Below are 57,671 nucleotides of genomic sequence, written 5' to 3'. Positions count from 1 at the left end.
TTCTATCTTCATAAAGGGGATAATGCGCTGGTTGCCGACGGCTTTGATACCACCCTCAGCTTGTGCAGCAGCATCCTCAGCGGCATCACTGATCAATTGACTCTGATCAATAGCAGTGCTCGTCTCTGCGGTTTGAGTCGTCAATGCTTGAGAATTTTGACCACCACGACGCGTTTTATTTTTACCCGATGCGGCTGTGGTAGGGTTGTTGGTTTTAGTATTGCTACCTTTACCATCACGACGTGGTTTGTTACGGCGGCGCGTACTGCCACTATTTGAGTCGCCATTTGAGCCATTTCGATCTGGGTTATTCTGTTGTTCTAGGGGATTATTCTTATCGATCGCCATATGTTTCTCCTAACCGATGCTCAAACGTTTGATAGATTTACGTTTACCGTAAGCAATTTGTACCAGAGCACGCGTTACCAAAATCGCGGTAAATAGCGAGCTGACAATACCAATAGCTAAAGTGACCGCAAAGCCTTTAATCGGACCGGTACCAATCGCAAATAAGATAAAGGCGACCAATAAGGTGGTGATGTTGGCATCGAAGATACTACTAAAGGCGCGATCAAAGCCGGCCACAATGGCGGATTTTGGTCGGACGCCATTTGCCAGCTCCTCACGTATTCGCTCAAAAATCAGCACGTTGGCATCGACTGCCATACCGATGGTCAAGACGATACCGGCAATACCGGGTAGGGTCAGTGATGAGCCTAAAATTGACATAATGGCAATGATAATGATGACGTTAATCGCTAGCGCCACGTTGGCAATGACCCCAAACAGACGGTAGAAAATGATCATAAAGGCAAAGACTAATAAGTAACCTACCTGCGTAGAAAACAGGCCTTTGTCAATATTCTCTTGACCCAATGAGGGGCCAATCGTGCGCTCTTCTACAAAATACATCGGTGCGGCTAAGGCGCCTGAACGTAGGAGTAATGCAAGTTCTGCCGCTTCTGCGCTACTATCAAGACCAGTAATACGGAAAGAGGAGCCCAGTACCGCTTGAATATTAGCGCGGTTGATGACTTTGGTTTCAGCATAAGGCGTACGTACTTCGACTGTTTCGCCAGTCGCTGGATCTTCTTCGTAAGTGATACGTTGCTTGTTTTCAATGAATAGCACGGCCATCTGTTTACCAACAGCAGTACGCGTGGCGTTTTGCATCAGCTTGCCACCAGCGCTGTCCAAAGTAATGCTGACTTCAGGTGAGCCGCTCTCATCAATACCCGTCTGCGCGTTAGTGACTTTATCACCGGTGACGATAGATTGGCGCTCTAAAAGTACTGGTGGACCATCAAGCGTCTCAAACGGGAATGCTTCGGTACCAGCAGGAGGAATACCGCCCATATAGTTTTCACTATCTTCAGCGACCATCCGGAACTCAAGGTTCGCTGTGCGACCAAGCACACGTTTGGCTTCTGCAGTATCTTGCACACCTGGCAATTCTACGACGATACGACTCGCGCCTTGTGATTGTACTAAGGCCTCTGTGACGCCAAGCTCAGCAATACGATTGCGTAGGGTCGTCAAGTTTTGATTGACCGCATAGCTATTGATTTCATCTAGCGTGGCATCGTTGTACGCCAAAATCAGGGCAGGGCCTTGGTCATCAATAGAAGACTGTAAACTGAAGGTATTACCCATCGAGCCTTGCAAGACATTTTGTGCACGGTTACGCGCATCGGTATCAGCGAAATGCAGCATGATGCCTTGGTTTTCAGTTTTGATGCCTTTGATCGCGATACGCTCAGCCCGTAGGTCACGACGTACATCGCGGCTCGCACTAGTCAGGCGTTGATCGAGAGCCTTGTCCATGTCAACTTCTAGTACAAAACGAACACCACCGCGCAAATCGAGACCAAGCTTCATCGGCTTAGCACCGATATCACGCAGCCACTGCGGGGTCGTCTGCGCTAAGTTAAGCGCGACCACATAGTCTTCGCCCAGATTCTGGCGCAGTACTTCCTGAGCTTTGAGCTGCTCGACCGGGTTATCAAGACGTACCAGCGCACTGTTGCCTTCAAAGGTACCATCATGATTATTAATTCCAGCCTCTTCGAGTAAGCTTTGAGACTGGGTTAAGATACCATCAGACAGCTGCGTACCTGCTGCGGCACTTGTAATCTGTACGGCAGGTTCATCAGGATAGAGGTTAGGAGCAGCATACAGACCGGCAATGATTAGCACGACGGCAATCAGTAAGTATTTCCAAGCGGGATATTGCATAATCACTTCTTTAGGTTGATAAACTATTGGCGACGCAGGCCACAAGTTAGCAGATGGGAAGTTAGCGATAGCAATGGTTGAGTGCGGTATTTAGCAGTCGTCATCATGCACCATTGCGATCATCCGCGATGATAGTAAAGCGTAAAAGGTAAAGCGAAAAATGACCGTAAATAATGTACGGTCATTTTAAAGTTATTACAACTATTAATTCATAACTGCCATCAATTAGTAACAACTAATGTTCAATCATTATCAGATTTATTAATAACGATTAAACGCTTTCGATAGTGCCAGCTGGCAATACTGAGATGACAGAAGCACGTTGTACTTTGACATCCGTATTATTATTCAAGCTAACAACCGCGTAATCGCCTTCTATGGCTTTGATACGACCCATCAGTCCACCAGCAAAGATGATTTCGCTACCAACAGTCAACGCACTGACCATGGCGCGGTGCTCTTTGGTACGCTTAGACTGTGGGCGAATAACCAAAAAGTAAAAAATGGCAAAAAAAGCAACAGGTAATAAAATTTGGCCAAATAGTGATGCAGCACCAGCAGTTTCGGCGGCATGAGCAGCTTGGATAAATAAAAACATAATTTCTCTCAGTGAGTCATAGATAATAATAAATTAAACGCATAGTAACAAAAAATCCTAGACTTGGTAACTGTTAATCATAGGCTAGGCGTGTTTTTCTTAACGTACTGGCATACTAGGTCGCATCCTCAATTCTAGCGATAGTCATAATGAAGGTTTAAAAATGGCTATATCTAGGCCAACTCCCATCAAATACGCTTATACTATAGACAGTATTTGGCTTGTTTACTTAGGGTCTGTTGAACATTCAAATGAGGCACTGGCAGTGGCTATTTTTTAGACAATACGCAGTGAAATTTTTGACGTCTAGTCATTCTAGGTTAGATAATTTCGCCATGTATTGGCAAAAAATAGCCCTGCCCTGAAAGGCTGATACTAAAATCACCCCAAACGTTGTTGTAAACCTAGCTAAGGTCTCGACATTATCGTCGGTTTACGCCTGATTTGATAAAAGGTTTGGGGCAACTTTAGCAATCAGCAGTTCTAATATTTGAATGTTCAACAGACACTAACATTTATCTTAATTTTTTAATCATTTTTAAAGAGAGAATGTGCCCTGAGATTTATTTCAGATTTATCGTTATTACAAAAATAGGGGTGCGTCTTATAAGGGTACGTCTTATAAGGTCTAGGAGTTGAATTCGTGCAAACCCTTAGTTATAAACCTCATTAATAAAGTAAGCATTATTAGCGCGCTATCGCTAGCAATATCTGTTTAAAAAATGCTATCAAGTTGAGCAAAGCGCTCAACAAAATGGCTCAAAACAACCTTTTTAATAAATAGTGACTTATTGTGCATTCACATCATCAGTGCTACTATCAAAAGACAATGATTGCCTGTATTTAGTGCACTCTCTATTGAGCCATATTCTGCCCACTATAAAACCGCGACAGCATCAACCTTGTTAACCATACTGGTATAATGCTTGTACTTGATTTGCTTTTATCAATTTATCGATATTATTTTGGATTGACTAGGGCGTGTTGAACATTCGACCATGGCACTGACAGAGACTATTTTTTAGGCGATTCAACGTTAAAAATCTTAAGTTTAGTCTTTCTAAACGTCTATTTTTAACACAGAAGCGGCAAAAAACAGTCCTGTCCCTACGGGCTGATGCTAAAATCGCCTCATACTGCGTTGCAAGTCTAGCTAAGGTATTAACATTATCGTCGACTTGCGCCTTGTATGAAACCATTTTAGCAATCAGCAGTGCCTATTTGTGAATGTTCAACACGCCCTATATAATAAGTGCTAATAGAGGATAAGAAAGCTGCGTTAATTGACCATTTATAAGTACGGTTTAGATTTATCATAGATGGTTTGTTGTCCGATGTGGTTTGCTTATTCTATCTCCCGATTCCTTTTTCTCTTTTATGTTTAGGTTACCTAACTTGTCCACCACTTCTATGTTTATACCTCGTTTGTGTCGTCCACGCGCTTGTCGTAAAGACGCTTCTGCTGAACCTCCCCCGACGATGCGCCATAACCCTCGCTTAGGCTTGGGCATAAAATCGTTGTCTCTGCTAACTGTATTGACCACTTTTATGTTGCCAAAAGCGGTATGGGCGGCTGAAGGCTTAGCAGAACCGACTGCTGCCAGTGTACTGCTGCTTATCTTGTTTGTGCTGATCGCTATTGGCATCTCGTTTATCTGCTCTCTGGCTGAGTCTGTTTTGCTGAGCATGACGCCTTCATACATTGCAGATATTCAAGAAAACAATCCCAAAAAAGGCCAAATGCTCAAGCAGCTAAAAGTTGACAATATCGATCAGTCGCTGGCTGCTATTTTGACACTAAATACCGCCGCTCATACGCTCGGCTCTATTGGTGCTGGTGCACAGGCCACGATTGTCTTCGGCAGTACGTGGTTTGGTGTCTTTTCGGCCATTATGACTTTGGCTATTTTGATATTCTCTGAAATTATCCCCAAAACGTTAGGCACGATGTATTGGCGCCGTTTAAGTGGCTTAGTTGCTTACTTTGTGCGCACGATAATTGTTGCGCTATACCCAGTCATTTGGTTCTCGGAGCGTCTGACTAAGCTATTGGTACGTGGTAAAGAGACCCATGTGTTTAGCCGTCGTGAGTTTGCCGCGCTTGCTAGTATTGGTGAAGAGTCTGGACAAATTGACCCACTAGAATCTCGAATTATTCGTAATTTACTCGCATTTGGCGCTATTAAAGTCGAAGATATCATGACGCCGCGCTCGGTGATGCTGGCGTTCGAAGAAAACAAGACCGTGGCTGAATTGTTGGTTGATCGTCCTAAACTAACCTTTTCACGACTACCGATTTATGATGGTGACTTGGACAATATTACTGGTTTTGTCTTAAAAACAGATATGTTGTTGGCGAAAGTCAATCACGCTATGCATAAGCCATTGACTCAATTTAAACGCGATATCACCTTTGTATTTTCAAAAATGAAATTGTTTGACTTGCTAGAGCTTATGCTAAAGAATCGTATCCATATTGCCATTACCGTGGGCGAATATGGTGAAGTAAAAGGGCTAGTCACCTTAGAAGACGTGTTCGAAACGTTATTGGGTCTAGAAATTGTTGATGAAATAGACCGCGTTGAAGATATGCAGGCGCTCGCACGGCAAATGATGGACAGACGCGTAGAGCGTTTGGGCATGAAGCTGAGCGATGATGAGCAGTATGAAGACAGTAATACATAAGCCATAGCATTACCATTGATGCGCCATACGTTGGGCTTCTGAGTCATGACAGTGCTGTTGACGTATGGTCAGTGCTTTAGAGTAATAAGTGCTGTAGGGTAGTAAAGGTATAAGACGTTCATAGTAAAATGATATTCGCAAGAATTACACAGGGTGTCACATGACTGTGAGAATTGAGTGATAGGCTAAAGCCACTATTCGAGTATGCTGTTAACAGTCTTAAACAAACAGCAAAGCGCAATTAAATAGTAAGTAAATGCCAAACGTCAATTAATGACAACAACGAAAAAGTATCGCTAAGGATTATCATGAAACGACTATGGGGAAAAGGGCTATTGGCTCTATTGCTAAAAAGTGCTGGTCTAGCAGCAGTTGTTGCTGTAGCAAGTACGGTCAGCATCACTGCGCAAGCGGCAACCATGACCGAAGATTTGGTGCAAAGCTATGCAGCTGCCATGAAGTCATCAGCGAATAATAAAAGCATCAATCAAGTCGCGCGTCTGGTCTCTGATGATGCGTTGATTTCATTATCAAGAAAAGGCAAATCTACCAGCTTAGACAAAGACGCTTATTTAAAGCTATTACAAAATAGCTGGAATGATACGTCTAATTATCGCTACGATATCTCGGTAGATAATGTTGTTATCACTGGCAATCAAGCTAAGGCAAATGTTACCACCAATGAGAGCTGGGTAAAAGATGGTCGTAATGTGTCATTCGTTACCACCTCGCGCGTCACTCTGACCCTATCTACTGGTAATGCCGTCCTGCTACGTGCTGTATCACAAGTCGCTATTAACTAAGCATTCAGTACTTGTAATCAGTGCTTATAGTCAGTAGTGATGGCTTGTCGTTTATATTCAGCGCTGAGCTATAAAAAAGATAATAATCATCCAAAGTTTTAGTAGCTGTACGTCTAAACGTTCGATTTTTACATACGTTTATCATGTCGTCGTGGCTTTTAGAGTAATAGCTGATTATTATCTTTTATATTAGGCTAGTCTTTGTTTAACATTGCATACTATACTAGCCCTCAATATTACCTTATCAATTCTTGTCGTTAGGAAACTTCCAATATCATGTCTACTGTGCTATCAAACTCTCGCTCATTTATTGCCTTACCCTTGACGCTCGCGGTATCGACTTTACTTATCAGTGCTTGTAGTAATACGTCAACGGTAAAAAATAAGGGCATGACCAACAGCTCAGCTGTGGTTACCAAACGTCCTACCACTCAAGCTGCTAAGCCAAGCACGAACGCTGATTATTCAACGGCGTTTTTAGATGCCGAGAGCTTAGACGAGCTGGCCGATTTGTTAGAAGCGACCGACATGACGATGGTTGAAGGTAATAAACTTGCCATTCAACAATACGGGGACTTGTGGAATCGCCTACGTGCAGGCTATCGCATGAACGGTGGACAGCCTGTTTATAACCAACGTATCGAAGGGCAAAAAGGTTGGTTTACTAGCAGACAGGATTATCTAAACCGTTTAACGGCACGTGCCAGTCGCTATCTATACCATACCGTACGAGAAGCTGAGCGTCGTAATATCCCTACTGAGCTTGCATTATTGCCGGTGATTGAGAGCTCCTATGATCCAAGTGGTACCAGTAGTGCCGCGGCCGCTGGCCTATGGCAGTTCATTCCGAGTACGGGCCGTATTTATGGTCTCAATCAAAGCAGTAGTTACGACGGTCGCCGTGATGTCATCGAATCGACCCGCGCTGCATATGACTTTTTGACAGCCCTACATAATCAGTTCGGTAGTTGGGAGCTGGCCTTGGCCGCTTATAACGCGGGTCCTGGTCGCGTGCAAAAAGCAATCGATGCCAATGCGGCTCGCGGTTTACCAACTGATTATTGGTCACTCAGATTACCGACTGAGACCATGAACTATGTACCACGCTTTTTGGCAGTGGCTGAAATTGTGGCAAAACCTGAGCAATATGGTGTCTACTTGCCTGCTATTGCCAACCGTCAGCATTTCCGTAGTGTGCCAGTGAACTATGGCGTTAGCTTAGCTGAAGTATCGCAAGTAACAGGCGTCAGTTACGACGAATTAGAAAGGCTGAATACTGCGCTGACGTCAGCCCGTGTTGATTCCTCAGGCCCGCAGCGTATCATTATTCCGAATGATGTAAGCCTTAATACTGATGCAAAATTAAGCTCATTACGAGGGAACGGTAGTAGTAATGTCATTGCTACGAGTAATACTAACCCGAATGCACCAACGACGCCAAGCTACAATAGCAAGCCGTACACCACCGGCACGTCATTGCCGTCTACAGGTAGTGCACTTGCAGATTATGCAGCGAGCGCCAGTGTGCCTCAGCAAACGACCAGTTATATCTCACCATCAGCCACGCCGACGAGCAGCTCTGTCTATAGTAACAATGCCGCTGTGCGTACTGAGCCACCACTGACCACGGCAGAAACCAACAAAATCAATGCGGAGCTCAAAAGTAGCAACAGTCTACCGACCACCTCTGCGCAGATTACCCAAAATAATACCATTGTCCAAGAGCCACCGCTAAGTAAAGAAGAGCGTGACTTTATTGCCAATCAAATTCGTAACAGTACGGCTGAAACCAACGTCATCAATGCGGATGGTAATATTAATTTATCTGCAGTACAGACGCAGCAGTCTATTCTAGAAGCGCGCGGCGAAGAGAAAAAACTGAGCTTCCCAAAAACCTCAGTCAGTAAGCCCAAGCCACAAGGCGCGCGCACCACTTATACCGTAAAACGCGGCGATACCTTATCAAACATCGCCACTCGTGCTGGTGTAAGCTGGCGTGACATCGCTGAATGGAACCAAATAGATGCTAGCGCTAAGCTACTATCTGGCAGCACATTATATTTATATGATGCCAAAACCATTGAGCCGATAAGTAGCAGTAGCACAAGCGCTGCTAGCCAGCCTGACAGCTATGTGGTACAAAGCGGCGACACGCTCATTGGTACGGCCAATCGTTTCGGTTTATCAGTGACCCAACTCGCAAGTTATAACAACCTCAGCAGTCGCGCTGACTTGCTGAGAGGCCAAAAGCTGTGGTTGATTCCCGGTAAGGTCACGGCGCCAGCAACGACACCTGCTGCACCATCGACTAAACCAAGCAAGTCGTCGACAGCGACTAAGAACTACAAAGTCAAAGCAGGCGATGGTCTCATTGCCTTAGCACGTCAATTTAATATCTCAACCGAAACCTTAGCCAGTCTTAACAACATCGGTACTACTAACTCTTTATACGTGGGTCAGACGTTAAAAGTACCGGCTAGCGTAGATTTTAATTCTACTAATAGCAGCACTAGTACTAATAGTTCGACTAGTAGCGCAAGCTCTTCAGTACCAACGACCAACTATAAAGTAAAATCAGGTGATACCTTAATCGGCATTGCCAATAGTGTGGGCGTCAGTGCGGCAGAGTTGGCTGCGGTGAATAGCAACTTCGATGCTAAGGCGCGTCTACAACGCGGCCAAACGATCAAAGTTCCAGCTTCTAAGGAATTGGTTGATCGTCAGTTAAATGACAAGGCGGTCAGTTATAAAGTAAAATCAGGAGATACCTTAACGGGTGTCGCTCAACGTTACAATATTGGTTTGGGCGATTTGGCAGCAGCCAACAACTTAAAAACCAACTCTAACTTGATATTGGGTCGTACGATTACCATTCCTGCTAACGGTAGTGCTCCTGCCAAAGCTACTTCTAGTACTAGTAATCAAAGTACTAGCAACAGCGCTGCTAGTACCACGACCAGTACAGCCAGTAGTGGCAAAAAACTGGGCAATACTGAGAGTTATAAAGTCAAATCAGGCGATGGCTTAATCGCGCTGGCTCGTCAGTTTGGTATTGCAGTCGAAGATTTGGCAGCGACCAATGATCTCGCGACCAATGCTCAGCTACAGCGTGGCCAAACCATCAAAGTCCCTAAAGCAACGGTAAGCTATACGGTTGGTTCAGGGGATAGTTTGATTGGTCTCGCCCGTAAGTATGGGGTGTCGACTCAAGAGCTTGCGGATATGAACAATATAAAAGCTGATACCATGCTACAGCGTGGTCAGCGTCTAACCGTACCAAATCGCTAATATAGTCGCATTTAGTACAGGTTAAAAATCAAAAAAGCTGCTCTTATAAAAGAGCAGCTTTTTTATTGGAAAAGTTTTATACGTATTTTATTCAAAAGCTTTTATTACGAAGCTTTTACTATGAGTCTTCTACTATCAGGCTTTAAAACAGAAGAATCATTAAACCAAAAAGAAGGGTCATTAAACGGTTTGCGTCTTGATAGTTTCAAGATAGCTCCTAATGTTACTGACATAATGCATCGCTTGTCCATAACGGCTATTAGACGCTCTATTTTCAGCAAGGTAGGCATAAACGTTCGCCCAGCTTTTGTCATCTATGCCCTGAGCTCTCAATTTACGCTGAATGCTTTTTACTGCGTTCGGCCCCATATTATAGCCCGCCAGTGCAAACCAAATACGATCGGTTTTGGGTACATCGGCAAAGTCTGATTTCATTTGCTCTAGATAACGCGCACCACCACCGATACTCTCATAAGGGTCGACACGATTAGACACGCCCATCGCCTTTGCGGTGTTATTGGTCAGCATCATAATGCCGCGTACCCCAGTCGGCGATACCGCATTGGCATCAAGATGTGATTCTTGATAGCCCATCGCCACCAGCAATTCCCAATCATGATTGTAGTTGCGCGCTTGCTCTTCAAAAGACGACTGATAATCAGGCAGCTTTTCTGTCAGCGTTTTTTGGAAATGGTCTTGGCTATACGCATCTTTTAACAAGTTCTGATTATAAAAAGCGGCCAGCTTTTGGGTGTTTTGAAGCTTGATACTGTCGCATAGGAAGTAACTGGCTTTTTGCGATAGCGGATCATTGGCTGAATTAAATGTCCAACTGACTTTTGGATGTAGACCGTTTTTGGTCAAACTGGCATCATAGCCGCAGCTAACATTGACAGAAGACAAATTCAGCTGGCTTTTGAGTTGGGTGCTGGCAGTCGTCAACGCCATATCAGCATTACCTGATTTTACCGCTTTGAGTGCGGCTTCTTCAGTCGCATAGGCTTTTAGATCGACGTCCACACCCAGCTCATCGGCATAGGTACGTACCAAATCATAACCAAAGCCGTGCTGAAAACCGTCCGTCGCAAAATAAGTACTATCCCCAGGGACAGCAGCGATGGTCAAGGTGTTCTCCAACATGACATGGTCATAGGCTGGCACCTGCGCACCCATGGTGGTAAAACTCTCAGCAGGCAAAGAGAGCAGGGCGATACTAGAGACTTGTGCCAGTTTCTTGGTTCTGGCAAAACGACTTGAGGTAACAGGGTTAACGAATGTAACGAGGTTACTTTTAGTGTTCAGTAGGCGTTTGGACGGACGCAGTAAATATGAGATACGGCGTTTGGCCCCTTGCGCAGATACTTTTACACGATAAGTAATACGCTGCATGGATGTCTCCTAATTTTAGCCATCCTTCTTACCGCAAAAACACATACAAACATATGACCATAATATTGACATATATCGATATTGCCTCTTAAATAAAGTCGCATCTCTTAATGGGACAAATGCCACTCTATTTGTTTGACTATAGCGCCACTAGCGTACTCTCTCTAAGAGTTAGTGGGGTAGTTTGTCGTCAGCCAGCTATCGGTGCGTTATCAAAGCGTTCTAAAATACTATTTTTAAATTGATTTTAAAAACCGGACGCACAACGACGCGAAGGATATAAATCAGATGATTCCTTCATCGATAACTAAATATGGCTAGTGGCCAAACAACTATATGTCAAACACAGGTAAGGTCATGATTAAGTCATTGAGACAAAGACATCGCATAAAATCTTGATATAATAATTTGCTAATTAAGCAAATACATTCATCTGTTTTTACGATGCTAACTTTTATGGCTGGCTATACCTTGAATCATTAGTAATAGGATAGCTGGCTGTTAAAGTTTCTTGTCCAGCAATAAGGGTAAGTAAAATAACCAAGCTTGATAATTTTTATCGCTTCTTATCAAACAGGTGATTTAATACCATCATCGCGACACTAAAAATAAAAAAATACTATGTTGCTAACATATGTAGTGCAAGCATAGTATTTCAATGGATAGCGGTTTAAAGCCTTACCACTTATGTAGCATGATAAAGTCTTAAACAACTACCAGCATTATTTTAGTGCCATAACCGGAAGCTGTAATAAATGGGAAGTTTCATGACAAAACGTTCTTTCTTCAAGTACCAATATGCGGTTATATCGTAGATTATTCAAGTTAAGTTAAGAAAAGAGCGATAAAACTTAACAATTAGGCTATAGACGGTAAGAAATCCACTCGTTATCGCTACATTCGCTAAAGTTTTATTAACATGCGTAACAGACTGAATATCGTTTATTCGAATGAGTGCACTGTTTTGCTCATCTTTATAATGACCAATCGTAATGACTAAGACTAAGACTAAGTGTAATGACTGATTGTAAAAGCTAGGCTGGATTATCAATATCAATAAATGTTACTGGTAGTCCAAATTGCTGAGCAATGATATCGCCTAATGCTTGAATACCACCACGTTCAGTTGCGTGATGACCACAAGCAAAATAATCAATCCCCAGCTCGCGCGCAAGGTGGGTGGTACGCTCGGATATTTCACCAGAAATAAAAGCATCACAACCCATCAAGGCCGCTTGCTCAATCATGTCTTGCGCGCCGCCTGTGCAAATGCCCACACGCTCGATAAGCCTATCGTTCGGTCGCTCATCATCAGTATTGGTAGCGGTTTTATAGTTGGCCGAAATATGTAAGGGTATACGCCCTAATGCCTTGGTAATTTGAGCAATAAGACTTTGAGCATTCTGTGGCTCACAAATCGCAATATTACCAACAGGGTGCGCCTCATGAGGATAAAGGGGCCCAATAATTGTCATATCGAGCAAGTCGGCAAGTTTTGCGTTGTTGCCAATAACTGGATGGGCATCTAGGGGTAAGTGATAGCCAAGCATCGATATGCCGTGCTGCATTAATTTACGGATACGTCGACCTTTCATACCCGTAATGGGCGCGGGTTCCCCTTTCCAAAAATAACCATGATGCACCACAATAGCGCCGGCGTTATCAGCAATAGCGGCATCAATTAAAGCTTCACAGGCGGTCACACCCGTAACGATACGCTGAATCGGACGTCCGCCATCTACTTGTAGACCGTTTGGCGCATAGTCTTGAAAGGCGCTAGCAGACAGATACTCGTCGCAAAAAGTGGCTAAGCTTTGCGCGGTAACAATTGTATTGGTTGGGACAGTTAAGCTATCATTGGCTGTCATCGTTTTTCCTTGTCGTGGCGTTGTATCATTATGGCGTTTCATCTTTATCATGTTTCATTTTATAGCGCCAATTTATCAATTTGATTGATTGATTTCGTTGGTCAATGTGGCGCTTGATTAATCATGACTAAAAGCAGATGCCTTTTTATAGTCATCATTTTAACATGGTGGTGTCAAAGAGTAGACAAGGCTAATAACTCAAATGGTACACGATACGTTACCAATTAAAGGCATGGGCGGGTATAATTTGCATACGTGAGTTTGCCTGATTATTAGGTTTTAATCAGTGCTTGTAATCCATATTTGTAATCCATACTTGTAATCCGTTAAGCACAGCCAGCCACTCAATAGTATCTACTTAGCACAAAGTGTCTCATCTTATTGGTCATTGCCTGTTTGTATCAAATTTATAGAGGTTTTATCTATGTCGCCAGCCCCGAACACCAACAACAAGACGTCTCTATTAAAATGGTTACCGTGGATTTTATTACTGTTAGTGCTTGCAGCGTTTATCTGGTTATTCACCAGTATGAAAACGCCGTCAGAAGCCACTTGGGAGCCACCAAGAACCTCGGCTGCTGAGCAGGCAGCGTCGGAACCTGTAGCCGATACGCCAACGCCTATTTCCTCTTATCATAATGCCGTTAGCCGTGCGTCGCAGTCAGTGGTCAACATCTATACGACACAGACCATGGCGGAGCATCCTTATATGGATGATCCTGTGTTGCGCCGCTTCTTTGAGTTCCATGGTGGACCGCCACAAGATCAAGGCCCAACCAACTTGGGCTCGGGTGTGATTGTGTCAGAAGACGGCTTTATCGTCACCAATGCGCACGTAATCGAAAAGGCAGATGAGATTACCGTTGCCTTTAATGATGGTCGTAAGAGTCGCGCTAAGCTTATCGGTACCGACCCAGACAGTGATTTGGCAGTGATTCGGGTCGACATGACTGGATTGACACCGTTAGGCTTCCGTGAAGAACCTATTAAAGTGGGAGACATTGCATTAGCGATTGGTAATCCGTTCGGTGTCGGTCAAACAGTGACGCAAGGGATTATTTCAGCAACGGGTCGTACTGGACTTGGGGTCAATAAGTTTGAAGACTTTATCCAAACCGATGCCGCTATCAATCCCGGTAACTCGGGCGGCGCACTGGTTGATGCGCGCGGTGAATTGGTTGGTATTAATACGGCTATTTACTCACGCTCTGGTGGCTCGATGGGCATTGGTTTTGCTATCCCGACCGCCCTAGTTGAGCAAGTGATGAATGCTCTGATCAAAGATGGTAAGGTCAGTCGCGGCTGGCTAGGTATTGAGATACAGTCGCAGCTTCGGGATCCGACGCAGCTTGAAACCTCGACGGGTGTAGAAGTGCTAAATGTTATCGATAAAGGTCCAGCTGCCAAGAGTGGTCTGCGCGTTGGCGATATCATCCTGACGATTGATGGCGTTGAGATGACCGATGCCAACACGCTGATTCAGTATGTCGCTCGCAAACCACCCAATACTGAGCTAAACGCCCAGATATTACGCCGTGGTAAAAATGCGCAAGTGAAGATACTGTTAGAGGAGCGTCCTGTGCAAGAGCCAGTCGAGCGCCCTGTTATTATCGAAGATGAGACCATGAATGGTCTTGGTCAACCCAACATGCAAGACGGTGGACAAGAGACGCCCATGATGTCAGAAGCCGAGCGTGACCGTATGCGTGAAGAGCTGCTAAAACTGTTTGACCAAGATGGCGTGGCTCAGTAGTTTCTTGGGTCAGAATAATTGGCGCAAGGGCTCAAAAAGATTATTAGCATAAAAAAAGCGCGTTATCTTATGTAGATAGCGCGCTTTTTATTGATCTTAACGTTTTATAAATGAGAGGTTATTTCTCGATTGGTTCGTGGTTGATATAAATCACCCCTTGCACACGGCAGCAGCAGGGTAGGATCTCATCGTCCTCAATCATCGCAAGCGGAGCAAACGGGTAATCGACCGTATGCGAGCTGGCAATGCGCTTGACTCGGCAGCTACCACAGTAGCCTTCCTTGCACTGATAATTGACCTCATGTCCGGTGCGCAGCAGTCCATCGAGTAGACTCTCATTATCATGCAAATAGAATTGTTTTTTACTGGTCATTACCCAAGTCATGATAAATCCTATGTAAAAAGCTTAAAGTCATCTAAAACTTAAAACTATTACCGCTTAAGGCTATTAAAACGCAAAACTATGACAGTCCAAAGTCATTAGAGCTCAAAATCATCAAAGTCACTGTCTGATAAGTCCGAATCAATCTGACCGACCAAGTACGAGCTGATTTCGGTTTCTTGCGGTGCGACCTGTACATTGTCAGACGACAACCACGTATTGATCCAAGGAATCGGATTTGATTTTGATTTCGGGAAAGCTGATGGCAAGCCCACCGCTTCCATACGCAAGTTGGTAATGTATTCGATATATTGGCACAGAATATCTTTATTCAGACCAATCATCGAGCCGTCTTTGAACAGATAACCTGCCCATTCTTTTTCTTGCTCAGCCGCCTTGCGGAATATCTCGATGCTTTCCTCATAGCACTCTGCGGCAATTTCGACCATCTCGGGATCGTCACGACCGTTGCGCATGAGGTTTAGCATATGCTGCGTACCAGTCAAATGCAGCGCTTCATCACGAGCGATGAGTTTAATGATTTTGGCATTACCTTCCATCAGCTTACGCTCAGCAAAGGCAAACGAGCAGGCAAACGACACATAAAAGCGAATGGCTTCTAAGACGTTGACCGCCATAATGCACAGATACATTTGCTTCTTAAGTGACTTTAAGTCGACGGTGATTTCTTTACCGTTGATATTGTGCGTACCAGCACCGTACAGGCTATACAGCTGCGAATTGCGATACAGCTCGTCATAATATTGAGCGATGTCTGAAGCACGCTCTAAAATGTGCTCGTTTTGCATAATATCGTCAAACACAATACCGGGATCGTTGACGATATTACGAATGATATGGGTATAGCTGCGTGAGTGAATGGTCTCAGAGAATGACCACGTCTCAATCCATGTCTCCAGCTCAGGAATCGATACCAGCGGCAGTAGCACGACGTTTGGGCTACGACCTTGGATAGAGTCGAGTAGGGTCTGGTATTTTAGGTTACTGATAAAGATATGCTGCTCATGCGAGGACAGATTGCCGTAGTCCATACGGTCTTTTGACACATCGACTTCTTCTGGACGCCAAAAGAATGACAGCTGCTTTTCAATCAATTGCTCAAAGATGGGGTGCTTTTGTTGGTCGTAGCGGGCAATATTGACTGGCTGACCAAAGAACATCGGCTCTTTCATGGCGTCATTTGGTGTTTGGGAAAAAATCGAATAAGTCATGGGACTGCCTTTATAAGTGATACGGTTATTAATTTATATGGATTTGACTGGGTTTGCTTGGATTGGATTACAAGTTCTCTAACGATATCTGTTCTGACGTCTGTCCATCATTCATATACGCTTTAAATATCTCGCTCAGCTCCACATCATCCAATGCTTCCAATTCATCGATTGCGCTTTTGCGCAGCGCACTCAAGCCTTCATCATCTGACAGTTGCTGTATTTCTTTCTGTGCGTCTTTTTTGGTTATTCTCTTAGCTGGTTTTTTGGGTGCTTTTGCGGTGTCTTTCTTTGGTGTTTCTAGTGTTGATACAGCGCCTTCGCTTAATTGCTGACGAACTTCCTCGATGTCTACTTCTACTTGTACGATATGCGAGCCGCCATCGTTTAGGTCTGAAAATACGTTAGGGATAAACAAACCACCGTCTTTGATGATTGCGGTATATTGCACATGACCTCCGTTTTTGGTGTTGGTTCTTTGATAGCGTTTAAAGTTCTTGATCTATTTCTTCACCTATTACATTGAGATAAGCTTGCAAATCAATAGCTGGAATAGTACCAATAGTTTGTTGAAGATAACGTGTCAATTGCATAAAAAAAGTAATTAAAGAGTTTTCAGGTCGACTAAAACGCAGTTCGTTGAACTCTCTGTTTTCATAATATCCATTTATCCGCTTAATGAAATCAAGTTCTTCAATATTTTCCTCACCATTATAATCAACAAAGAAGCTACCATAATCAACAACGCAACCTAAATCGATACCTTGAAGATTTTCTAAACTTTTAATATGCCTCTCGATTGTCTTATTATTACTGTTATCGTAGGTATTAGTAGTAGCTAGAATACCACCTAGGATTTTAGTTAGTGGTCTACGTGCAACAGGGGTTCCTGAGTTAATCATTGAGGTAGAAGTGCGTGTCAAGCGTCTAACACTTTCTATCTTCTCACCTGCATAAGTTATATAGTTTCCCGAACCTTTAACACTTCCTTTAATGTCTGGTTTTACTTCAAAAACTGCATAAACACCTTCGGCAGGAACATAATGGAAACCATTTTGTGTAAAAATAAATGGAGTAAAATAGTTATCATAAATAACTACATCGATTTGATGACTTGTGTTTCCTAGATAGTCAATGATAATTGCTTTATCTACGCTATAACGGTTAGGCAGGTAACTTCTTAACCACTCAATCCATGCATTCTCTAAAGAGTCACCTTTTGAACCAGGATGATGTATGAAAGATCTATTAGTACTTAGTTGAGCAGACATTTGCTGTTGCATGCTTGCAAACAACTCTGGTAGTGCAATCTTATTCATATAGCTCTAACCTATTGTTATTAAGAACAAAGAAATTAAAATCTTTTAGGCTATCGTTAGTAATACTCAAAATGAGTAAAATGGGATTGGAAATACTAACACCTTGATCCTTCTTAATGTTTATCATTGCGCTTAAATCTGTTGAGCTATACCATGCTTCGCCATTTGGATGAGTATGCCACTCACCAATATAGTAGAGTCCTTTGTCTATAAATAATTTTTTAAACTCGGATTTCAGATAGTTAGACTCTCTAGTAAACTCAATTCGACTACTCTTAAAAATCTCTGCTGTGATTGATTGTTCAATATACAAGGTTTTAAAATCATCAGAATATTTGCCAATTAAAAAGCCACCATACTCTTTAGGGTAGTGTCCACAGCTTGACTGATAAATACTTTTTAACAAGCTATCTTCGACTACTAATTTTAAATTCTTGTAGTGTTTGGTAATAGTCAAAACTTACTCACTTTCAAAGACTCATAATTATTATCTTGATTAATTACAAAGCTATTCAGCTGTTTGTTACTAACCATGATATTGATATGTTTTAGAGAAAATTGTACAAGGGTAGAGATATCATTATAAGAAGCTTTAAAAGTTGGACTCCAACAACCTATAGGATTGTATAAATCTTCAACGTCATTTTTTAAAATATTATCAAACTGATGTCTAACGAATTTATAAGTATTTGGTGATACGCCACAAACTAGTGATTCAGCATGATTAGTGATAGACAAATTAATGATATCAGCTGTGACATTGAGATTATCCAAAATATACATCAAGTCATCGTCAGTGGAACAATCAAAAATGTAATCATAATTTGAGAATATAGTTTCAATACCAGCTGCAAGCTCTCTAGCGTACGCTTCAATCTTGATATATTGAGTTAAAGAGCCTTGAATGATATCTACATCAATAAAAGGTGATATGTTATAAAGTAGAGAGCGTAGCTCATCTACCTTATTGGCATAAGAATATATAAACTCATATTCTGAACGACAAACATTCTCAGGTTTTTTGATATCATAATCAGCTAATGATATGTATCTACAGCCACATCTTGTTAGAGTTTTAGCAACATTACTTCCTACCGCACCTACACCAATAATTAATATTTTTGAATCAGTTAACCTATCATTAAATGAGCCACGACCAAAAAAATATGAGTAAGAGGAGTTGTTGGTTATTGCCCATGTAATACTCTTGTTTCTTAGTTTGTAAGTATGCTTACCATTTATATCAGTTGATCCTTCAAAGATATTTTCATTAATATTAATCAAAGCTACTTGCCAATGTATAGTTCTATCTTTTGTATGAAAACCTATAAATAAAGGTATTGGTAATTTGGGATTATATTTGCTTCTTACACTAATCACATATCTAGAGAGATACTTTAGAAAATCTTGGCTAATTAGATTTGCGAAACTTTTCCAGTTATCAAAAGAAAATCGCTGATTAACAGCTGGAGCATCTTCAATAAAGACATACAGTCCTTGCTCACTCTGATTAGCACTCATGTAGTGAGAGTTCCAATCACAATTTTTGACCGTAAAACTTGAATGGTCAATAAAACTTTGAGCTAAATAATTATTTATGCGATTTTGACAGTATGGAGATTCAATTAATAGTTTGAGAGAAACTGTACCAAATTCCCCTTTCTTGAAACTTTCTTTTACATCAGTAAACTGATAAGAGTAATGGCTATCTTCGAAAGGACCGTTATTGACGATTAGATGCTCATAATGACTATCTTTTTCTTCTTTAACTATATACTTAGTAACCCAACTTTTAATTGCATCAAAGTCCTGTATTAACTTCTGTCTGAAATCAACACAATGTTGATTATGGAAGCATACAGAGCCATCACTCATTACATGACTATATTTAATTAGATTAATATTTTTGAAAATTATTGTCTCAGAACCACTAAACTTAAATGGATATTGAGAATGGATTGTTACTTCAAAAGTTATTTCCTCATCGAGACCTTCGAAATTAAAAGCTATGCTAAAACTTACAAAATCTTTATCGAAGTTAAGATTTTGTAAGTTGGATACATAGCTTATGCTACTAATAGCATCTCGTAGTTCTTCTTCAGAGAATCTCATGTCTAACCAAAACGCTGTTTAGATGAAGGAGTAGAAACTGGAGTAGCTCCAGCAACACCATAGCTCAAACCATTATTACTAGCTTCTTCAGAAAATTCTTTATTTTTCTCAAAATAGTATTCAATTTGTTTTTCGTTGTTCTCAATATTGGTTAGCATCAATTCAAAATCACTTCTTAGTGAGCTTTTTTGGTATGGTTCTAATGTACTCATTAAATTATTGTTGCTGTTACCCGGGTCAGGCAGTTTAAATGTAGAACTTTCAATATTATCTACAATATATTGGAGAACAGTCTTAAATTGTTCCCATAAATTACCTGTAGGTAAGGTACTGTTATAAGCTTTGATAACTAAAAGTTCAAAGAAAAATGACTTATACTTTTTAGATCTTTGAAATTTCCAGATCTTTAGCAATCTAATAATTTTTCGTTCATTGTCCTTACCACTTATATGATTAATTTGACTTTGAATATTAGTTTTTAAATACCCAGTCTCTGATGGATCTAAGGAGTTGATATGAAGGTTTAGGTTTCTTGTTTCGGTATAGCCATCTACTCGTGTTTCTCGAGCAGGTACAATATCTATATCAATACCATCTTCTTCAAAGGCTAATCCAATAGAAACACCTTGCTTTCGAACAGTAGTTCTATCATTAAATTTATCATTTAACTTGTCATAAATATCACTGAACATATCTTCTAATGTATTGAAGCTTTTATATTTAAAAGGTACAACTGCATCTAAGTCAAACTTTGTATTAACAGCAGTATGTTTACTATAAGATCCTGAATCAAAAGGACTATAAATTCTGCTACCGTATTCGGCATTTAAGAAATCTTTAATTTCATTACGTCTATCTCTATATTTATCAAAGACATCTTTTATGTGCTTCATCTTATGTGTTTCAAGTACTTCTTGTAGGTGGTTACTTTTATAGTCAGCCATTATCTTAGTCCTTTAAATAGTGTTTACAAATCCATTTCAATACATTAATACTGGATAGCGAGCTTAACCCGAAAGCCAAACCCGCCATCTATCAATACTTTAGATCTTACAAGCACCGCCAGCACAATCATCTTCCATATCCGCTTGGGCATCGTTCGCACCATCACGAGTGTTATGGTAGTACAACGTCTTCACGCCAAGCTTATAAGCGTTGAGCAGATCTTTAAGCAATATCTTCATCGGTACACGGCCACCTTCATAACGAACCGGATCGTAGTTAGTATTGGCAGAGATGCTTTGATCGACGAACTTTTGCATGATAGCGACGAGCTTTAAATAACCGTCATTGTTCGGCATTTGCCATAGTAGCTCGTACTGATCTTTTAGCTTGTCAATCTCAGGCACGACTTGCTTGAGGATACCGTCCTTTGACGCTTTGATAGAGACCAGACCGCGTGGTGGCTCGATACCATTGGTCGCGTTGGCAATCTGACTAGAAGTCTCAGACGGCATCAAGGCGGTTAGGGTAGAGTTGCGCAGACCGTGAGTGGTGATTTCAGTGCGTAGCGTTTCCCAATCGAGATGTAGCGGCTCTTGGCAGATTTTATCCAAGTCGGCTTTGTACGTATCAATCGGCAAGATACCTTGTGAGTAAGTTGTCTCATTGAACGCAGGGCACGCGCCTTGCTCTTTTGCCAATTTGTTTGACGCTTTCAAGAGATAGAATTGCAAGGCTTCAAACGTTTGATGGGTCAGACCAAGCGCGCTGTCGTCTGAATAGCGCACTCCATTCTTGGCAAGGTAATACGCATAGTTAATCACGCCCACACCGAGCGTACGACGACGCATGCTGCCGTTTTGCGCAGCTTTCACCGGATAGTCTTGATAGTCGAGCAGGGCATCAAGCGCACGGACGATGAGTTCTGCTGGCTCTTCGATGTCGCTGACGTTATCGACTTTACCCAAGTTGACCGCTGATAGCGTACAAAGGGCGATTTCCCCTTCTTCATCATTGATGTTATCTAGTGGCTTAGTCGGTAGCGCGATTTCCATACATAGGTTTGACTGGCGAATCGGGGCAACCGTCGCGTCAAATGGGCTATGGGTGTTGCAATGATCGACGTTTTGGATATAGATACGACCCGTACTAGCACGCTCTTGCATCATTAGGCTGAACAAATCAGCAGCTGGGATTTGACGGCTGCGTACGTTAGGATCATTTTCGTACTTGGTATACAATTCTTCGAACTTGTCTTGATCTTCAAAGAACGCATCATACAAGCCAGGAGTATCGCCTGGAGAGAATAGCGAGATGTCTTGGCCTTTGATGAGGCGCGTGTACATTGTTTTGTTTAACTGTACGCCGTAGTCCATATGACGGACACGGTTGTCTTCGACGCCGCGGTTGTTTTTCAGTACCAGTAATGACTCCACTTCTAAATGCCATAGTGGATAAAATAGAGTCGCTGCACCGCCACGGACGCCGCCCTGTGAGCAGCATTTCACCGCTGTTTGGAACAGTTTGTAGAATGGGATACAGCCAGTATGCTGTGCTTCACCGCCACGGATCGGGCTACCAAGGGCACGGATACGACCTGCGTTGATGCCGATACCAGCACGCTGTGATACATAGCGTACGATGGCACTAGTGGTCGCGTTGATTGAGTCTAGGCTATCACCACATTCGATCAGTACGCACGAGCTAAACTGGCGCGATGGGGTACGCACACCTGACATGATAGGCGTCGGTAGTGAGATTTTGAATTCTGAGGTCGCATCATAGAAGCGCTTCACATAGTTCATACGCTCTGATTTTTCGTAACGGCTAAACAAGCACATACCGACCAGCATGTACAAGAACTGCGGGCTTTCATAGACAGTCTTGCTCACACGATCCTGTACTAGGTATTTCCCCGCCATTTGCTCAACCGCCGCATAAGCAAGATTCATATCGCGCCAGTGATCCAGATACTCTTCTAACTCGTCAAATTCAGCACGGCTATAGTCAGCTAGGATGTGCTGATCGTATTTGCCAGCATCAGTCAAAGTTTTAACATGGTCATATAGGTGCGGCGGGGTGAATTTGTTATAAGCAATCTTACGTAGATGGAAGATGGCCAAACGCGCAGCCAGATATTGATAATCAGGCGTGGTTTCAGAGATTAGGTCAGCGGCAGACTTGATGATGGTCTCGTGAATATCACGAGTTTTGATACCTTCATAAAACTGAATGTGCGACTTTAGCTCTACTTGTGACACAGACACGTTATCCAAATCGTCCGCTGCCCAGGCAATAACCTTGTGAATTTTGTCTAAATCAATAGGCTCTAAACGTCCGTCACGTTTGGTCACTTGGATTTTGTCGATATGTGTCATGCTAGCCTCTTAGATGATTGCTTATATTATTCGCTAAGCGGTTAAGTCCGCGAAACGTTTATTATTAAATTAATAATCAAACTACTAATAATCAATAGCTTAGCGGTGCTTTTTTATGGCAAAAGCATCCAGCTGCTCGAAATAATGATAAAAATCATTGAGCACTACATGTAGCGTATTTATTAGTAGGTAGGCACAATATAGCGGGAAAATTTTGAAAATACTATATTGATTTTAGTAGCAAACTATGTTGCTAAGGGGTGAAAGCGCGTCCAAATTTTGGCAAAGGACGACGGGGCAAGGGTTAGGTGCGAATGACACAAATAATAAATTTTTTGTAAAAATGGATGGTCGTTTGCTTTTTATTATTTGCTAAAGGGTCGAGTGATAGTTGTGGTCATCACCGTAATAATTCGGATGCAGATTGTACCGCAGACAACAAAAAATCGCCACCCATATGAGTGACGATTTAGACCTAAAAAGGGTTGTTTTTTTCTAAACACCCATTCCCTGTTTATACAACCAAGCGTACCGTTTTGGCATCGTCTAGTGAGGCATAAAGCGTATTTACTTGTTCAACAGTGGTTAAGTACAGATTGGCACGTACCGAATGAAAACGTCCTGTTTTTGACGGTTTGACTTCCATAGACGCCAAATCAAACTCTGGGAACTGGCTACCGAGGATGAGCTTCACTTCATTCAGCAAATTCTCATGCTCGCCTTCATGACCGATGATGCTCAGTGGGTAGTTCATTGGGAACTCCCAAAGCTCAGGATTTTGCACGTCGGTTTTTTTGCCTTTCAAAATACCGTCATTGGCGACTAACTCGGTCACTTTGACGTCTCTTTTTGGGTTGTTGTTATCGCTCATCATCGTATCCTTATCGTTATTTGAGAATGTCGCTTACATACTGGCTATTTATAATGGCACTTGACCCATTATTCAAGGGCACTGATACGTATTGAAGCAAATTAGTAGCGCTGAAAAAGAGCACTGCTATTGTTAAAATAAGCTAGCAATACCATAAATGACTATCTTGTAGACACAAAAAAGCTGAGTCATGCTCAGCTTTTTTGATTTGATTTTAAGAATGCTTATATCGTGTTCAGCATTTTGTACCTAGATAAATTAGTCATTTTCAAGGAAAGAGCGTAGGTGCTCTGAACGTGATGGATGACGCAATTTACGTAGGGCTTTTGCTTCAATCTGACGAATACGCTCACGCGTCACATCGAACTGCTTACCAACTTCTTCTAACGTATGATCCGTTGGCATATCGATACCGAAACGCATTTTTAGGACACGTGCTTCACGCTCAGTCAGATTACCCAATACGTCACGAGTGGCTTCACGCAGACCAGCCGCGGTTGCATCATCAACAGGACTTGAAATCGTACCATCTTCGATGAAATCGCCTAGATGTGAGTCTTCGTCATCACCGATAGGCGTCTCCATAGAGATAGGCTCTTTGGCGATTTTTAGCACTTTACGGACTTTGACTTCGTCCATCTCTAAGCGTTCGCCTAATTCCTCAGGTGTCGGCTCGCGTCCCATCTCTTGTAATAGCTGACGTGAAACACGGTTAATTTTATTAATCGTCTCAATCATATGCACAGGGATACGAATGGTACGCGCCTGATCCGCGATAGAGCGGGTAATCGCCTGACGAATCCACCAAGTGGCATAGGTCGAGAACTTATAACCACGGCGGTATTCAAACTTATCGACCGCTTTCATCAGACCGATATTACCTTCTTGGATTAAATCCAAGAACTGTAGACCACGGTTGGTATATTTCTTAGCGATAGAGATAACCAGACGCAAGTTAGCTTCGACCATCTCTTTTTTGGCGCGGCGAGCTTTGGCTTCACCGACTGCCATACGACGGGCGACGTCTTTCATATCGTGGATTTTCATGTCGAGCTGCTGCTCGTAATCACGAATTTTACGCTGTAGCAAAATCACGTCATCGGTGACTTTTTCTAGCGTACCAGCAAAAGCGGGCTTGCCTTTTAGGCGCTCAATGAGCCAATCAACGTTGGTTTCGTTACTAGGGAAGGTCTTGCGGAACTCATCACGCGGCATACGACCACGGCGAATCACCAAACGCATGATTTGACGTTCTTGCTTACGCACATCATCATACACGTCATGCATGATAGCCATGACTTGGTCTGACAAGCGATTGTTGAGCTTGAGCATCATAAAGCGTTCTGCCAATTGTGCATAGGCTTCGTCGGCTTGTGCGCTACCACGACCATAGTCGAGCAAGGCCTGTTTTGCTTTAATAAATAGGTTTTCGATCTCTTCTAGACGCAAGCGTACTTCTTCTGGATCGATGCCGCCCGTTTCTTCTTCCTCTTCCTCAGCGTCATCAATATCATCAGCGTCGTCATCATCGAGATCGTCTTTCGCATTGGCTTTTGGCTTGATAACAGGCGGATTTTCTTTTTCTTCTTTGATGCGCTCGCGCTCTTCTTTCGCCGCTTCTTTGGCTTCTTGAGCCGCTATTTTGTCTTCTTCGGTCTCAGGATCCAAAAAGCCGGTGATGACATCAGAGAGTTTTTTGTCGCCATCTTGCACTTTTTGATATTCATCAAGGACGAATTGTACCGTGCCCGGCCAGTATGACATCGCATGCTGGACGTCACGAATACCTTCTTCGATACGCTTGGCAATAGCAATCTCGCCTTCACGGGTTAAGAGGTCAACCGTACCCATCTCACGCATATACATACGCACAGGGTCAGTGGTGCGACCAGGCTCTGTCTCAACAGAGGCCAAGACGGCCGCTGCCTCATCCGCTGCCATGTCATCATCACTTGAATCATCGTTCATCAAGATGTCATCGGCATCTGGGGCAGACTCAAAGATTTTAATGCCAACGTCGGTCAGCATTTGCACGATGTCTTCGATCTGGTCACTTTCGGTAATAGAGTCGGGTAGTTGGTCATTCACCTCGGCATAGGTAAGATACCCTTGCTCTTTACCCATTTGGATTAAGGTGGCCAGTTGAGAGGTGGACTTAGAAACTGACTTATCGTTCATAAATACTCGCTTACTTGCATCGGACATTTTTATAGGGTGACTCGCTAGCGCTCGCTCGGTGCGTTGATCTAATCAATCGATTAATCAAAATAAGGCGTAGGGACAGTCAACAATATCAAAAATGAGTGGATATGAATAAAGGCTCAAAACACTACAATAACGGAGCTAAAAAACTGTTAAAAATATATCAAAAATAATAATTGTTAAAAGTAATACTAAAAATTTGTGCTTAACGATGCACGCTTATAGTCATTTCGTAAGCCATGCTATAAATAGTTAGCGACACAGTTTAACACAGACCAGTGTAGTCAAGCACGAGGTAGTGCATGCTCTCTATCATATTTACTCATTATTTTCGATTCGTATAATGGTTTATTGTTCGTATAATGAATGATAAAGATGGCTTGAGCGATTGGCCATAATCACTAGTAGTGGGGGCAACCACCATACTTTTAAAGGGCTGCCAATTTATAAACCAAAAATAACATCAGATATTAAGACTGCACGGTGACCATCTGCGCCGATTGTTCGGCTTGCTGAGCACGTAGCCAATCGTTCAATAGCTGTGTCTGCTTACGGACAATCGCCAGCTTAATATGATCGGGGTTTTTTATCAGCTCTTGTATCTTTTTCTTCATATTGCGTTCGAGAAGCTGACTGACCAAGTTTTCAATCAGCTCATCAAGGCTCAAAATATTTCTTGTCGTTAGGGTTTTATAAAAGCCGCCCCAGTTACGACTCAGCATCTCTTGGGTAATCGGTTTGACGTTCGACAGGATAAAGTGCGCAGCGGCGTTGGCGTCCTGCGGTAAATAATTGAGGCAGCGCTTGATAGTGCTGACGATATCGAGCAGGGCATCATCTTGCAAGTCTTCCCAAGCAAGTGCACGCAAGATATCAGGCGAGGCTTTTTCCTTGATATGAGCTGGCAGGTTGATGCGGTTGATACCGGCCTGTTGCCAGATCGACTCAATAGGATCTTCAAGCAGTGCACGCGGCTGGAATAAAAAACAAAGCTGCAATTGCTGGCTGATGGTCATATCACCATCGAAATCTAGCAGCGCGTCCCTTGCTTCTTTGTTTTGGCTACGCTTACCACCTAGCTTTTGATAGATATCATTATTTAGTAGGTAACGAAAGCTACTGCCTTTGGGAAGCGCCATGGTTAGTGAACGTACCTGTGACATCAGTTTGGCTTTGCCTTCTACCAAGGTCAAATCATAGCGCTCGCTTAAGTAGGCAAAAATATACTGTGACAGCGGCATGGCATTTTTGATTTGCTCTCGCATAGCGTCACCGCCTTGACTCTTGATAAAGGTGTCAGGGTCATGATTGTTGGGCAGTGTCAAAAACCGTAGCTCTTTATCATCAGCCAGTACAGGCAGAGCAACTTCTAGCGTTCGCCAAGCCGCTTTTTGTCCTGCACTATCACCATCGAAGCTTAATGTCAGGGTAGGATTTAGCGTTAATAATCGCGAGATTTGACTCTCATTAATCGCCGTACCCATAGAGGCAATCGCGCCATAGATACCGGATTGGTAAAGGGCAATTACATCCATATAACCTTCGACCACCAGCCAACTATCCGCACGTTGCTGGCGTGATTCATAATAGCCGTACAGCACATGCTGCTTATGAAAAACGGGCGAGTCAGAGGAGTTGATATATTTTGGCTTCACGTCATCATCGAGCGCGCGACCACCAAAGCCAATGGTGCGACCTTGATTGTCACGAATCGGAAAAATCACCCGATCGCGAAGCAAGTCGTAATCGCGCCCAGATTCTGATTGGCGCACTAAACCAAGCGCTTTTAGACCTTCAATATCTTGCGGGAATTGATGCTCAAGATGCTGCCAACCGAAGGGTGCATAACCGAGACCAAAAGTCTCAAAGATATCTTCAGTAATGCCACGCGATAAGAAATAATGCTTGGCATGCGGATGGATAGTGAGGTTGTGTTGATAGAATTGCTGAATTTGTTCCAGTAAATCGTATAGATTGCCGTCTTTATCTGAGACACTATTGTCACTATGTGAGCCTGCGCCAGCATTGGTATCGGTCAACCATGCAGGTGGAGCGCCATTGTTAGTTGCATCTTGATAGTCGGCAGGATAAGAATCCATTGGATAAGGCGCTGAATCGTAAGCGTCTAGCGGTGGATAGCTGTCGTAGCTGTTTTCATAGTTATGATCGTAGCTACTATCATGATTATTATGGTCATTATAAGTGGGCTGATCTGTATAGTTTTTCTGCTGAGAATCGGTTGCTATGCTTGCTGGTAATTGGTTATCCACTGCTGGCTGAAATTTTGCAGTTTCAGCAGCGGGTGCACGCGAGGCGGGTTTTATAGCAGCTTGTTTTTTAGTACGCTGATAACTAACGTTTTGCTGTTCTTCTTTTGGGACTTCGATGCCCGTTTGTTTTGACAGCTCATTGACCGCTTCGATGAACGTTAGGTTTTCATAATCACGTAAAAAACTGATGGCATTGCCACCGACACTACAACCAAAGCAGTGATAGATATTTTTTTGTGGATTGACGTAAAAAGACGGTGATTTTTCACCATGAAACGGGCAACAGCCTTTAAACTCACTACCAGCACGTTTGAGCGTCGTGTGACGCCCAATAATACTGATTAAGTCAGCTTGGCTATTTAATTGTTCGAGAATATGGTTTGGGATACTCATAAGGACAAATATTTTACCACAAGGTCTACATACAATTCATAAATAGGGCTACCAATACCTAAAATAGTTTCAAATAGATGAGAAACCGTTAGTATAATTCGTTTGATTTCTCAATAAAATATCACTGTAGTCTGTTATGACTTTTAAGCCCTTTGTAAATGTATACTGGCATTTCGATTAAGCCAAGTTACTGATAATTTGTCATTAAACTCGGTGAAATATTGTTACGGAATTGTGTTAGTGTATTCGTTTGAATGCTTCCTCACTGCAATGAAGATTCATTTTAATAGGGAAGTTATTAAGAAAACGGTATGAGTTCAATGAGCCATGGAGTGCGCGTACTTCACGAAGGTTTGCGTAAAAAAGCCATGTCTATTAATTCTGCTGGAGGTAGAGAGCAGTCAAATAATCGGCTCCGCTGACGAAACGAACGAGAGCTACACCATATCACTCTAGGCAAACATCTGGACGACAGCTGAGGTGGCGATAGTCGCACCCAAATAGCCATGAAAACACCAACCGTAATAGGATTTTATTATGAACGTCCGTAAAGCCACAGTAGCAGCAGGAATGGTCACAACCTACCTGATGCTGACAGCGTGTACAACAATGCAATCTGCGCCGCAAGCAGTACAATCCACGCCGGAAAAAGCCAAAAACGTCATTATGATCATTGGCGACGGTATGGGGCCACAACAAGTTGGTCTACTATTGGCGTACGCCAAGCAAGCGCCAAACTCGGTAATCACCGACGGCACAACAGCCTTTGACCGGATCGCTGCTAACGGCCGTATGGGTATTTCCATGACCCACGCCAACAACAACCTAGTGGTCGATTCTGCCGCTTCCGCTACACAACTGGCAACCGGTAAGCTAGCTGGTGCTGAGATGGTTGGCACGGATAAAGACGGTAACAGCGCAGAAAGTATACTGGAAAAGGCCAAAAAACTAGGCAAATCCACCGGGCTGGTGTCCGATACCCGCATTACCCATGCAACCCCAGCTGGCTTTGCCGCGCACCAGAGCCATCGCAGCTTAGAAAATGAAATTGCTGAAGACCTGCTGAACAATAACGTAGATGTCATGTTGTCCGGTGGTCTGCGTTACTGGATTCCTGAGTCCGTCAATGATGAGCAATCAGCTGTCCGCCAAGAATTGGAAGTGCTGTCCGAAGGTAGCGTCGTTATTAAATCCAAGCGTAAAGACAACCGAAACTTGATCGCTGAAGCACAGCAGAAGAACTATGATTTAGCGTTCAACCGCTCACAGATGGAAAAGGCCGACGGTAAAATACTTGGCTTATTTGCTTATTCATCGTTGCCAAACGGTATTACCGAGCACCAAACTAAGAATGACCCCGCCCGCACCATACCAACGCTAAAAGAAATGTCAGAAAAAGCGATTAATTCGTTGTCCAAAAACGACGAAGGATTTTTCCTGATGATTGAAGCTGGGCAAATAGATTGGGCAGGGCACTGCAACGACACTGGCACTATGCTGCACGAAATGCTGCGGTTGAACGAAACACTTAATTATGTATTGGATTGGGCAGAAGGCCGTGACGATACCCTGATTGTGGTAACCGCTGATCACGAGACAGGTGGCTTTGGCTTCAGCTATTCTGCTAATGATCTACCCCACGGACGTGACCTACCAGGCAACGTTTTCAAAGAGCAACAGTTCCAACCGCTCTTCAACTTCGGCGACGTAGCGACCCTCGATACACTCTACGAGCAAAAATCCTCCTACGGCGACATATTTTACAGCCAGTTCGATGCACTAGAAGCAGACCAGCAAACACCTGCCAGCTTAGCTCGCATTGTAAATTCTGAAACTGGCTTTGACATTACAGAAGCTCAAGCTGCGCGCGTACTCGCAACCGAGGACAATCCTCTTTACACCGAAGGCCATCCTTATCTAAGCACCAAAACCGTTCCAAAAATGGACGTTAACGGTGCCTTTTTCGCTTACCAAACTGACGACAATCGTCAAAACCTGCTGGCTCGCGAAGTGGCTGAACAGCAAAACGTAGTCTGGGCCACCGGCACCCATACCAATACACCGGTACTGGTATTTACCCAAGGCCCGGGAGATACTACCGTACCCTTTGGCAAAGTACTGCATCACACAGAAGTAGGTCAACACGCTATGGAAGCACTAGAAGACTAATACATTAATACCTGCCTAAATATTTGACTGGCCCTCGATAATTATCGGGGGCCGGTCTACTTTTAAAAGGCAATGGCGTTAAATAATGAGGGGCTTAATTCTGCTACGTTTATGGTGAGTTGTTAGAGAAGGGTGGTTTGCGAAGGCATAAGCAGTTTTCCCGTAACTGCAAACTCGGGTGTGTTACAGTAGCATTGATACTAATGATGAACAATTATCGATATTAAAAACATAAAATCTATAAAGATATTGTTCAGTATCAGTATGAACAAAAAAAGGCCAACTATCAGTTGGCCTTTTTAAATAACTACAGATTAGCTATATCACTTCAGTGTAAGGCTATGAACGCTAACTATTCAGCTTCTTCTATGACTATATCATTGTCCATTGGTGTTAGACGAATACTATCGCTATTATTCTCATCAGATAGCGTGGTACGGCGCGTTGGGTTGATGTTCTGCGGATCAACATTCGCTTCTCTAGCGGTAGAGCCAGTGCTGGCTTGGTTGGTAACGCGTTCAGAGGACGCCTCAGGCAGACCTAAGCCGACATTGATACCACCAATACGGTTCGTTGGAGGGGTATTTAGTGGTGCATTAGCGTTAGCAGCATTGGCGTTAGTTGCATTGTCATTTGGCAATCGCAACTGATTGGCGTTACGAACGACTTGGGTTTTGGTTGCGCCAGTGTAGTTACCTTGAGAGACTGAGCTGTCTTTGATACCCGAACGGCCAAGCTTACCAAAGGTCAGCTTGTTAAACCAAGTGCGGTCACGCTTGGTATTGAGCTTGACGCGTCCATCACTGGTTAGCCAATTTGGATAGTTGATTTGTAATAGGGTTTTGTACTCTTTGGCCAAGTCGGTTAGCCCTAGCTTTTCATGGCTGTAGGCGAGAATGGCGATGGCTTCGGGTACAGACTCGCTCAGTGGATAGTATTGAAAGACCCATTTGGCACGGTTGATAGCCGCGACATAAGCTTCACGCTCAATATACCAACTGGCCGCACTCAGCTCACTTTCAGCAAACTGATTGTAAATAAAGGTCATACGCTGTGCAGCATCTGGCGTATAAGGGCTATTGGGGTACTTATTAATAAGCTCTTGAAAGTTGGCAAAGGCGATACGCAGATAGGCAGTATCACGCTCAGCTTGATTCAGCTTAAACAATTTAAGGCCTTCAGATGAGCCCTGCATATTGGCCACACCGCGCACGTAATAGGCGTAGCTGACTTGCGGATTAGAAGGGTAGAGACCAATAAACTGATCAGCGCTGGCTGCTGCCAACTCAAACTTACCGCTTTCATATTGGGCATACATCATATCGAGCAGCGCTTGTTCAGCATACTGTCCGGTAGGATAAAAAGTACGCAGATTGGTCAAGTCTTCAATCGCTTGGGTATAACGAGCTTTGTCAATCTGAGCGATGGCATCGTTATAGTAGCCTTGCTCTGACTTCTCGGCGGTTTCGACTGCATCGACGTTTTTATTGGTCAGGTTCTTAAAAGTCTGACAACCCACCAAGTTGACACTTAGCGCAAGCAGGGTGATTGAGGACAGTTTGATAAACGTATTGCCAACAGCGTGCATACTTCTTCTCCGACACAAGACGCATAATAGCAGCGGCGCTATCATGCTATATATAAGGTTAATAATAAAAACGATGCGTAACGCACCAGTTAACGGTTTATTATTGAGTATGCTAATAGGTAAGCCGACTCGTAATCAACATAATTTTTATCAAATACAGTTTTTGCAATGGCTTATTTAATAGTACCAGTTTAAAAGTACATTTTTAAAAATACCGTGCCATAGCATACAGCAAAATAGAGCTTACTTTATAGAATAACCGCGGCTTCGTCTATTTTTTCGTTATCTATTTTGCTGTTCATCTATCTAGAGCGCTTTGAATGGCAGAAGGCCTTCCGTATTTATCTTAGTGTATTCAAGGCCCTACCAGCGGATATATCCTGAACATCTCTGTCTATTACGTTTCAGCTTTGCAGTTTAGCATGAGCCGTCGCAACGAGCGATATCGAATGGCGCTGACATCGACAAATATACAGTAAATTACAGCAACGTCATATTTTAGAGAGTTAATTGTCGATGATTTAGCGATCAAATGATAGGGATAAAATGACAGATAACGCGCAGCTTCTATAGGGCTTGAGCACTTGGCATGCTACACTATGGCACTACTGCCGCTGATTTCTTGACCAAGATAGGTTTTGATGGTCAATGCGAGGCGTTGTTTTTGTTATAGCGCACTATATTTGCCTATAAATTTTTCTTATAAAGTGGTTTATTATAAGTGCTTTATTACTATAAGAAGTGCATTGCTATAACTACTTTATAAAATCATGTCAGGCATTTTTATGTCTAAATCTGTTATGAATAATAATACTATGACCACCCATTTACCACCGAATCAATCGCTAGATACTGATTTATCAGCGCAAGAGCCTTCCATGTCAAATAAAGTTTTAAAAAATAACGAATCATCAGATGCTAAGCCGCTAGAAACTGATGACCGCATAAACGCAGAGACGGTATCCGATGGTTTCATCGCAGACGATACCCTGTCACAAGCGTCAGAAGGTACTGTTTCAGAAGGCAGTGTCTCAAAAGATAGTGATAGACTCGATGACGAGATGATTGAGGACTATGAAACGGATGAGGCTGACGAAGGTATTGATGACAGTGACGACGATGATGATGCTGATTATGAAGCGTCGACTGCAGGGCAAGCGGTACCCGTCGTTATCGATGTAACCTATGCCGTCACCGAAGAACAAGCAGGTCTCCGTATCGATAAATTGGCATCACTGGTGTTTACCGACTTTTCGCGTGCGCAGTTGCAAGGCTGGATCAGCGACGGCAGCTTACTCTATAACGATAGCGTGCAAAAGCCCAAGATTCGGGTCAAAGCGGGCGATGTGATACATCTGTCAACGACGCTGCAGCCGCATGGGGAAGATCAACCAGAAGATATCGATATCGATGTGGTCTATGAAGACGATGATGTCTTGGTGATTAATAAGCCCGTCGGTATGGTGGTTCATCCTGGTGCTGGCAATCAGACAGGTACTTTGGTCAATGCTTTGCTGTATCACTATCCGCAGCAGCATCATCTTCCGCGTGCCGGTCTGGTGCATCGTATTGACAAAGACACTTCTGGATTGTTGCTTATTGGCAAGACCAAACCTGCGCAATTGGCATTGATGGAGCAACTGAAAGACAAGTCTGTCTATCGTCATTACCAGTGTGTCGTCGCTGGCGATGCGGCAAGTCTGCTGCGTCATCGTCGTATTGATGCGCCCATTGGTCGCCATCGCAATCAGCGTACCAAAATGACGGTCATGACTGCTGGTCGCGAAGCGGTCACGCATTTGTTAAATGTGACGGCTCTTAATGACAATTACTGTCTGCTAGATGTGGGTCTTGAGACGGGTCGTACCCACCAGATTCGCGTGCATTTGAGTCATATTACCTATCCGATCGTCGGCGATCGCGTCTATGGTGGTCGTCGTCAACTGCGGGCAGGTCTCACAGAGGCGCAGCGTCAAGCGATTACTAACTTCCCAAGACAGGCATTGCATGCTTATACTTTGGGTTTTGTTCATCCAACGACGGGCGAAGATATCGAAGTCACTACGCCAATCCCTGAAGACATGCAGCAGTTGATGGCTGTGTTAGGTGATGGTTACGATCCTGAATAAATGCTTTTGACTAATTGGCCTTAAGTACGTATTTCTGTGACGAGAGAGATGGTAGAGACGCCATGAAAAGTAAGCTTCCTATGACATTGCTAGCACAACTAGACGATGTGGCGGTTTTTCAGACCGCCGCACTTGCCAATGGTAATAAATGTGCAGCTGATACAAACAGTCAGCAAATGCATGAGCTAGGGCAGGCGAGCTATGGCGCGCTTAATTTGGGCTTGCATGTAAACGATGATGCGGCAAAGGTTTTAGACAATCGCATGCGTCTCTTGACGGCGATTAATGAGAAATTGAACAGCTTGCCATCAACGAGTGCGCAAAATGCTCCTATAAAAAGATTGCATTGGGTCAATCAAGTACATGGCAATGATATTCATCATATCGACGCCACTGCCTTAAGTATGCAACCGCTAGCGGCTGATGCTATGCTGAGTCAGCAGCAGGGTGTTGGTTTAGCGATAATGACTGCCGACTGCGTGCCTATTGTTTTATATCAACCTGCAAGTGGTAAAATTGCCGCCATTCACGCAGGTTGGCAAGGGCTGGCTTGTGGCGTCATCCAAGCAACTGCTGAGCGCTTTACCGACTCAGGGCAAATTATGGCATGGATTGGCGTCTGTATTAGCCAGCAGAATTATGAAGTGGGTAGTCAAGTCCGCGATAAGCTACTGGCAGGTTGCGTAGACAGTCAGTTATTAACGTCAGCAAATATCGAGCGCTTCGATGCGCGCTACGTGATGAATTCTGCAAACCAAACCGGTGATGATAGCCATATTGATACTAGTAAAAATTCGGATGTTAATCCTCAGCGCTTACATAAGACCGTTGATAAACTCGCAAATTATGCCAAAGTAAATGCGGATAAAATTAAGCTAAACTTACCAAGACTTGCCGCTGACCAATTAACTGCTGCTGGTATGACGTTATGTAATGAGTCTGCTATAGGCTGTAGTTACGGCGATGACCGTTATTACTCTTATCGGCGTCAGACGCATTTGCAGCAACCAGCGACGGGACGGATGGCGCTAGTGATTGTGCGCCGTGCTTCCACCCAGTCAGATACTGAGTTGGTATGAATTTGCTAGTCGCTGATCAATACTAAGTACGCTTGAGCCATTTTATTTCTATTTAATTATTTATAGCCATTATTAGAGTTTATATGAATACATCTGCCACAGCATCTTCAACCTCCATAGCGACTGATGACGCAACGAGCGTATCGATTGCCGTCATTTATCATAGCAATTATGGTCATACCAAGCGTGTGGCCGAAGCGATCGTTATGGGTGCGCGCCAACAATTACCAGAAGCTCAGGCAAGAGCCGTCGATGTTCATGATGTCGACTGGGATTTTTTGGATCAGGCAGATCTGCTGGTTTTTGGTAGTGCCGTCTATATGGGTAGCGTGACTGCTGGATTTAAAACCTTTATGGATGAGACCTCACAGCGTTGGTACCATCGCAAATGGGAAGGTAAGTGGGCCGCAGGTTTTGCCAATTCGGGCGGTCTTAGCGGTGATAAATTGGCCGTCTTACAACAGATCTGTTTGTATACCATGCAGCACGGCATGAATTGGATCGGTTTACCCTTGATGCCGACAGGTCATGAATCGCATGATTTAAATCGTCTGTCGAGCTTTTTGGGGCTCATGACGCAATCCCTTGACGGCCCTCCTGAGGAAACACCTGGTAAAGGTGATATCGATACGGCTATCTGGTTTGGTGATCATTTAGCCAAGACCATTATCAAGCATCGACCAGTCATTGCAGTTGGCTAAAGTCAGATTGCCTTTATTAGCATAAATAAGGATTAATTGTCGTAACTGAGACTTGCAATATAATCAGAAATTAACGGCACTATTTCCACTTTGGACTGCAAATTTATCTCCTTTTTATCACCATTATTAAAATCGTGACACGCCCTAATAAATAAAAAAGCAGACATCAATTTGATAGCTGCTTTTTTTTATTGCCATTAGTAAAATTATTTACTAAGGTTTTTAGCGGGTAATGGTTTGACAGGAATGGGGTTTTCGACAAATTGAAAAGATTGGCATGCGCTTAATAGTAGCGCTGCCGAGAGTATGTAGGTCATGACAAAGGATTTCATAATGGTATCTCAGGACACAATTGCCAGCATTAAAAACAGCGTTCATCATAAACAAATTACCGCATTATGCAACGGCTAACCTCATATATACCTCAGTATAATGTGAAGCGTAGACATAGTATGGTTTCTGCACTATGTATCTATTATGTACGCTCGAAATTAAAAATAACAGTCAAAAAATAGAATTATTGAGTTTTATTACTAAAATTTCGTCATTATAAAAAACAGATAAAGCAGTTGATATTTATTAGTAATTGTTTTTAAAAGGAATTTTTTATCGTTGTTAATAATAATATGAATATATGGTTTGAATAATAAAACCCAAGCCTTAATGGTAAAATCTTTTATTTTTGTAAAAAAATAGGGTGGTTAAGTTACTATTCAAGCAATAACAGCAAAATAGTTTTACATTAGTGGTGAAGGCAGACATTCTACGGTAACTAATCTTCATAGATGCCTCATAGGCAAAGACTTAGATATTGCCAAACGATAAATGGATACTGCTAAATAATAGATATTATGTGCTAAAAATAATTAAAACACCCTAGATGCCAGCTATATGAGGATATTATGAAGCCACTCTCTGTGATGTTATCAATGCTAGCCATTGGTATCACCTCCAGCGCCGTCATGGCTGAAGGTGTCAACCTTCCTAATGCGAGCTTGCCCAACGCAAGCCTACCTAATGTCAGCCCCGCCAATAGTGAGCTTGTCAATCGCGGTGCTTATATTGCTCGCGCTGCTGACTGTATGGCCTGTCACGGCGAGGACTATACCGGCGGGACGGCAATCGAGACCCCCATGGGAGAGATCTATTCCACCAATATCACCCCATCCAAACGTTACGGTATCGGCGACTATACCGAAGCGGACTTAAAGAATGCGCTGCAAAAAGGTCGTGCGCCTGACCATATGCTTTATCCTGCCATGCCATATCCTTCTTACAGCGGCATGAAAGAGGAAGACATCAGTGCGCTGTTTGCTTATTTACAGACGGTACCAGCGGTTGACGAAGCCCCCGAAGAAAAAACGGATCTGCCATTTCCTTTTAATATTCGCAGCTTAATGTTGGGTTGGAACTTTCTCAACGTACCGTCTACTGAAAAGCGCGACGGACTGAACGAGACCCAAAAACGCGGTGAATATCTGGTCAATAATCTAGAGCACTGTGGCACTTGCCATACCCCACGTAATAGTACGATGGGTTTTGATAAGAGTATGTACCTATCTGGTGCTCAGCTCGGCAACTGGCATGCGCCAAATATTACCCCAGATGAGTCAAGCGGTATCGGTAGCTGGAGTGAGCAAGATATCGTCACTTATCTGCGTACAGGCGAGCTTGATCAACGTGCATACGCTGGTGGCCCCATGGGTGAAGCGGTCGCCCACAGTACCCGCTACTTAAAAAATGAAGACTTAAGCGCCATTGCGTCTTATCTAAAAGCCGTACCTGCTGTCCAAACCGAAGACAAAGTGTCTGCGGTGGATGTGTCGCGTCTGCCAACGCCAATCAACGAATCTATCACGCATGACTTGCTGGCGCAAAAAGAGTATTTGAAACAGGCAAAAGCGGCAGTAGGTAATGGCAGTAACGCTCCAGAGTCATTATATCTGGCCGCTTGTGGTAGCTGTCATGGTGTTAACGGTTATGGTCAGCCTGATGCTCGCTATGCGCCTATCGTTGGCCTGAGCAGTATCCGCCGTGACCAGCCCGATGCGCTGGTTAATATGATTCTTCATGGGGTAGAAGGGGCAACCAATACGTCGCCTATCATGCCAGGGTTTTCAGACGAGTTAAATAGTGAGCAAATCGCTGGTATTGCCAACTACGTACGGGTGAATTTTGGTGGTCTTGCTAGCAGTGATGTGAGTGCTGATGATGTTGATCGCATCGCAAATACTGGCGTTGATAAGCCTTTCTTGATTAAGTACGCAGGCTTATTGGCGATAATAGGTATTATCGTTGCGATTGCTATCATTGTATTTATCATCCGCGCCATCTTACGCTCTAGACGCCGCGCTTAGTTTGACTATGTTTAGATAAATGGTCGAACAAAGAATTTATAAAGGCGTATTAGACGCTGATTACAGTACGAGAATTAAGGTCAAAATGGGAGTGCATTAAGGCTTGGCAAGACAAACGTTCGATATAAACTGAGCCGATAATAAAAGCAAAATGCCAAAGAACAATGCCTGCCGTTATACACGACGTCTACTTTAAGGACATTATTATGAAAGATATGCTTCAATCACCAACGCGGCGCCAACTGCTCTCGATGATCGGTAAAACCGCAGGTGCAACCGCGATGTATCAAGCGATGACGACCCTTGGGTTTGCTTCTGAATCGAGCTTTAAAGAAACCATGGATCTTAAGGGTGCACCTGCAGGCGCTAGTATTGTCATTCTTGGTGCCGGTCTTGGTGGGTTAACTGCGGCGTATGAGCTACGAAAAGCGGGCTACGATGTCAAAGTACTTGAGTTCCAAAACCGTGGTGGTGGTCGTAGCTGGACACTCAACAGCGGGGACAAATATACTGAGCTGGGTGGCGAAGAAGTGACCTGTGATTTTGAAGAGGGTAATTATTTTAATGGTGGACCGTGGCGTCTGCCCAGTCATCACTATGCTGTCTTTCATTATTGCAAACAGTTCGGCGTCGAGATGCAGCCCTTTATTCAAACCAATGATCGTGCCTATCTGCACCGTACCACTCATTTTGATGGTGTCCCACAGCGTTTGGGTGATGTAAAAAATGATATTCAAGGCCATGTGGCTGAGCTGTTGTCAAAGTCAGTTAACGTTGGTGGTCTTGATCGCTCGGTTAATACTGAGGATAAAGAAAAGCTGCTTGAAGGCTTAAAAGGCTGGGGTGTGCTCGATAAAGATTATCGTTATCGCGCCAGTAATGAGACCAGTAAGCATCGCGGTTTTAGTGTCTTTCCCGGTGGTGGCTTGATGCCTGATGCAAAACCGTCAAAGCCTTTGCCTATCAGTGAAATCTTAGATTCAGGCATGTGGGCGGATATTTATGGCAATCATATGACCTATGGTCACCAACCAACCATGTTTCAGCCAGTAGGCGGCATGGGCAAAATCGGTGATGCCTTTACCCGCGAATGTCGCGATATGATTGAGTTTAACGCAAAAGTAACCAAAATTCATCAAGATGAAAGCGGTGTGACTGTCGATTATGTCGATAGCAACAGCCCAGACGGGGCAACCAAAACCATACGTGCCGATTGGTGCGTGTGTAATATCCCGCTAACGGTGCTGACGCAAATGGATATTAACGTCTCAAAACCGATGAAAGAAGCCATGGCGGCAGTACCTTATGAGACTTCTTATAAAGTTGGCTTAGAGTTTAATCGCCGCTTTTGGGAAGAAGACGAGTGGATATTTGGTGGATTGACTTATACCGATATGCCCATTGCACAGATTGCCTATCCTTCACAGAATATGTTTAAAGATGGTACTGGAGTGCTACTAGGAGCCTATGGTTACGGCCCGACATCTTATAAGTTTAATACTTTGACGCCGCAAGAACGTATCAATGTCGCGCTCGCTTACGGTAAGTATATTCATCCCCAGTATACAAAAGAGTTCCGCGCCGGTACGTCAGTGGTCTGGCATCGCATTCCTTGGACACTGGGTTGTTATGGTATTTGGAATGAGTCGACCCGCCGTCAGCATTATGACACCTTATGCAGTATCGATAACCGTATTGTACTCACAGGCGAGCATTGCTCACACATTCCAGCATGGCAAGAAGGCGCTATTTTATCTGGCATGGATGCCGCCAAGCGCCTACATAAAAAAGCAAAAATGCTCGGTTAAATATTTGGTTAATATGGATAACTATAAAAATTCAGAGGCTATCATGGACAATGCAATCGTAAAGAAGGCAATCGTGAATAAAAAAGTCATGAGAGAAATGACCCTTAAACTGCTGACTGTGATGTTGTTGGGTGCGATGAGTAGTGCAGCACTTTTAGGCTGTAGTCAACAGTCAGATGATGTAGAGACAGTGGCTAGCGAACAAGAGAAAGAAGGTATCACAACGGATGACTATCAGGCGAGCCGTAATACGGGCGCTTGGGGCGGCGTCTATATGAGTCGTGAAGAGCTTACAGCACCTCCTATCAATATCGTCGATAACAGCTCACTGCCCACTATGGACAATGATCCAAGTATTGCTAAGTGGGACGCAAAGTTTGAAGGAACCAATGGCTTTGTGACAACAGATGGTGCCAAGCTGTATCATGACTCTTGTGCGGCGTGTCATATGCATAAAGGCGAGGGCGCTTACGGTGCAGGTTATTATCCGCCACTGGCTAATAACAGCAAAATGCAATCGAAGTACTACATCATTGATATCTTGATTAATGGCTTCCGCGGTATGCCCTCATTCCATGGAATGATGAATAATGAGCAGATAGCTGCAGTGACTCAATATGTGGTCAGCGATTTGAATGGCTTTACCGATACCGTCACTGCCGAGGATGTGGCAGAGCTGCGGCATGTCAATCCACCAGCTGGGGACCCAAGTGATGATTAACACAGTTTAATCTTTTAGCCAGTAATTTTCAGTGAAGCTGTTAGGATCTGTTGAATATTCACCAGAAGGCAGCAGTGCCACGGTCGAATGTTTAGCAGACCTTAATATAGAAATTACTCAGCTATTTTTAGCAAACATAAAAAAGCGCCTAATTATGCATTAGGCGCTTTTTTTATCTACGCTTTTATTAACTCGTAAAGCTTGGGAGCTGTATAAGTTATTTAGGGCTAGATGACCAGACTGGTGAGCGAATAGTGCCTTGTCCAGATTTACCAAATGACTCACCACCATTTAGAGACTTGATGGTCAAGATGCCTTTGCCACCTTGAGTAGAAGCATAAACCACGCGTTTACCATTGGGTGAAAAGCTTGGCGCTTCATCGATACCTGTATTGCCCAAATTGGTGGTTACCGCGCCACTGCTATTCATAATAGCGGCTGAGCGACCACTTAAAAAGGCAATTTGTGAGCCATCACTACTAAACTGCGGGCTGGTGGCATAACCGCTACTGGATACTTTGGTTGTACGTCCCGAACCAAACTCGTAACGATAAATCTGTGGTTTATTAAACCCTGCTCGGTCACTGACAAACACAAAGGATTTGCCATCTGGTGCATAACTTGGCTGTACTTCGCTGCTAGGCCAATTGGTGATGCGTCTGGGCTTACCACCGCTAGCATTCATCTCGTAAATATCAGCGCTGCCTTCAAAGCTGCTTGAAAACAGTATTTTGCTACCATCAGGTGAAAACGAGGGACTTAAATTGCTACCTTTAAAAGGCGTTAATGCACTTGCTCCGCCGCCACTCACGTTTTGTACATAGATAACAGGATATGACTTATCACGCTGTACAGAGTAGGCGATACGGTTACCATCTGGTGACCACGATGGGGAGAATATCGAACCGGCAACCTCGGTAATGGTCTTGGCGTTTTCGCCATCAGCATCCATCACTTTTAAGCGCGATACTTTGTCTTTACCAGTACCCACTTCTTCGATGTAGGCAATACGCCCGGAGAAATCACCTGGCGTACCAGTAATCAGCTCATAAACTTTGTCAGCGATGACGTGACCGGCGTAGCGCAGGCTTTCTTTATTATTGTCAGCTGTTAAGGTTTGCTTGCCTTCAATCACTCGGCCAGATTTGACATCAACGACTTCATAATCGGTGACGATTTTACCACGGTTACTACGAGTATTGCCGACAACTAGGTAAGGAATACCCATGCTCTGCCAGACGGGTAGCGTGCCAGAAAGTTCACTACTACTGTGCGGCTGCTGCGGTAAATCTTTATTGGTCACCTTTAATTCTGTTTTACTCAAATCATTGAGAATAATCGGTGATAATACAGAATCGCCCGCAAATGGCACAAAGGCGACTTGATTTTGTTGGACTGGAATATCGTAATCTAATTCTAAGACGACAGGCGCCGCCAACAAGTTGGAAGAAATAAGCAAGGTTGAGGTGCTGGCAAGTAAAGAAAGGCATAACTTCTGATGAGTACGCATGACCGAGTTGAACTCCTGAAATAGTCTAATCGTTATTTTTTATAGGGGCTAAGTTTACCGTTACGGTATGGCAATATTACACACAGTGCAAGCAGTTTAAGGTAACGTTATCAATAATATAGGAACTGGGTAACTGATTAATTGCTACCTTTAAATTGTATGGTAAAAGTAGGGTACTTAGGATCATCGGCATCAATCGGTAAGCTGCCAGTATTCAAAACTGCTTGTTTGGCTGCTTCATTGACCGCGCTATCAGGTCCTGAAGCGGAGACTTTGACCACATTGCCGCTCGCATTGACAGTGATGGTTAAGGTGGCGCGCTGAGTCGAGCCTTTGGCAGCGGTTGGCGGGCTATAATTGCGTTTGATTAAATTGATAATTTCACCATTGCTGGCACCGCGACTGCCACTTGAGGCAGAGCGACTACTACCTTTTGCCATACTAGAGGTAGAAGAATCGCCAGAGAGGGTCGACTCACCATCTTCTGATAAGCTAAAGTTTTTACTGGCACTGCCAGAGCTGCCAGTGTCAATCTTTAAATTTTTATCAGTCGCAGTCGGGCGTGGAATATGAGGCGGATTATTTTGTTTATGACGGAAATCACCCAGCTGTTTTTGTTCTTCTATCAGCTTTTCATTTTTGTTTTGCTCTACCTGACCATGCTCTTCTGTCACCGACTCATCTAGCTTGGCTGCCCACTCAGCCATATTGCGCTCGTATTCTTGGTTTTGCTCAAGTAAGCGTTGATGCTGCTCTTCACTCATCAGCATTGGTTGACTGGCAGGATCGTTAGAGCGGGTAAAGACAGGTACGCGCTGAGAGTTTGACTGACTGGTGCTATCGCTAAAACTTTCTGATGATGGGGTGTTTGATGCACTGCTTGCACCGCTGTCAGCTTGCATAGCACTGGCCGCCGCTGCACGGTTGGCAAGGATTTGCCCTTGCATCTCAGCCAGTTGCTCAGGGGATACCATGACCGTCTCAATGCTTTCCACAGTGTCGGTTTTTGTATGTTGATAAGTATAAATAAGTATGCCAATCACCAGACCATGTGCAAGCAAGCTGAGCAGCGTAGGCAGTGTCAGCCCATTGCCTTCAGGTTGGGTCGGCACATAAACAGCAGGCGCATTATTCATGGCAGTGATACTCATGGACAGGGTATTGAAAGACAAGGTTCATCAGATTATTCACTTATTATAACAAACGATACTAACAATAGAATTGATTACAATGAAGGTGTGGGTAAGGGGGCGCCCGTTAATAATCCCACCTTTTGGATACCTGCTTGTTGCAAGCTTGCCATCAAAGTCATGATGGCGCCATATTGATTGTTTTGGTCGGCGTTGATCATCACTTGTAAAGGCTGCGCACCTGCATTGCTGCTCTGCGATTGCAGATTAGACAAGGTATTAATCAGCTCGGGCTCACTAATTGGCAAATCAACATTGTTTTCATAACTGATAAAAATCTCGCCACTGTCAGTTAAAGAGACAATCACGGGTAGTTGACTTTGACTCAAGGTATTGGTTTGCTCTTTTGGCAACTCGACATCGACGCCGGTGATCAACATTGGCGCTGTCACCATAAATATCACCAGTAGCACCAGCATGACGTCGATATAAGGAACGACATTCATCTCCGCATTCAGCGCTTTTTTTTCACGGCGATAAGGGTTTGGTTTCATAGCCCTGTCACCTGACTGGCATTGCTGTTAAGGGCAGTGTCTCTGTCTATCACGCTTTGAGCACTGGTCTCACGCTGGAGCATCCCTGTCATCTCATCGCAGAATAACGCGCGTGAATCGTACAAGCGGCTCGATTTGGCCGTAAAGTGGTTGTACGCGAGCACAGCAGGAATCGCTGCAAATAAACCCATCGCCGTGGCAATGAGTGCTTCCGCGATGCCTGGCGCAACAGAAGCGAGAGTCGCCTGTTCCGTTTGAGAGAGTCCCAAAAAGGCATTCATAATACCCCATACTGTGCCAAACAAACCGACATAAGGTGCGACTGAGCCGATACTGGCTAGGGTCGTGAGCCCAGATTCTAATAACTGCTGCTGACGTCCTAAACCGACCCGCAGCTTACGCTCAACCCCATCGATAATGTCATCTTTTGGCTGGCGTTTTTTGTGCATTCTTAAGTATTCAGAAAACCCGACATAAAATATCTGCTCAAGCCCTTGGCGCTCAGGCGAGCCTTGCACACCTTGGTACAACTTTGCCAAATCTTCACCCGACCAAAACCACGTTTCAAACTGTTGATCAAAGTTCCTAGCCGTACCGAGCCGTGCACTCATACGAAAAATAATCACCCAACTGAGCAAAGACGCTAATAATAACAGCGCCATCACAATCTGTACCAATAGACTGGCTTGGGTAATAAGGTCAATAATATTTAATGATTCAGGCATGTAATGGACTCACGGGTAATTAACAATAACTGGCATAAGCGTCACACGCAGACCAGATAAGACCTCTGACAACTCAAGATGTAGGACAGCAAAGTATCGTTCGTTGCATTCTGTACACTTATATCAACCGACTAGTGTACTGCTAAATGAAGAAAAGGTCATTTTTTTAAAACCTAGATTCAAATAAGAAGTGCAACGTTTTAAAAGAATGAGTTGAAGAGTAAGATGTGCCGTGTTGCATTTCAAACTTCAACTCCTACATATCAGAACGTTATGAAACACTATACACATCTTACCCAAGAGCAAAGATATCAAATATCAGCGCTATTGCAAGCTAAAAAGAGTCTCAGTGAAATAGCTAGAATTATCGACTGTCATAAATCAACGGTCAGTCGAGAGATAAAGCGAAATATAGGACAAAGGGGTTATCGCCCCAAACAAGCCCATCGATTGGCAAACGCGCGCAAAGTTGTGAATAGCTCACAGATCAGCCGCTTTGGCTGGTGCTATATTGAGCATCTACTCAGCAAACACTACTCACCTGAGCAAATCACAGGGCGACTGAGGATGCTGGGTTGGCAAGAGGTCCCAAGCCATGAATCGATATACCAACACATCTATACTGACAAAAAGGCAGGGGGTAACTTACATAGCGCCCTTAGATGTCAAAAGCGTTATAAGAGACGGTATCTGCAAGGCAATGATAGGCGCGGAAAGATAGCGAACCGCTGTGATATCAATGACCGTCCCAGTATCATTGAAGCGCGCAGTCGTATGGGCGATTATGAAGGGGATACGGTGGTTGGTCGTGGACATCAAGGTGTGCTTGTCACTCTAGTGGATAGAACAACTCGAGAGACTAAGATCAAAGCGCTACCCAATCGCAAGGCAGTAGCCGTCACACAAGCTTGCATTGGCATGCTAAAAGGTGAACAGGCGTTAAGTATCACCTTTGATAACGGTAAAGAGTTTGCTGACCATGAAACGATGGCAACAGCGTTGAAGGCTGATATTTACTTTGCTCAGCCTTATCATTCTTGGGAGCGTGGAACGAATGAGAATACCAATGGGTTAATTCGTCAGTTTCTACCGAAGTCAATGCGTCTGGATAACCTATGCATGCACTTAGTTCAGTCGATTGAAGACAGTTTAAATAATCGACCTAGAAAGGTGCTAGGGTTTAGAACGCCTCTTGAGGTAAAATCTAGCTTCGGGTGCGTTGCACTTCAATGTTGAATCCAAGAAAGCTTAAAGCGAAAAAAAAGCGTTTTATTGATAGAGTTATGATTTTTATCGATATAAGGTAGGTTTGCAGGCTAGATTATTCTATAACACGACTATTATCCAATAATAGAATGACAGTACAGTCTTATTTTCGTTTTAAACGCGTAAGGCACGGGTAATGATTGAATTTGTAGCTCAATTTCTCTAAAATATTGCTCTTTGTTACCGCTGCCTTTTGATTATGACGTCGCAACTTGCTTGCTGACGTCATCTTTATTTTAGGCGCCACTAAATTTGTTCTTTCACTAGCAAGCTGGGCGCGACACTTATGAATGCAATTGAACGCTATTTTGGGATCAACGGTGAAAACACCACGGTCAAAACGGAAATCCTAGCCGGTATTACGACCTTTTTGACGATGGCTTACATCATCTTTGTAAACCCCAATGTATTAGCAGAAGCGGGTATGGACAAAGGTGCGGTGTTCGTTGCTACTTGTTTGGCAGCGGCAATAGGCTGCTTTATCATGGGTATTTATGCCAGACTGCCGGTGGCATTGGCGCCAGGTATGGGCTTAAATGCCTTTTTTACCTACGGTGTAGTGCTGGGCATGGGCTATGCGTGGCAGACCGCATTAGGAGCAGTATTCTTATCAGGGTGTTTGTTTATCCTTTTGAGCTTATTTAAGATACGCGAATGGATTATTAATGCCATCCCTACCAGTCTGAAGCAAGGTATCGTTGCCGGTATCGGTGCATTTTTGGCGTTTATTGCTCTGCAAAGCTCCGGCATCATCGTTGGACGTGATGCGACGTTAGTGATGCTTGGGGACATGACTTCATTTCCACCCATGATGGCGGCCTTAGGCTTTTTCATCATTATTGGTCTGGTCTATAAAAAAGTCCCAGGCGCGGTTACCATTGGTATATTGTTCATCACTTTGGTTAGTTTGGTGACGGGGCATACGCAATTCACTGGTATCATGTCGGCACCGCCACCCATTGCCCCAACGTTCCTACAGCTTGATATCGCGGGCGCGTTTGATATTGGTATGATCAGCGTTATTTTTGCTTTCTTATTCGTTGATTTGTTTGATACAGCGGGCAGCTTGGTTGGTATTGCCAATAAAGCAGGGCTTATCGATAAAGACGGCAACATCCCTAATATGGACAAAGCCTTATTGGCTGATTCAACCGCTACGGTTGCTGGTGCCATGCTAGGTACTTCTTCAACGACCAGTTATATTGAAAGTGCGTCAGGAGTTGCTTCAGGTGGTCGTACGGGTCTGATGGCAGTGACTGTCGGTGTGCTGTTTTTGCTCAGTATTTTCTTTGCACCATTAGCCGGTATGATTCCTGCTTATGCCACGGCAGGGGCGATATTCTATGTGTCGGTATTGATGTTGTTCACGCTAAAAGACATCAATTGGGAAGATTTGACCGAAGCCGCACCAGTCGCAGTTGTATTGCTATTAACGCCGCTGACATATTCTATCGCTGATGGTATCGCGCTTGGTTTTATTACCTTTACCGCGGTGAAGTTGATGACGGGTAAATTCTCTGAAATTACAATTCCTGTCTGGGTTTTGACAGCGATTCTTTTGGCAAAGTTAGTATTGTTATAAATGTCTGATGGTATGACATTGCCAATAATAGGGTTATTGGTTTTTAACCTTATTAGTATTTTGAATTTTAACCCTCTTTATTATTGAGTAATAAGGAGGGTTTTTTTACGTTTGAAAGAAAGTCATTGGTCATAATTAGCGGAAAATATTCGACTCAAAAAACAATTAATAACCAATAGTAAACAAAAAATTATAACTAAAGCGTCATTACCAATAAATTATAGATAACTAATTGTTTTTAAAAGATATAATTATTGACTTAAATCCTAAATATCGTTAGTTCGAAATTTTTTTTCATGATACCATAGCTAGGTTAAGCGCATCACCTCAATCAACGCCGTAGAGGTTTTTCTTACAGTGAATTAGCGCCGTATAAGATGACGGATTTGGGCTCATTAGCGTGATAACTTATGGTTATTATTTTAATAAGGTTCGACCTTGAGCTATCAATCGCACTCCTTTCACTACTGACAAGAAGAAGGCACTAATGCCGCTTAGCTGTTCGTTGTTGCCTTTATATTGTTAACGTAGCCCGTTTAACACTCGAACGACCTACTTAAACGTTTCCAGCTTATGCTGGATTTGCTCGTTTTGCGATGGCGCCGTTTGGTCTTTTGATTATTGTTATGAGCCGCAGTCAATAGTTCCTATTGAATATCGTAGGATTATAGGCAGTAAGCTTGCGCAATCAGTTTTCCTCATTGACCATTTATCATGGTTTTTAGACGATAGTTATGGAGTTGGTATGAACCCAGTAGAGCAGTTTACCCCGAGAGAGCCGATTTTATTTAACCCGGTCGATATGCTATCGCCAGCCTATATTGATCAGTCCGCAGATGAGTTGTATGCGCGCATCTCACCTTTGTATAGTGTCGATGAGCAGCGTTGGTTGTCTGACTTATTACCACTTGCTAAACCCAGTGATGAAGAGCGTGAGGCGGCTAGTAATCAGACGCGCCAGCTGGTTGAATATGTGCGCAATGATGGCAAAGCAATCAAAATGGTTGATTCGTTATTGCTTGAATACAGCCTTGATACGCAAGAAGGTATTTTGCTGATGAGCTTGGCCGAAGCCTTGATTCGCGTGCCAGACAATTATACCGCTGATGCGTTGATTCGTGACAAGATGAGTGTGGCGGACTGGAAAAAGCATTTAAAAGATGACAATGGTTTTATGGTCAATGCCTCGACGTGGGGCATGATGATGACGGGCCGTGTCGTCAGTATCGACAATAGCACGACTGCTTCAGGATTTTTGGATCGAATGACCAAAAGAATGGGTGAGCCAATGATTCGGGCGGCGATGCAAAAAGCCATGCGTATTATGGGGCATCAGTTTGTCCTTGGTGAGACGATTGAAGACGCCAACAAAAACAGTCAGCCGTATCGTAATAAAGGCTATACCTATTCGTTCGATATGTTGGGTGAAGCGGCGATTACCCATAGAGACGCCGAAAAATACTTTAACGACTATTTGCATGCGATTAAAGCAACTGCCAATGTCAAAGTTCAAGAGGGCATGCCAAAGCCGTCAGTTTCTATCAAGCTGTCTGCACTGCATCCACGTTATGAGGCCACGCAAGAAGCTCAGGTGTTGGGATTATTGCGTCAGCGTTGCTTATTGCTGATCGAAGCGGCACGCGAAGTGGATGTGGATTTGAGCATCGATGCCGAAGAAGCCGATCGCCTAGAGATATCTCTAAAGCTGTTTGAGTCGCTCTATCGTGATTCGCTAACTGCTGGTTGGGATGGACTGGGTCTAGTGGTGCAAGGCTACTCTAAGCGCGCCATTGCTATTTTTGCTTGGCTTGCACGCTTGGCAAAAGAAGTTGGCGATCGTATCCCGTTACGCTTGGTTAAGGGTGCTTATTGGGATACTGAGATTAAACTTGCCCAACAAAAAGGCTTGTCAGGATATCCCGTTTGGACGCGTAAAGAAGGCACAGACACCGCTTATCTGGCCTGTGCTCGCTTCTTGTTGTCTGAGCATCTGCGCGGACTTATTTGGCCGCAGTTTGCGACCCATAATGCTCATACCTTGGCATCAGTGATGACCATGAGTGCGCATAGAGATTTTGAATTTCAGCGTTTGCATGGTATGGGTGATGCGCTTTATGACCATATCTTACAAACATACAAGATTCCTGTCCGTATTTATGCTCCAGTTGGCGCGCACAAAGACTTACTGCCATATTTAGTACGCCGTCTGCTCGAAAATGGCGCGAATAGCTCATTTGTGCATCAGTTGTTAGATAAGTCTTATCCGATTGATAAGCTGACGGTACATCCGTATGACAAGCTAGTAGCCAATGATACGTTAAACAATCCAGAGATTCCGTTACCTTTAGAGATTTATGGCGATCGCCGTGCCAGCTTTGGTCCCAATATATTTGTAGAGTCGCAGTGGCTATTATTCAAAGCCGCGATTGACAGTCATTTAACAAAGACATGGTCCGCGTCTCCTATCATCAATGGGCAAGCAATTCATGACTCTTCAGTGGATGGTAAAGCTCAGAAGCTTGTTAGTCATACAGTGCGTGCGCCGTGGAATCATGAAGTTATCGCAGGCGACGTACAATACGCCAATGCAGAATTGGCGCGTCAAGCCATTGATGCCGCAGTAGCCGGACAAAGCGCGTGGCAAGCAGTGCCAGCGGCAAAACGTGCGGCAATATTGCGCAAAATCGCTGACCTCTACGAAGAAAACTATGCTGAACTAATGGCCTTGTGCCAAGTTGAAGCTGGCAAGACCATGCAAGACAGTATTGATGAGATCAAAGAAGCCGTTGATTTCTGCCGTTTTTATGCGGATGAAGCAGAACGCTTAGACGCAAAAGCGCATGAGTTTACCGATTTATCTGGCAAGCAATCGCGCCAAGTGTATAAAGCGCGCGGCACCTTTGTATGCATTAGCCCTTGGAACTTCCCATTGGCTATTTATACCGGTCAGATTGTGGCAGCACTTGCCGCCGGTAATACCGTTGTCGCAAAACCTGCTGAGCAAACCAGCTTAATCGCGCATTTCGGTGCGCAGCTGATGTATCAAGCTGGGGTGCCAGTCGAGGCGCTACAGTTTGTCACTGGAGCGGGTGAAGTGGGTGGGGCATTAACCGCCGCTGACAATTTATCTGGTGTCATCTTCACTGGTTCGACCCAAACCGCGCAACGTATCAATCAAAGTCTAAATGATCATGCGCAAGCCAGCGGGGAGCTGCCCGTGTTTATCGCTGAGACAGGTGGTCAGAACGCCATGATTATCGATTCGACAGCCTTGCCTGAACAAGTGGTCAGAGATGCCGTACTGTCTGCCTTTGGCTCGGCAGGTCAGCGTTGTTCAGCTTGTCGCATACTATGTGTACAAGAAGAAGTGGCTGATGAGTTGATTGAGCTACTGCAAGGCAATATGGCTGAGCTAGTCGTGGGTAACCCGCTGTATGCAGCTACCGATGTCGGCCCAGTCATTGATAATGATGCCAAGCAAGGTCTTGAGGCGCATATCGAACGCATGGTCGCTGAGCCAACGGCGAATATCTTGGCGCAGACACCGATGAGTGCCAGCTCGGTTGTGAGTCAAGAGCAGTCTACCTTTGTGTTACCAACCGCGATTGAAGTCAAAAGTATCGACGTGATTGGTGGTGAGCATTTCGGCCCGATATTACATGTGCTACGTTATCAAGCTCGGGATTTAAACAAGCTTATCGATGCTATCAATGCTACTGGCTTTGGCTTAACGTTAGGTATTCACAGCCGTATTGAAAATATTGTTGAGCATATCGAACGCCGTGCCTTTGTCGGTAATACCTATGTCAACCGTAACCAAATCGGTGCAGTCGTTAACGTCCAGCCTTTCGGTGGCTGTGGTCTATCGGGCACGGGTCCAAAAGCGGGTGGTCCACATTACGTCGCCCGTCTCATGCAGCTAAGCTCTGAGTCAGTCGCTACTGAGCAAACAAGTGCTACTAAGCAAAACACTGCTACCAATACTAAAACAGAATCACTTACTCAACCAGAAATCGCATAAGGAGCAGCAACATGGCGACTGAATTTAAAAAAAATCATGCCCAGGTTTGTGAAGCTTGGCGATTACTTAGCGCAGTCAATCGCGCCACTTATCTTGAGGCTGCGATACCTAAGCTGGCTTTGCTGACTGGTGATGCCAACAAGGCAAAGCGTCTATTCCATCATTTATTGAACGCCGCGCCCAGTCTGGATAAAGTACAGCGTATGACGGGTGCAACAGGTGAGTCCAACGACTTATATGTCACTGGTCGTGGTAAAACGATGGTCATCGGCGGTGAGTCTGCGCGGGCGATGGCAGTACTTGGACAGCTAATCGCTGCATTACTGACGGGCAATGAAGTGATATTGCATTGTCCTAGTCAGGCTGAGATGTGTGATGAGGCAGCAAAAATACTTTATGACACTGGTATTAGCGATGATGTATTGAGTGTGGCTAATGATTCGCAAACGATTACGCTGTTATATATTGATCGTCTCGCCCAAGTTGCTGTTGCAGGTAATAACAGTGAAATACAGACAATCAGTCAAGAGCTTGCCAATACGGATGGTATTTTGACGCAAGTGATTGCCGTGACCGATATGGAAGGCATGTCAGAGATGCTAACGCCTGATTACCTCCATCGCTTTGTTACTGAGCGGGTAAGAACGATTAATACCACCGCTATTGGTGGTAATGCGAGCTTGCTTGAGCTTGGTACTTAGCCAAGGATTTAAGTAATGTCTGATGTCACAATAAAGACTCTAACTTAAAAAGTAATATGCATTAAAAAACCGATATCTGAATCAATCAGGTATCGGTTTTCTTATGGTTGGATAAGCCAAATTTAATAAAATCGCATTAAAAGCTATTCAGCCGCGTCGATCCATACCCAGCCGTTCTCTAGCCATTCGCTCAAGTCATCTGCATCAATATCCGTCACATCTTGGCTATTTAGGTGTTCGCCATTTGCCAAACGCACCAATACAGCGCCTGCTGCCTCGTCAAGCCCATCGATACGCTGACCATTGGCATACAGCGTGATGCCATCATTAGTCAAGCTATAGAGCAAGCGATTGCTATAGTCAGCTTGCAACGTGGCACCTTCTGCTAGAGCTTGTATCAGCTCATCGGTATCTAACGTCTCTTCTGGCATCAGTGCATCATACTGGCGCTTGCTCACGACTTCAGACACTGCTTGACGAATGATATCGTCGCCGTGCTCAGACTGTAGCATTTGTAATAGCTGATCTTTGACGGCACTAATGCTGCTCGCTTGCAATTCACCTGATGCTTGCAGCGCTTGTGGCAACAGCATTGGGACGAATAAGTCGCTATCGTTGGTGGCGATATCAGCTAAGCTGTCGATGATTTGCATCAAGTTTGGACGACGACAGCCAAAAGAGAATGTCAAGCAATCATCTTGAGCAACCCCAAAATGCGACAGCTTCGGCGGCACATAGAGTACATCACCGGCCTCCAATATCTCATCAAAAATAATCTCGCCCATATCATCAAACAATCGAATCGGCTCATCGGCGACGAACTCAGTATTTTTATCACAGAATTTGCCAAGCTGCCAACGTCTAGACCCAAATCCTTGCGCTAAAAATACATCATAATCGTCATAATGCTTACCAACTGAGCCACCTTTGGGCGCGTATGAAACCATAATATCATCACGTTGCCACTGCGGAATAAAGTCAAAGGCTTGCCACAATTGCCCAAGCTCAGGTGACCACTGTTCCATATTCTGAACCAGCACAGTCCATTGTTCTGGCAAGTTATCAAAATCAGTTTCAGCCAATGGGCTTTTCTTAAGCTTCCATTGTGGCTGGCCTTTTTGCTTAGTTGCAGCTTGGATAAGCAGGCGCGCCGAAGCGTCTTCTTCAAGTGCTAGGCCAAGCATGTCTTCTGGCTCAAACATTCCAATCAATTGCGGTAAACCTTGCTTGATAAGTAATGGTTTTTTTTGCCAATAGTCATTTAAGAATTGCTCAGGCGTAATAGAGTCGGGTAAACAAAGGGAAGTTGAGGTCATTAATACATCCAGATTCAAAGAGAGTTATAAGATTAATCGTGAGGAGTGCTTTATAGGAAGGTTTTAATAGTTTATGATTATCGCCTATCTGATTGCCAGTCTTATTAACGTTAATGGCTACTGTCAGAGCATCCCATCAATCGTAGGAAATTTATGAAAAAATTACATTTTATTGTCATCATCGCTAGCGTGTTTTTACTACAAGCCTGTGTACACAAGATAGTGACCGTACCTGCCAAAGTTGCTTATAAAACCACCAAGGGCGTGGTAAAAGGTACCGTCGCTGTGGGCAAAGCTATCATACCGGGCGACAGTGATGACGACAAAAAGGACGATTAACTTATTCTTTAGCAATCGTTTTGTGTCTGTTTTAAAAGGCTGTTATTTAACGGTTATTGTTAAAGCTACGAGTTTGAATAGAAGCCTTAAATAAAAGAATGCCTGCCGCAATCAGCCCACCGAGGAGCGCTAATGCCATGTCTTTGTGGGCATCCCAAATATCGCCTTGCTGACCATTGTAAGCCTCTGCCGCTTCTGGTGATAAAGTCGCTGCAATTCCCCATTCAAGTAGCTCGTACAGCAGACTCGATGACATATTAATCATGAGGGCGATAGCGACTAAAAGCTTGATGGATGATATCTTAAAGATAGATTTTGAGCTTTCAACCATCGCATTGAACAGCAATAGCCCGTAGCTAAAATGTACGAGCCTGTCATACATATTGCGCTGCCAACCAAACAACTCGTTTAGGCTTATACCAAATAGCCGCTCTGTCCAGTTATCATAAGGCACATACGAATATAGATAGCGTGCGCCTATGATATGAATGAGGAGGAATATTGAGGCAAGGGCATAGGAGCGTGAGCTAATATGCCAGTAGCGATACGCAAACAGCATTAATGCCAAAAACAACAGCGTGCCTAATTGATGGAGTAGGTAGCTTGACCACTCTAGAGGCTCAATGCTTGCCAGTACCATGACGATAAATACCGCTACAGTACTGACAATGACAGAGTTAAAGTTTCGATGCATTTGCACGCTTCTTTAATTATTAGCAATTATTCATAGCTAATGATTAAAGCTTAGCAATCCACTCTTTAATCGTACGTGCTTGCTCAGCTGCATTACCGATATAGGTCGCTGGAGTTAGTTCACGTAGACGTGTTTTATCCGCATCGCTAACGGCTGCTAACTCGTCACTTTCAACGAATGTCAGCATCGCTTCGCGAGTCATGGCATTACCACGAGTTAAGGCTTTAAGTTTCTCATAAGGGTTCTCAACGCGGTAGCGGCGCATCACTGTCTGAATCGGCTCAGCCAATACTTCTTGTGCTTGATTAAGGTCGTCATTTAAGCGCTGTGCATTTAACTCAAGTTTGCTCACACCTTTTAAGCAAGCGTCAAACGCAATCATGCTCTGTGCCAGACCAACACCGATGTTACGTAGTACGGTTGAGTCTGATAAATCGCGCTGCATACGTGAAATCGGCAGCTTTTCACCCAAATGAGCAAGCATGGCATTAGCAACGCCTAGATTACCTTCAGAATTTTCAAAGTCAATTGGATTGACTTTATGCGGCATCGTCGATGAGCCCACTTCGCCGTCTTTTAGGCGCTGCTTGAAATAGCCTAAGCTAATATATTGCCAAATATCACGGTTAAAATCGATCAAGATGGTATTGAAGCGTCTTACTACATCAAACAACTCAGCAATGTAATCATGTGGCTCGATTTGCGTGGTGTAAGGATTAAAGGTCAGCTCTAAACGCTCATTAATGAATTGCTCAGCATGCGTTTGCCAATCAACATCAGGGTAAGCTGAGAAGTGCGCGTTATAGTTACCGACTGCACCATTGATTTTGCCCAACAGTTCAACGTCACCAATTTGTTTGATTTGACGGGCTAAGCGATAAGCGACGTTTGCCATCTCTTTACCGAGCGTCGTTGGGCTAGCCGTTTGACCATGTGTGCGTGACAACATGGGTTGATCAGCATGGGTAATCGCCAAATCAACGATGCTATCTGTGACTTGCTGCATTTTAGCAACGACGATTTCGCGGCTGTCTTTTAGCATTAATGCATATGATAGATTGTTGATATCTTCACTGGTACAAGCAAAATGAATAAACTCTAGGCTATCTTCTAACTGCTGATTCCCGCGAAACTTATCTTTAATAAAGTATTCGACCGCTTTCACATCATGATTGGTCGTCGCTTCGATGTCTTTAATCGCTTGCGCATCCGCTTCACTAAAACCATCAACGATGCTGTTTAAAAAGGCATTGGTATCGGTATCAAACGCCGCCAACTCACCAATCGCGCTATTATCTGCCAATGACTGTAACCAGCGAATCTCAACCGTTACGCGGGCTTTAATAAGCCCGAATTCAGATAAATAAGGGCGTAGGCTGTCAGCTTTAGAGGCGTAACGACCGTCAATTGGGGAGAGTGCGGTAAGGGGAGTCATAGTGATGCCTTAAAATTGAAATAAGTGAATCAATGCATAACCTAGCATGGATATTTTAGTCGCACAATTATACCCTGATTGGAGGTGAAATTTGGATAAAAATGAGGCGTGTTATCAATACTACAGAAAAATTTTTGTTCGAAGAGACTTTAGAGGATAAAAAGAGCTACATCTACTATGGTTTGTAATGACAATAAGATGCCATAACGATAGGTGTTAGGAAGTTTATTCTACAAAAGGATCGCTCAAAGAAAGAAATTACGTAGAAGGCGCGATGACAACGAAGTTGATCCAATTGAATTGAGATAAAGCTATCCTAGCTTGGATTGATCGGCAGTCGATTCAAATACGAAAAATAGAGTTTAGGAGGATCCAAACTCTATATATACGATTAATAAGGGTTAAGGGTTAGAGTTAGTCGCACCGTATTTGGTATTAAAGTAGAAAACTCGTTGAGCTCTTTCTGCAATTGAAAGTATTTTGGTCTTAACTGGAACATCATTTTTGCCTACCTTGGCACTATCGGTAGCGTAGTCATCAGAATTATAGGTTGGAACGGCTAATACTGAGGAGACAGTGGCATTGTTCACTCCAGCTTTTTGTAATGTGTCACTCATCACAAAATTGCTGACGGGCAAATTGGCGCGATTAGTCGGTATTATTCTATAAGCAATACATTGACCGGGGTTGACATTGACCAAGGTATCTTTGCTATATACTAAGTTGTTCTGCGAGGAAGGAAGTAATGTTGAGATACTACAATTATTTAAGGCCTGCTCTTTTTCTAACACTAAGGCCTTGTTTGCTTCAATTACTCTGCCAAAGTTATTGTTAGGGTAGCTATATTTATTGGAGGTAAAGCCAACTTGTTTATTGCCACTGGTAGTACGGATAGGATAGTCACTATTATTATCTTCAATAATACAGACAGAGTTTCTATTACCAATTTCTGTGACGGGTATAGTGAACCGATATACGCCAGCGTCAGCTGTTGTTAATGTTTGGGTGGCATAAGTCGTCGTAGGGTTATCACAATCATTTACTAGCCGGGGAGTTTCCTAAAAACTGTGTAACTGCTTATAATCCACTAACTGGAGAATAAGCAATGACTACTCAATCTGACATT

41 protein-coding genes (1 of these 41 running past the window's edge) are annotated in these 57,671 nt (G+C 43.7%); 16 read left to right on the top strand and 25 right to left on the bottom strand.

The window, feature by feature from the left end; translation table 11 throughout:
* The 3 genes from secF to yajC form a co-directional block, all read right to left on the bottom strand.
* Positions 1-348, bottom strand: the 5' end (the start) of a protein-coding gene (secF, locus tag AAEY79_RS10125) for a protein translocase subunit SecF (RefSeq protein ID WP_025653268.1). The gene continues 921 nt to the left of window position 1, outside the view; only the first 348 of its 1,269 coding nucleotides appear in the window; the start codon lies at positions 346-348; the stop codon falls past the left edge of the window.
* Positions 349-357: 9 nt separating this feature from the next.
* Positions 358-2,235 carry a protein translocase subunit SecD gene (secD, locus tag AAEY79_RS10120; RefSeq protein WP_025653269.1) on the bottom strand — a complete coding sequence of 626 codons (1,878 nt, stop codon included), beginning with the start codon at positions 2,233-2,235 and terminating at the stop codon, positions 358-360.
* A 271-nt stretch (positions 2,236-2,506) separates the two neighbouring features.
* Positions 2,507-2,833 (bottom strand): preprotein translocase subunit YajC, encoded by a 327-nt coding sequence (yajC, locus tag AAEY79_RS10115; RefSeq protein ID WP_025653270.1) that lies wholly within the window; start codon positions 2,831-2,833, stop codon positions 2,507-2,509.
* A 1,410-nt stretch (positions 2,834-4,243) separates the two neighbouring features.
* Between yajC and AAEY79_RS10110 the strand changes: the two genes are divergently transcribed.
* From AAEY79_RS10110 to AAEY79_RS10100, 3 genes are all read left to right on the top strand, one after another.
* Complete coding sequence (locus AAEY79_RS10110; protein ID WP_350588275.1) at positions 4,244-5,518, top strand: hemolysin family protein; 1,275 nt, start codon at positions 4,244-4,246, stop codon at positions 5,516-5,518.
* Positions 5,519-5,826: 308 nt separating this feature from the next.
* Positions 5,827-6,321, top strand: a complete 495-nt coding sequence (locus tag AAEY79_RS10105) for a hypothetical protein (protein WP_025653272.1) — start codon at positions 5,827-5,829, stop codon at positions 6,319-6,321.
* Between the two features lie 276 nt (positions 6,322-6,597).
* Positions 6,598-9,609 carry a LysM peptidoglycan-binding domain-containing protein gene (locus AAEY79_RS10100; protein ID WP_352288223.1) on the top strand — a complete coding sequence of 1,004 codons (3,012 nt, stop codon included), beginning with the start codon at positions 6,598-6,600 and terminating at the stop codon, positions 9,607-9,609.
* Between the two features lie 180 nt (positions 9,610-9,789).
* Here the strand turns inward: AAEY79_RS10100 and AAEY79_RS10095 are convergent, their stop codons facing one another.
* Together AAEY79_RS10095 and AAEY79_RS10090 are read right to left on the bottom strand one after the other, a co-directional pair.
* Positions 9,790-10,998 (bottom strand): transglycosylase SLT domain-containing protein, encoded by a 1,209-nt coding sequence (locus tag AAEY79_RS10095; protein WP_025653274.1) that lies wholly within the window; start codon positions 10,996-10,998, stop codon positions 9,790-9,792.
* A gap of 1,034 nt (positions 10,999-12,032) precedes the next feature.
* Complete coding sequence (locus AAEY79_RS10090; protein ID WP_025653275.1) at positions 12,033-12,866, bottom strand: Nif3-like dinuclear metal center hexameric protein; 834 nt, start codon at positions 12,864-12,866, stop codon at positions 12,033-12,035.
* Positions 12,867-13,290: 424 nt separating this feature from the next.
* Between AAEY79_RS10090 and AAEY79_RS10085 the strand changes: the two genes are divergently transcribed.
* Positions 13,291-14,619 (top strand): S1C family serine protease, encoded by a 1,329-nt coding sequence (locus AAEY79_RS10085; RefSeq protein ID WP_025653276.1) that lies wholly within the window; start codon positions 13,291-13,293, stop codon positions 14,617-14,619.
* A 118-nt stretch (positions 14,620-14,737) separates the two neighbouring features.
* Here the strand turns inward: AAEY79_RS10085 and yfaE are convergent, their stop codons facing one another.
* The 11 genes from yfaE to AAEY79_RS10030 all read right to left on the bottom strand — a co-directional run bounded on the left by yfaE (position 14,738) and on the right by AAEY79_RS10030 (position 28,720).
* Positions 14,738-15,004 carry a class I ribonucleotide reductase maintenance protein YfaE gene (gene yfaE, locus AAEY79_RS10080; protein WP_025653277.1) on the bottom strand — a complete coding sequence of 89 codons (267 nt, stop codon included), beginning with the start codon at positions 15,002-15,004 and terminating at the stop codon, positions 14,738-14,740.
* A 95-nt stretch (positions 15,005-15,099) separates the two neighbouring features.
* Positions 15,100-16,233, bottom strand: a complete 1,134-nt coding sequence (gene nrdB, locus AAEY79_RS10075) for a class Ia ribonucleoside-diphosphate reductase subunit beta (protein WP_101210999.1) — start codon at positions 16,231-16,233, stop codon at positions 15,100-15,102.
* Positions 16,234-16,300: 67 nt separating this feature from the next.
* Positions 16,301-16,684, bottom strand: coding sequence for a hypothetical protein (locus tag AAEY79_RS10070; RefSeq protein WP_201566709.1), 384 nt, complete (start codon positions 16,682-16,684; stop codon positions 16,301-16,303).
* Between the two features lie 37 nt (positions 16,685-16,721).
* Positions 16,722-17,552 carry a DUF6602 domain-containing protein gene (locus tag AAEY79_RS10065; RefSeq protein WP_201566706.1) on the bottom strand — a complete coding sequence of 277 codons (831 nt, stop codon included), beginning with the start codon at positions 17,550-17,552 and terminating at the stop codon, positions 16,722-16,724.
* On the bottom strand, positions 17,545-18,009 hold the full coding sequence (locus AAEY79_RS10060) for a Mov34/MPN/PAD-1 family protein (protein ID WP_227692058.1): 465 nt from the start codon (positions 18,007-18,009) through the stop codon (positions 17,545-17,547). Before AAEY79_RS10060 ends, AAEY79_RS10065 begins: the two co-directional genes overlap by 8 nt.
* Positions 18,006-19,664, bottom strand: a complete 1,659-nt coding sequence (locus AAEY79_RS10055; RefSeq protein WP_201566703.1) for a ThiF family adenylyltransferase — start codon at positions 19,662-19,664, stop codon at positions 18,006-18,008. The genes AAEY79_RS10060 and AAEY79_RS10055 overlap by 4 nt, the downstream gene beginning before the upstream one ends.
* A 2-nt stretch (positions 19,665-19,666) precedes the next feature.
* On the bottom strand, positions 19,667-20,608 hold the full coding sequence (locus AAEY79_RS10050; RefSeq protein ID WP_201566700.1) for a nucleotidyltransferase: 942 nt from the start codon (positions 20,606-20,608) through the stop codon (positions 19,667-19,669).
* 99 nt (positions 20,609-20,707) lie between these two features.
* Entirely contained in the window at positions 20,708-22,984 is a 2,277-nt protein-coding gene (nrdA, locus tag AAEY79_RS10045; RefSeq protein ID WP_352288216.1) for a class 1a ribonucleoside-diphosphate reductase subunit alpha, read from the bottom strand.
* A 514-nt stretch (positions 22,985-23,498) separates the two neighbouring features.
* Positions 23,499-23,855, bottom strand: a complete 357-nt coding sequence (locus AAEY79_RS10040) for a YbeD family protein (protein WP_025653284.1) — start codon at positions 23,853-23,855, stop codon at positions 23,499-23,501.
* Between the two features lie 258 nt (positions 23,856-24,113).
* Complete coding sequence (rpoD, locus tag AAEY79_RS10035) at positions 24,114-26,033, bottom strand: RNA polymerase sigma factor RpoD (RefSeq protein WP_025653285.1); 1,920 nt, start codon at positions 26,031-26,033, stop codon at positions 24,114-24,116.
* 494 nt (positions 26,034-26,527) lie between these two features.
* Positions 26,528-28,720 carry a DNA primase gene (locus AAEY79_RS10030; protein ID WP_025653286.1) on the bottom strand — a complete coding sequence of 731 codons (2,193 nt, stop codon included), beginning with the start codon at positions 28,718-28,720 and terminating at the stop codon, positions 26,528-26,530.
* A 588-nt stretch (positions 28,721-29,308) separates the two neighbouring features.
* Between AAEY79_RS10030 and AAEY79_RS10025 the strand changes: the two genes are divergently transcribed.
* Positions 29,309-30,889 (top strand): alkaline phosphatase, encoded by a 1,581-nt coding sequence (locus AAEY79_RS10025; protein ID WP_352288213.1) that lies wholly within the window; start codon positions 29,309-29,311, stop codon positions 30,887-30,889.
* A gap of 352 nt (positions 30,890-31,241) precedes the next feature.
* Here AAEY79_RS10025 and AAEY79_RS10020 read toward each other — a convergent pair whose 3' ends face one another.
* Positions 31,242-32,477: an outer membrane protein assembly factor BamD gene (locus AAEY79_RS10020; protein WP_352288210.1), complete on the bottom strand. Its 1,236-nt coding sequence runs from the start codon at positions 32,475-32,477 to the stop codon at positions 31,242-31,244.
* 815 nt (positions 32,478-33,292) lie between these two features.
* Between AAEY79_RS10020 and AAEY79_RS10015 the strand changes: the two genes are divergently transcribed.
* The 6 genes from AAEY79_RS10015 (at position 33,293) to AAEY79_RS09990 (ending at position 41,272) form a co-directional block, all read left to right on the top strand.
* Positions 33,293-34,606 carry an RluA family pseudouridine synthase gene (locus tag AAEY79_RS10015; RefSeq protein ID WP_025653289.1) on the top strand — a complete coding sequence of 438 codons (1,314 nt, stop codon included), beginning with the start codon at positions 33,293-33,295 and terminating at the stop codon, positions 34,604-34,606.
* A gap of 62 nt (positions 34,607-34,668) precedes the next feature.
* Positions 34,669-35,685, top strand: coding sequence for a polyphenol oxidase family protein (locus AAEY79_RS10010; protein WP_201566697.1), 1,017 nt, complete (start codon positions 34,669-34,671; stop codon positions 35,683-35,685).
* An 83-nt stretch (positions 35,686-35,768) separates the two neighbouring features.
* Positions 35,769-36,386: a flavodoxin family protein gene (locus AAEY79_RS10005; RefSeq protein ID WP_101210993.1), complete on the top strand. Its 618-nt coding sequence runs from the start codon at positions 35,769-35,771 to the stop codon at positions 36,384-36,386.
* Between the two features lie 902 nt (positions 36,387-37,288).
* Positions 37,289-38,743: a cytochrome c gene (locus AAEY79_RS10000; protein ID WP_101210992.1), complete on the top strand. Its 1,455-nt coding sequence runs from the start codon at positions 37,289-37,291 to the stop codon at positions 38,741-38,743.
* A 206-nt stretch (positions 38,744-38,949) separates the two neighbouring features.
* Complete coding sequence (locus tag AAEY79_RS09995; RefSeq protein WP_352288206.1) at positions 38,950-40,551, top strand: flavin monoamine oxidase family protein; 1,602 nt, start codon at positions 38,950-38,952, stop codon at positions 40,549-40,551.
* Positions 40,552-40,639: 88 nt separating this feature from the next.
* Complete coding sequence (locus tag AAEY79_RS09990; protein WP_352288234.1) at positions 40,640-41,272, top strand: cytochrome c; 633 nt, start codon at positions 40,640-40,642, stop codon at positions 41,270-41,272.
* 217 nt (positions 41,273-41,489) lie between these two features.
* On the opposite strand, the gene AAEY79_RS09985 is transcribed toward AAEY79_RS09990, so the two are convergent.
* From AAEY79_RS09985 to tolQ, 4 genes are all read right to left on the bottom strand, one after another.
* Positions 41,490-42,782: a translocation protein TolB gene (locus tag AAEY79_RS09985; protein WP_352288203.1), complete on the bottom strand. Its 1,293-nt coding sequence runs from the start codon at positions 42,780-42,782 to the stop codon at positions 41,490-41,492.
* Positions 42,783-42,919: 137 nt separating this feature from the next.
* Entirely contained in the window at positions 42,920-43,954 is a 1,035-nt protein-coding gene (locus AAEY79_RS09980) for a cell envelope integrity protein TolA (RefSeq protein WP_227693050.1), read from the bottom strand.
* 53 nt (positions 43,955-44,007) lie between these two features.
* Entirely contained in the window at positions 44,008-44,466 is a 459-nt protein-coding gene (gene tolR / locus AAEY79_RS09975; protein WP_025653296.1) for a protein TolR, read from the bottom strand.
* Positions 44,463-45,191 carry a protein TolQ gene (gene tolQ / locus AAEY79_RS09970; RefSeq protein ID WP_025653297.1) on the bottom strand — a complete coding sequence of 243 codons (729 nt, stop codon included), beginning with the start codon at positions 45,189-45,191 and terminating at the stop codon, positions 44,463-44,465. The genes tolR and tolQ overlap by 4 nt, the downstream gene beginning before the upstream one ends.
* A gap of 273 nt (positions 45,192-45,464) precedes the next feature.
* On the opposite strand from tolQ, the gene AAEY79_RS09965 reads away from it, so the two are divergent.
* From AAEY79_RS09965 to AAEY79_RS09950, 4 genes are all read left to right on the top strand, one after another.
* Complete coding sequence (locus AAEY79_RS09965; RefSeq protein ID WP_201583582.1) at positions 45,465-46,427, top strand: IS30 family transposase; 963 nt, start codon at positions 45,465-45,467, stop codon at positions 46,425-46,427.
* Between the two features lie 316 nt (positions 46,428-46,743).
* A complete protein-coding gene (locus tag AAEY79_RS09960; protein ID WP_025653299.1) occupies positions 46,744-48,039 on the top strand; it encodes an NCS2 family permease in 1,296 nt (431 codons plus the stop codon).
* A 745-nt stretch (positions 48,040-48,784) separates the two neighbouring features.
* Positions 48,785-52,060 carry a bifunctional proline dehydrogenase/L-glutamate gamma-semialdehyde dehydrogenase PutA gene (putA, locus tag AAEY79_RS09955; protein ID WP_352288200.1) on the top strand — a complete coding sequence of 1,092 codons (3,276 nt, stop codon included), beginning with the start codon at positions 48,785-48,787 and terminating at the stop codon, positions 52,058-52,060.
* Positions 52,061-52,071: 11 nt separating this feature from the next.
* Positions 52,072-52,761 (top strand): 1-pyrroline-5-carboxylate dehydrogenase, encoded by a 690-nt coding sequence (locus AAEY79_RS09950; protein WP_352288197.1) that lies wholly within the window; start codon positions 52,072-52,074, stop codon positions 52,759-52,761.
* Positions 52,762-52,904: 143 nt separating this feature from the next.
* Here AAEY79_RS09950 and AAEY79_RS09945 read toward each other — a convergent pair whose 3' ends face one another.
* Complete coding sequence (locus AAEY79_RS09945) at positions 52,905-54,077, bottom strand: cupin domain-containing protein (RefSeq protein WP_350588483.1); 1,173 nt, start codon at positions 54,075-54,077, stop codon at positions 52,905-52,907.
* A 153-nt stretch (positions 54,078-54,230) separates the two neighbouring features.
* Here AAEY79_RS09945 and AAEY79_RS09940 point away from each other — a divergent pair, with 153 nt between their 5' ends.
* On the top strand, positions 54,231-54,416 hold the full coding sequence (locus tag AAEY79_RS09940) for an NF038104 family lipoprotein (RefSeq protein ID WP_025653303.1): 186 nt from the start codon (positions 54,231-54,233) through the stop codon (positions 54,414-54,416).
* Positions 54,417-54,462: 46 nt separating this feature from the next.
* Here the strand turns inward: AAEY79_RS09940 and AAEY79_RS09935 are convergent, their stop codons facing one another.
* The 3 genes from AAEY79_RS09935 to AAEY79_RS09925 all read right to left on the bottom strand — a co-directional run bounded on the left by AAEY79_RS09935 (position 54,463) and on the right by AAEY79_RS09925 (position 57,336).
* Positions 54,463-55,110 (bottom strand): DUF2238 domain-containing protein, encoded by a 648-nt coding sequence (locus tag AAEY79_RS09935; protein WP_173240446.1) that lies wholly within the window; start codon positions 55,108-55,110, stop codon positions 54,463-54,465.
* A 43-nt stretch (positions 55,111-55,153) separates the two neighbouring features.
* Positions 55,154-56,545 (bottom strand): adenylosuccinate lyase, encoded by a 1,392-nt coding sequence (purB, locus tag AAEY79_RS09930; protein ID WP_350588485.1) that lies wholly within the window; start codon positions 56,543-56,545, stop codon positions 55,154-55,156.
* A gap of 401 nt (positions 56,546-56,946) precedes the next feature.
* Positions 56,947-57,336 (bottom strand): hypothetical protein, encoded by a 390-nt coding sequence (locus tag AAEY79_RS09925; RefSeq protein ID WP_352288193.1) that lies wholly within the window; start codon positions 57,334-57,336, stop codon positions 56,947-56,949.
* Positions 57,337-57,671 lie beyond the last annotated feature (335 nt).

It is taken from the genome of Psychrobacter sp. GW64-MNA-CIBAN-0177 (assembly GCF_040309585.1).
Lineage (GTDB): Bacteria > Pseudomonadota > Gammaproteobacteria > Pseudomonadales > Moraxellaceae > Psychrobacter > Psychrobacter okhotskensis.
The sequence above is the reverse complement of the archived record's forward strand: the minus strand, read 5'-3'. Positions and strand labels throughout refer to the sequence as shown.

What these genes read in the sequence shown, in the direction of transcription:
- AAEY79_RS10110 (WP_350588275.1), top strand. Translation starts at nt 4,244, where the DNA reads ATGTTTATACCTCGTTTGTGTCGTCCACGCGCTTGTCGTAAAGACGCT.
- AAEY79_RS10000 (WP_101210992.1), top strand. Translation starts at nt 37,289, where the DNA reads ATGAAGCCACTCTCTGTGATGTTATCAATGCTAGCCATTGGTATCACC.
- AAEY79_RS10010 (WP_201566697.1), top strand. Translation starts at nt 34,669, where the DNA reads ATGAAAAGTAAGCTTCCTATGACATTGCTAGCACAACTAGACGATGTG.
- AAEY79_RS10025 (WP_352288213.1), top strand. Translation starts at nt 29,309, where the DNA reads ATGCTGACAGCGTGTACAACAATGCAATCTGCGCCGCAAGCAGTACAA.
- purB (WP_350588485.1), bottom strand. Translation starts at nt 56,545, where the DNA reads ATGACTCCCCTTACCGCACTCTCCCCAATTGACGGTCGTTACGCCTCT.
- AAEY79_RS10030 (WP_025653286.1), bottom strand. Translation starts at nt 28,720, where the DNA reads ATGAGTATCCCAAACCATATTCTCGAACAATTAAATAGCCAAGCTGAC.
- AAEY79_RS09965 (WP_201583582.1), top strand. Translation starts at nt 45,465, where the DNA reads ATGAAACACTATACACATCTTACCCAAGAGCAAAGATATCAAATATCA.
- AAEY79_RS10040 (WP_025653284.1), bottom strand. Translation starts at nt 23,855, where the DNA reads ATGAGCGATAACAACAACCCAAAAAGAGACGTCAAAGTGACCGAGTTA.
- AAEY79_RS10065 (WP_201566706.1), bottom strand. Translation starts at nt 17,552, where the DNA reads ATGAATAAGATTGCACTACCAGAGTTGTTTGCAAGCATGCAACAGCAA.
- AAEY79_RS09950 (WP_352288197.1), top strand. Translation starts at nt 52,072, where the DNA reads ATGGCGACTGAATTTAAAAAAAATCATGCCCAGGTTTGTGAAGCTTGG.
- AAEY79_RS09990 (WP_352288234.1), top strand. Translation starts at nt 40,640, where the DNA reads ATGAGAGAAATGACCCTTAAACTGCTGACTGTGATGTTGTTGGGTGCG.
- secD (WP_025653269.1), bottom strand. Translation starts at nt 2,235, where the DNA reads ATGCAATATCCCGCTTGGAAATACTTACTGATTGCCGTCGTGCTAATC.
- AAEY79_RS09960 (WP_025653299.1), top strand. Translation starts at nt 46,744, where the DNA reads ATGAATGCAATTGAACGCTATTTTGGGATCAACGGTGAAAACACCACG.
- AAEY79_RS10090 (WP_025653275.1), bottom strand. Translation starts at nt 12,866, where the DNA reads ATGACAGCCAATGATAGCTTAACTGTCCCAACCAATACAATTGTTACC.
- nrdB (WP_101210999.1), bottom strand. Translation starts at nt 16,233, where the DNA reads ATGACTTATTCGATTTTTTCCCAAACACCAAATGACGCCATGAAAGAG.
- AAEY79_RS10015 (WP_025653289.1), top strand. Translation starts at nt 33,293, where the DNA reads ATGACCACCCATTTACCACCGAATCAATCGCTAGATACTGATTTATCA.
- AAEY79_RS09945 (WP_350588483.1), bottom strand. Translation starts at nt 54,077, where the DNA reads ATGACCTCAACTTCCCTTTGTTTACCCGACTCTATTACGCCTGAGCAA.
- yajC (WP_025653270.1), bottom strand. Translation starts at nt 2,833, where the DNA reads ATGTTTTTATTTATCCAAGCTGCTCATGCCGCCGAAACTGCTGGTGCT.
- AAEY79_RS10105 (WP_025653272.1), top strand. Translation starts at nt 5,827, where the DNA reads ATGAAACGACTATGGGGAAAAGGGCTATTGGCTCTATTGCTAAAAAGT.
- tolR (WP_025653296.1), bottom strand. Translation starts at nt 44,466, where the DNA reads ATGAAACCAAACCCTTATCGCCGTGAAAAAAAAGCGCTGAATGCGGAG.
- AAEY79_RS10095 (WP_025653274.1), bottom strand. Translation starts at nt 10,998, where the DNA reads ATGCAGCGTATTACTTATCGTGTAAAAGTATCTGCGCAAGGGGCCAAA.
- AAEY79_RS10100 (WP_352288223.1), top strand. Translation starts at nt 6,598, where the DNA reads ATGTCTACTGTGCTATCAAACTCTCGCTCATTTATTGCCTTACCCTTG.
- AAEY79_RS10055 (WP_201566703.1), bottom strand. Translation starts at nt 19,664, where the DNA reads ATGAGATTCTCTGAAGAAGAACTACGAGATGCTATTAGTAGCATAAGC.
- putA (WP_352288200.1), top strand. Translation starts at nt 48,785, where the DNA reads ATGAACCCAGTAGAGCAGTTTACCCCGAGAGAGCCGATTTTATTTAAC.
- AAEY79_RS10050 (WP_201566700.1), bottom strand. Translation starts at nt 20,608, where the DNA reads ATGGCTGACTATAAAAGTAACCACCTACAAGAAGTACTTGAAACACAT.
- AAEY79_RS09995 (WP_352288206.1), top strand. Translation starts at nt 38,950, where the DNA reads ATGAAAGATATGCTTCAATCACCAACGCGGCGCCAACTGCTCTCGATG.
- AAEY79_RS10085 (WP_025653276.1), top strand. Translation starts at nt 13,291, where the DNA reads ATGTCGCCAGCCCCGAACACCAACAACAAGACGTCTCTATTAAAATGG.
- AAEY79_RS09985 (WP_352288203.1), bottom strand. Translation starts at nt 42,782, where the DNA reads ATGCGTACTCATCAGAAGTTATGCCTTTCTTTACTTGCCAGCACCTCA.
- yfaE (WP_025653277.1), bottom strand. Translation starts at nt 15,004, where the DNA reads ATGACTTGGGTAATGACCAGTAAAAAACAATTCTATTTGCATGATAAT.
- tolQ (WP_025653297.1), bottom strand. Translation starts at nt 45,191, where the DNA reads ATGCCTGAATCATTAAATATTATTGACCTTATTACCCAAGCCAGTCTA.
- AAEY79_RS10020 (WP_352288210.1), bottom strand. Translation starts at nt 32,477, where the DNA reads ATGCACGCTGTTGGCAATACGTTTATCAAACTGTCCTCAATCACCCTG.
- nrdA (WP_352288216.1), bottom strand. Translation starts at nt 22,984, where the DNA reads ATGACACATATCGACAAAATCCAAGTGACCAAACGTGACGGACGTTTA.
- AAEY79_RS09935 (WP_173240446.1), bottom strand. Translation starts at nt 55,110, where the DNA reads ATGCATCGAAACTTTAACTCTGTCATTGTCAGTACTGTAGCGGTATTT.
- AAEY79_RS09940 (WP_025653303.1), top strand. Translation starts at nt 54,231, where the DNA reads ATGAAAAAATTACATTTTATTGTCATCATCGCTAGCGTGTTTTTACTA.
- rpoD (WP_025653285.1), bottom strand. Translation starts at nt 26,033, where the DNA reads ATGAACGATAAGTCAGTTTCTAAGTCCACCTCTCAACTGGCCACCTTA.
- AAEY79_RS10005 (WP_101210993.1), top strand. Translation starts at nt 35,769, where the DNA reads ATGAATACATCTGCCACAGCATCTTCAACCTCCATAGCGACTGATGAC.